Source organism: Bacteroidota bacterium, from assembly GCA_030706745.1.
Lineage (GTDB): Bacteria > Bacteroidota > Ignavibacteria > Palsa-1295 > Palsa-1295 > PALSA-1295.
Genome location: JAUZNX010000004.1, coordinates 1 through 57,671 on the forward strand (window position 1 = coordinate 1; position 57,671 = coordinate 57,671).

General features: G+C 53.8%; 55 protein-coding genes and 1 tRNA gene (1 of these 56 running past the window's edge). 20 read left to right on the forward strand and 36 right to left on the reverse strand.

What is annotated here, in order from left to right; translation table 11 throughout:
• Positions 1–264: 264 nt before the first annotated feature.
• Positions 265–1,347, reverse strand: a complete 1,083-nt coding sequence (locus Q8902_06300; protein MDP4199162.1) for a PorV/PorQ family protein — start codon at positions 1,345–1,347, stop codon at positions 265–267.
• Between the two features lie 6 nt (positions 1,348–1,353).
• On the opposite strand from Q8902_06300, the gene Q8902_06305 reads away from it, so the two are divergent.
• Both Q8902_06305 and polA read left to right on the forward strand, forming a co-directional pair.
• Positions 1,354–2,013: a hypothetical protein gene (locus Q8902_06305; GenBank protein MDP4199163.1), complete on the forward strand. Its 660-nt coding sequence runs from the start codon at positions 1,354–1,356 to the stop codon at positions 2,011–2,013.
• A complete protein-coding gene (gene polA, locus Q8902_06310; GenBank protein ID MDP4199164.1) occupies positions 2,013–4,937 on the forward strand; it encodes a DNA polymerase I in 2,925 nt (974 codons plus the stop codon). The genes Q8902_06305 and polA overlap by 1 nt, the downstream gene beginning before the upstream one ends.
• A gap of 92 nt (positions 4,938–5,029) precedes the next feature.
• Here the strand turns inward: polA and Q8902_06315 are convergent, their stop codons facing one another.
• From Q8902_06315 to Q8902_06395, 17 genes are all read right to left on the reverse strand, one after another.
• Positions 5,030–7,972: an insulinase family protein gene (locus Q8902_06315; protein MDP4199165.1), complete on the reverse strand. Its 2,943-nt coding sequence runs from the start codon at positions 7,970–7,972 to the stop codon at positions 5,030–5,032.
• A 225-nt stretch (positions 7,973–8,197) separates the two neighbouring features.
• Positions 8,198–8,455 carry a hypothetical protein gene (locus Q8902_06320; GenBank protein MDP4199166.1) on the reverse strand — a complete coding sequence of 86 codons (258 nt, stop codon included), beginning with the start codon at positions 8,453–8,455 and terminating at the stop codon, positions 8,198–8,200.
• Positions 8,456–8,776: 321 nt separating this feature from the next.
• Positions 8,777–10,210 (reverse strand): cysteine--tRNA ligase, encoded by a 1,434-nt coding sequence (gene cysS / locus Q8902_06325; GenBank protein ID MDP4199167.1) that lies wholly within the window; start codon positions 10,208–10,210, stop codon positions 8,777–8,779.
• A gap of 5 nt (positions 10,211–10,215) precedes the next feature.
• Positions 10,216–11,502, reverse strand: coding sequence for a trigger factor (gene tig / locus Q8902_06330; protein ID MDP4199168.1), 1,287 nt, complete (start codon positions 11,500–11,502; stop codon positions 10,216–10,218).
• 104 nt (positions 11,503–11,606) lie between these two features.
• Positions 11,607–11,969 (reverse strand): four helix bundle protein, encoded by a 363-nt coding sequence (locus Q8902_06335; GenBank protein ID MDP4199169.1) that lies wholly within the window; start codon positions 11,967–11,969, stop codon positions 11,607–11,609.
• 79 nt (positions 11,970–12,048) lie between these two features.
• A tRNA-Leu gene (locus tag Q8902_06340) sits at positions 12,049–12,133 on the reverse strand.
• Between the two features lie 437 nt (positions 12,134–12,570).
• A complete protein-coding gene (locus Q8902_06345) occupies positions 12,571–13,146 on the reverse strand; it encodes an SIS domain-containing protein (GenBank protein ID MDP4199170.1) in 576 nt (191 codons plus the stop codon).
• A 370-nt stretch (positions 13,147–13,516) separates the two neighbouring features.
• Positions 13,517–14,155: a histidine phosphatase family protein gene (locus Q8902_06350; protein MDP4199171.1), complete on the reverse strand. Its 639-nt coding sequence runs from the start codon at positions 14,153–14,155 to the stop codon at positions 13,517–13,519.
• Positions 14,156–15,145, reverse strand: a complete 990-nt coding sequence (locus Q8902_06355; GenBank protein MDP4199172.1) for a GHMP kinase — start codon at positions 15,143–15,145, stop codon at positions 14,156–14,158.
• Positions 15,146–15,577 carry an HIT family protein gene (locus tag Q8902_06360; protein ID MDP4199173.1) on the reverse strand — a complete coding sequence of 144 codons (432 nt, stop codon included), beginning with the start codon at positions 15,575–15,577 and terminating at the stop codon, positions 15,146–15,148.
• Positions 15,578–15,614: 37 nt separating this feature from the next.
• Complete coding sequence (locus Q8902_06365; GenBank protein ID MDP4199174.1) at positions 15,615–16,634, reverse strand: FAD:protein FMN transferase; 1,020 nt, start codon at positions 16,632–16,634, stop codon at positions 15,615–15,617.
• A complete protein-coding gene (locus tag Q8902_06370) occupies positions 16,631–17,218 on the reverse strand; it encodes a hypothetical protein (protein ID MDP4199175.1) in 588 nt (195 codons plus the stop codon). The genes Q8902_06365 and Q8902_06370 overlap by 4 nt, the downstream gene beginning before the upstream one ends.
• Positions 17,215–17,757 carry an FMN-binding protein gene (locus tag Q8902_06375; GenBank protein ID MDP4199176.1) on the reverse strand — a complete coding sequence of 181 codons (543 nt, stop codon included), beginning with the start codon at positions 17,755–17,757 and terminating at the stop codon, positions 17,215–17,217. Before Q8902_06375 ends, Q8902_06370 begins: the two co-directional genes overlap by 4 nt.
• On the reverse strand, positions 17,754–18,950 hold the full coding sequence (locus Q8902_06380) for a hypothetical protein (protein MDP4199177.1): 1,197 nt from the start codon (positions 18,948–18,950) through the stop codon (positions 17,754–17,756). The genes Q8902_06375 and Q8902_06380 overlap by 4 nt, the downstream gene beginning before the upstream one ends.
• Before the next feature lie 87 nt (positions 18,951–19,037).
• A complete protein-coding gene (locus tag Q8902_06385; protein ID MDP4199178.1) occupies positions 19,038–20,141 on the reverse strand; it encodes a DPP IV N-terminal domain-containing protein in 1,104 nt (367 codons plus the stop codon).
• Positions 20,142–20,308: 167 nt separating this feature from the next.
• Positions 20,309–21,109 (reverse strand): FTR1 family protein, encoded by an 801-nt coding sequence (locus Q8902_06390; GenBank protein ID MDP4199179.1) that lies wholly within the window; start codon positions 21,107–21,109, stop codon positions 20,309–20,311.
• A 17-nt stretch (positions 21,110–21,126) separates the two neighbouring features.
• Positions 21,127–21,720 (reverse strand): transcriptional repressor, encoded by a 594-nt coding sequence (locus Q8902_06395; protein MDP4199180.1) that lies wholly within the window; start codon positions 21,718–21,720, stop codon positions 21,127–21,129.
• A gap of 146 nt (positions 21,721–21,866) precedes the next feature.
• Here Q8902_06395 and Q8902_06400 point away from each other — a divergent pair, with 146 nt between their 5' ends.
• From Q8902_06400 to Q8902_06410, 3 genes are read left to right on the forward strand one after another with little or no spacing between them, the layout of a single operon-like run.
• Positions 21,867–22,424, forward strand: coding sequence for a Rieske (2Fe-2S) protein (locus Q8902_06400; protein ID MDP4199181.1), 558 nt, complete (start codon positions 21,867–21,869; stop codon positions 22,422–22,424).
• Positions 22,425–22,443: 19 nt separating this feature from the next.
• Positions 22,444–24,345: a DNA primase gene (gene dnaG, locus Q8902_06405; protein MDP4199182.1), complete on the forward strand. Its 1,902-nt coding sequence runs from the start codon at positions 22,444–22,446 to the stop codon at positions 24,343–24,345.
• Positions 24,342–25,046 (forward strand): methyltransferase domain-containing protein, encoded by a 705-nt coding sequence (locus tag Q8902_06410; protein ID MDP4199183.1) that lies wholly within the window; start codon positions 24,342–24,344, stop codon positions 25,044–25,046. Before dnaG ends, Q8902_06410 begins: the two co-directional genes overlap by 4 nt.
• A gap of 36 nt (positions 25,047–25,082) precedes the next feature.
• Here the strand turns inward: Q8902_06410 and bamA are convergent, their stop codons facing one another.
• A complete protein-coding gene (gene bamA, locus Q8902_06415) occupies positions 25,083–27,515 on the reverse strand; it encodes an outer membrane protein assembly factor BamA (GenBank protein ID MDP4199184.1) in 2,433 nt (810 codons plus the stop codon).
• Between the two features lie 340 nt (positions 27,516–27,855).
• Here bamA and Q8902_06420 point away from each other — a divergent pair, with 340 nt between their 5' ends.
• From Q8902_06420 to Q8902_06440, 5 genes are all read left to right on the forward strand, one after another.
• Entirely contained in the window at positions 27,856–29,250 is a 1,395-nt protein-coding gene (locus Q8902_06420) for a pitrilysin family protein (protein ID MDP4199185.1), read from the forward strand.
• Entirely contained in the window at positions 29,247–30,548 is a 1,302-nt protein-coding gene (locus tag Q8902_06425; protein ID MDP4199186.1) for an insulinase family protein, read from the forward strand. The genes Q8902_06420 and Q8902_06425 overlap by 4 nt, the downstream gene beginning before the upstream one ends.
• 34 nt (positions 30,549–30,582) lie before the next feature.
• Positions 30,583–30,825, forward strand: a complete 243-nt coding sequence (locus Q8902_06430) for a hypothetical protein (protein ID MDP4199187.1) — start codon at positions 30,583–30,585, stop codon at positions 30,823–30,825.
• A gap of 26 nt (positions 30,826–30,851) precedes the next feature.
• Positions 30,852–31,349, forward strand: a complete 498-nt coding sequence (locus tag Q8902_06435) for a DUF6252 family protein (GenBank protein MDP4199188.1) — start codon at positions 30,852–30,854, stop codon at positions 31,347–31,349.
• Positions 31,350–31,428: 79 nt separating this feature from the next.
• Positions 31,429–32,151, forward strand: a complete 723-nt coding sequence (locus tag Q8902_06440; protein MDP4199189.1) for a hypothetical protein — start codon at positions 31,429–31,431, stop codon at positions 32,149–32,151.
• Here the strand turns inward: Q8902_06440 and msrB are convergent, their stop codons facing one another.
• The 4 genes from msrB to Q8902_06460 all read right to left on the reverse strand — a co-directional run bounded on the left by msrB (position 32,152) and on the right by Q8902_06460 (position 35,456).
• Positions 32,152–32,544 carry a peptide-methionine (R)-S-oxide reductase MsrB gene (gene msrB / locus Q8902_06445; protein ID MDP4199190.1) on the reverse strand — a complete coding sequence of 131 codons (393 nt, stop codon included), beginning with the start codon at positions 32,542–32,544 and terminating at the stop codon, positions 32,152–32,154.
• A gap of 111 nt (positions 32,545–32,655) precedes the next feature.
• Positions 32,656–33,621: a non-homologous end-joining DNA ligase gene (gene ligD, locus Q8902_06450; GenBank protein ID MDP4199191.1), complete on the reverse strand. Its 966-nt coding sequence runs from the start codon at positions 33,619–33,621 to the stop codon at positions 32,656–32,658.
• Between the two features lie 81 nt (positions 33,622–33,702).
• On the reverse strand, positions 33,703–34,734 hold the full coding sequence (ligD, locus tag Q8902_06455) for a non-homologous end-joining DNA ligase (GenBank protein ID MDP4199192.1): 1,032 nt from the start codon (positions 34,732–34,734) through the stop codon (positions 33,703–33,705).
• Entirely contained in the window at positions 34,731–35,456 is a 726-nt protein-coding gene (locus Q8902_06460; protein MDP4199193.1) for a DNA polymerase ligase N-terminal domain-containing protein, read from the reverse strand. The genes ligD (Q8902_06455) and Q8902_06460 overlap by 4 nt, the downstream gene beginning before the upstream one ends.
• A gap of 123 nt (positions 35,457–35,579) precedes the next feature.
• Between Q8902_06460 and Q8902_06465 the strand changes: the two genes are divergently transcribed.
• Positions 35,580–36,641 (forward strand): T9SS type A sorting domain-containing protein, encoded by a 1,062-nt coding sequence (locus Q8902_06465; protein ID MDP4199194.1) that lies wholly within the window; start codon positions 35,580–35,582, stop codon positions 36,639–36,641.
• Here Q8902_06465 and Q8902_06470 read toward each other — a convergent pair.
• Positions 36,631–38,001 carry a hemolysin family protein gene (locus Q8902_06470; GenBank protein ID MDP4199195.1) on the reverse strand — a complete coding sequence of 457 codons (1,371 nt, stop codon included), beginning with the start codon at positions 37,999–38,001 and terminating at the stop codon, positions 36,631–36,633. The genes Q8902_06465 and Q8902_06470 overlap by 11 nt on opposite strands.
• A 63-nt stretch (positions 38,002–38,064) precedes the next feature.
• Here Q8902_06470 and Q8902_06475 point away from each other — a divergent pair, with 63 nt between their 5' ends.
• Positions 38,065–38,616, forward strand: coding sequence for an adenylate kinase (locus Q8902_06475; protein ID MDP4199196.1), 552 nt, complete (start codon positions 38,065–38,067; stop codon positions 38,614–38,616).
• A 52-nt stretch (positions 38,617–38,668) separates the two neighbouring features.
• Here the strand turns inward: Q8902_06475 and Q8902_06480 are convergent, their stop codons facing one another.
• Positions 38,669–39,199, reverse strand: coding sequence for a T9SS type A sorting domain-containing protein (locus Q8902_06480; GenBank protein ID MDP4199197.1), 531 nt, complete (start codon positions 39,197–39,199; stop codon positions 38,669–38,671).
• Between the two features lie 119 nt (positions 39,200–39,318).
• On the opposite strand from Q8902_06480, the gene Q8902_06485 reads away from it, so the two are divergent.
• A complete protein-coding gene (locus tag Q8902_06485) occupies positions 39,319–39,753 on the forward strand; it encodes an NUDIX domain-containing protein (GenBank protein ID MDP4199198.1) in 435 nt (144 codons plus the stop codon).
• 70 nt (positions 39,754–39,823) lie between these two features.
• Positions 39,824–40,063 (forward strand): hypothetical protein, encoded by a 240-nt coding sequence (locus Q8902_06490; protein MDP4199199.1) that lies wholly within the window; start codon positions 39,824–39,826, stop codon positions 40,061–40,063.
• Between the two features lie 77 nt (positions 40,064–40,140).
• Here the strand turns inward: Q8902_06490 and Q8902_06495 are convergent, their stop codons facing one another.
• A complete protein-coding gene (locus Q8902_06495) occupies positions 40,141–40,338 on the reverse strand; it encodes a hypothetical protein (protein MDP4199200.1) in 198 nt (65 codons plus the stop codon).
• A gap of 58 nt (positions 40,339–40,396) precedes the next feature.
• On the opposite strand from Q8902_06495, the gene Q8902_06500 reads away from it, so the two are divergent.
• Positions 40,397–41,881, forward strand: coding sequence for a T9SS type A sorting domain-containing protein (locus Q8902_06500; protein MDP4199201.1), 1,485 nt, complete (start codon positions 40,397–40,399; stop codon positions 41,879–41,881).
• A gap of 3 nt (positions 41,882–41,884) precedes the next feature.
• Here Q8902_06500 and Q8902_06505 read toward each other — a convergent pair whose 3' ends face one another.
• The 7 genes from Q8902_06505 to Q8902_06535 form a co-directional block, all read right to left on the reverse strand.
• A complete protein-coding gene (locus Q8902_06505) occupies positions 41,885–42,550 on the reverse strand; it encodes a deoxynucleoside kinase (protein ID MDP4199202.1) in 666 nt (221 codons plus the stop codon).
• A gap of 3 nt (positions 42,551–42,553) precedes the next feature.
• On the reverse strand, positions 42,554–43,063 hold the full coding sequence (gene folK / locus Q8902_06510; GenBank protein MDP4199203.1) for a 2-amino-4-hydroxy-6-hydroxymethyldihydropteridine diphosphokinase: 510 nt from the start codon (positions 43,061–43,063) through the stop codon (positions 42,554–42,556).
• 3 nt (positions 43,064–43,066) lie between these two features.
• Positions 43,067–43,429: a dihydroneopterin aldolase gene (gene folB, locus Q8902_06515; GenBank protein ID MDP4199204.1), complete on the reverse strand. Its 363-nt coding sequence runs from the start codon at positions 43,427–43,429 to the stop codon at positions 43,067–43,069.
• Between the two features lie 2 nt (positions 43,430–43,431).
• The gene (locus Q8902_06520; protein MDP4199205.1) at positions 43,432–44,631 is read right to left on the reverse strand and encodes a thiolase family protein; all 1,200 of its coding nucleotides are present in this window, start codon (positions 44,629–44,631) and stop codon (positions 43,432–43,434) included.
• A gap of 272 nt (positions 44,632–44,903) precedes the next feature.
• On the reverse strand, positions 44,904–45,611 hold the full coding sequence (locus tag Q8902_06525) for a hypothetical protein (GenBank protein ID MDP4199206.1): 708 nt from the start codon (positions 45,609–45,611) through the stop codon (positions 44,904–44,906).
• A gap of 154 nt (positions 45,612–45,765) precedes the next feature.
• Positions 45,766–46,398, reverse strand: coding sequence for a hypothetical protein (locus Q8902_06530; protein MDP4199207.1), 633 nt, complete (start codon positions 46,396–46,398; stop codon positions 45,766–45,768).
• A gap of 181 nt (positions 46,399–46,579) precedes the next feature.
• Positions 46,580–47,296 carry a hypothetical protein gene (locus tag Q8902_06535; protein MDP4199208.1) on the reverse strand — a complete coding sequence of 239 codons (717 nt, stop codon included), beginning with the start codon at positions 47,294–47,296 and terminating at the stop codon, positions 46,580–46,582.
• Between the two features lie 169 nt (positions 47,297–47,465).
• On the opposite strand from Q8902_06535, the gene Q8902_06540 reads away from it, so the two are divergent.
• Entirely contained in the window at positions 47,466–49,655 is a 2,190-nt protein-coding gene (locus Q8902_06540; protein MDP4199209.1) for a hypothetical protein, read from the forward strand.
• A 90-nt stretch (positions 49,656–49,745) separates the two neighbouring features.
• Here the strand turns inward: Q8902_06540 and Q8902_06545 are convergent, their stop codons facing one another.
• A complete protein-coding gene (locus tag Q8902_06545) occupies positions 49,746–50,636 on the reverse strand; it encodes a hypothetical protein (GenBank protein ID MDP4199210.1) in 891 nt (296 codons plus the stop codon).
• 244 nt (positions 50,637–50,880) lie between these two features.
• On the opposite strand from Q8902_06545, the gene Q8902_06550 reads away from it, so the two are divergent.
• Both Q8902_06550 and Q8902_06555 read left to right on the forward strand, forming a co-directional pair.
• Entirely contained in the window at positions 50,881–52,035 is a 1,155-nt protein-coding gene (locus Q8902_06550) for a hypothetical protein (GenBank protein MDP4199211.1), read from the forward strand.
• 76 nt (positions 52,036–52,111) lie between these two features.
• Positions 52,112–52,438, forward strand: a complete 327-nt coding sequence (locus Q8902_06555; GenBank protein ID MDP4199212.1) for a hypothetical protein — start codon at positions 52,112–52,114, stop codon at positions 52,436–52,438.
• Positions 52,439–52,554: 116 nt separating this feature from the next.
• Here the strand turns inward: Q8902_06555 and Q8902_06560 are convergent, their stop codons facing one another.
• Together Q8902_06560 and Q8902_06565 are read right to left on the reverse strand one after the other, a co-directional pair.
• Complete coding sequence (locus Q8902_06560; GenBank protein MDP4199213.1) at positions 52,555–54,144, reverse strand: oligosaccharide flippase family protein; 1,590 nt, start codon at positions 54,142–54,144, stop codon at positions 52,555–52,557.
• Positions 54,145–54,251: 107 nt separating this feature from the next.
• Positions 54,252–55,148, reverse strand: a complete 897-nt coding sequence (locus Q8902_06565; GenBank protein MDP4199214.1) for a hypothetical protein — start codon at positions 55,146–55,148, stop codon at positions 54,252–54,254.
• 209 nt (positions 55,149–55,357) lie between these two features.
• Between Q8902_06565 and Q8902_06570 the strand changes: the two genes are divergently transcribed.
• Together Q8902_06570 and Q8902_06575 are read left to right on the forward strand one after the other, a co-directional pair.
• Positions 55,358–56,008 (forward strand): VTT domain-containing protein, encoded by a 651-nt coding sequence (locus Q8902_06570; protein ID MDP4199215.1) that lies wholly within the window; start codon positions 55,358–55,360, stop codon positions 56,006–56,008.
• Between the two features lie 53 nt (positions 56,009–56,061).
• Positions 56,062–57,671 carry the 5' portion of a PAS domain S-box protein gene (locus tag Q8902_06575; protein MDP4199216.1) on the forward strand. Its footprint extends 40 nt past the window's final position, so 1,610 of the gene's 1,650 nt are visible here — the first part of the coding sequence; it begins with the start codon at positions 56,062–56,064; its stop codon lies beyond the right edge, outside the window.

Genomic DNA, 57,671 nt, shown 5'->3' on the forward strand with positions numbered 1-57,671 from the left:
TCCGGAACAGGGTCGATAATGCATCTAACAGTATCGCCGCTAAGGAACGGTGAAGTTCACCACGCTTCTGCTACACTCCGTCTGTTGCGGTTTATATACCGTAACAAAGGCTGCTACAGAATGTGAGCAGTATACAAGGGATGAAGGAGGAAGGAGGAAGGATGAAGGATGAAGGATGAAGGGGCCTGGATTCCCGGCTCGCGCCAACGCTTCGCGGGAATGACAATTGGAGGCAGACATTTCGCGGGAATGACAAATTGGGAGCTACTCCCCTTTACGCTTCCACTTGGGTTGATCGAGGAGGAAGGAGAGGCTGACACGGTGGGTGGCGCCGAGTTGGTCCTGGCCGTTGAATCCGAGATAGGCGTAGTCGATGTGGAGCTTTGAAAAACTGATGCCGGCGCCGACGCTCCACATGTTCATGTCATTGTATCCGCCGCGCAGTGCAAAAAGATTTTTGAACTGGTACTCGAGGCCTTCATGGAGATCGGCGGAAATCGGTCCGGCATGGACCTGCGCGATGGAGCCACGCGACTCGAATCGCAAGTCGGCATCGAGTGTGGGCATCAGGCGGTGCGCGCCATCGGCAGTGATTTGCCAGGTATACGCCGCGCCAAGTTTGAGGGTCGGCGAGACGAGTTCTTTGCGGCCCGTCGAGTAGGAAAGCAGGGTGGTCGTGATGTCCTGCGCGACGGCCCCGAGCGTGAGAGCGTCCCACGGCTTGTATCGGGCCGCGAGATCGAAACCGAGGCCCGATGCGGTGGTCTGCGGATCGAGTCGGCGGTAGACGATCTTGGCGTTGACGCCCCACGACAGCGTGGGATCGACGGCCCGAGCAAAAGAGAGCAACGCGACCCAGTCGTAGTTGCTGAATTGCGAGACCTTGTTGTAATCAAGGTACTCGGTGGGATCGAGCTGACCGTTCAGGTTGGCATCGACCAGGGCATTGCGGGTATCGAGGATGCCGCTAATGCCGATGTGAAGGATTGAGAGGCCCGCGGTTGTCCGGGCATCGAGCGGTACGGCGAGCGCGCCATAGTTGTACTGCACGGTGCCATCGAAGCGGGACTCATGCATGGCAGTGACCATGGGGAAGGTCAGCGCGCCGAGTCCGGCGGCGTTCCAGTATCCGGCCGTGGCGTCCTCGCTAATGGCGGCACCAGCACCGCCGAGCGCAAGCGATCGGGCTCCGACGCCAAGCTGGAGGAACTCGCCGGAGTAGTTGGCGACGGTCTGGGCGCGGGTGCTAATGACGAATGACAAATGACAAATGACAAGCGTCAGCAGCACTCTGGCGCTACGGAACGTGTTCGACGATGTGACCGACTTCCAATTGTCATTTGTCATTCGTCATTGAACATTTCGTCTCGCTGGCTGGCTCCGCGCCGACAGGTCAAAAAGAAATCCCCTGCCGGCGGCAGATCGGAGATTGAGCTATTGCAGGCCTATCGCAAGAAGCTCGAACGGCTGAACATCGAGCCGGAGAAGATCGAGCATCTCGATCTCGGCAACGATTTCTACTGGCTGTTTCGGCTGAGCGGGATTCTGGCCGGGGCATACCACCAATTCGATCGGCTGAACGAGAAGCATTTCGCCGGTCGGTACCCGAGACCGGTGATTCGGTTCTGCAATCGCTCGACCGGAGGCTACTACAACAAGACGCGGCACGAGATCGGTATTTCGTTCGCGATGACTGTCGAGCACGGTGAGGGGGAGTTCAACGAGACGCTATTGCATGAGATCGCCCATATCGTGTATCAGGCACATTCGGCGGCATTCTATGAATTGCTCGTCAGAATCGGTGGCAGCGGAAGAAAAGCGCCGATGACGCTGTTGCTTGCCGCGAAGCGAGTGCGGTACGTCGAGCGGAATTATCCGGTCATCGTACACTGTCCGAACTGCAAGCGGGAGCATCGCTATAAAACGCGCCGCGCATTGCGCTATGCCTGCCGCCCCTGTTGCGTGAAGTTCGCGGGCGGGAAGTATGACAGCAGGTTTAAGTTTATCGTCTGATGAAGCTACCCAACCACACCACTGATGGCCGTCCGCTCGTCGTATTATTCGATGCGATGGCGCTTGCCTATCGGGCGTATTTTGCGTTTATCACGCGGCCGCTGACGAATGCGCGAGGCGAGAACACGAGTGCGGTCTATGGCTTCATGACGGCGTTGTTCCAATTTCTCGATCATCATGCGCCGGCTTATGCTGCGGTTTGCTTCGATACGCCACATCCTACGTTTCGGCACAAGCGGTTCGAGGCTTACAAGGCAACACGGCAGGCGATGCCTGACGATCTTCCTCCGCAGTTGGAGAAGATCAAAGAGATCATCCGCGCCTTCCGGATCCCGATGATTGAAGTGCCGGGCTTCGAGGCGGATGACATCATCGGCACGCTGGCCCGCATGGCGGAGCAAGCGGGAATGGAATCGTTGCTCGTCACGCCGGATAAAGATTTCTGCCAGTTGGTTGGGGATCACGTCAAGATTCTGCGTCCATCTCGTGATGGTGGCGCAATGGAAATTTACGATACCGAGATGGTCCGGCAAAAGTACGGCCTCGAGCCAAAGCAGATCATCGACTATCTCGCGCTCGTTGGCGATGCCAGCGATAATATTCCTGGTGTGCGCGGCATTGGCGAAAAGACTGCTGCGCCACTATTGCAAAAGTTTGGCTCGCTTGCGAATCTATACGAACACATTGCTGAAGTCGACAAGAAGGGCATCAAGGACAAGCTCACAAACGAGCGCGACAATGCATTCCTTTCTTATGAACTTGCGACGATCGACACGAGCGTTACGCTACCGCTCACGCTCGAAGGTATTCGGTATGGTGTCCTGCCCGATTTCGATGCGCTCGACCTGCTGGTGCACGATCTTGGGTTTAAGTCGCTGGCAAACCGGCTGCACCAACTGAAGGAGGACTTGCTCAAATCGGAATCTTCCCAAACGCTGGAAATGGCGCTTGCGCCGGAGGACACAACTAAAGAGCGTACCGAAGAGGAGCAACTCGAAGCGTTCGATTTCGCAGTTGGACCATCGACGGAGGAACAGGATATTCACTCGTGGCCGCATGCCTATGTGATGATCCGCACGATTGAAGGCGTGCATGAGCTTGCGAAGCTCCTAGCCGAACAGCACGAATTCTGCGTCGATCTGGAATCGACCGGACAAGATGCGAACACGGCGGAGATCATCGGTATCTCGTTCGCAGTCAAGCCGGGGGAGGCATTCTATATTCCGATTCACTTGCCGGATATCGGCTCGGACATCGATGCCACATCGCTATTCGAACATACTCCGCCATCGAGCGCCGAAAATGCGCTCACAATGGGCCTGCCGCTTGCCGACGTATTGAATGTGCTGCGGCCTGTGCTGGAAAACGAGCATATCGGGAAGGTTGGACAGAATATCAAGTACGATGCGCTCTTGCTGCGGCATAATGGCGTCCATATGCGGCCGCTGACCTTCGACACGATGATCGCGGCCTATCTCTATCGGTTCGATGGTTCGCATTCGATGGACGCATTATCGATCGAGCATCTGAAATATCGGCCCGTGCCGCTGGCGGATGTGGTCGGGCAACTAAAGGATGGCACGGCCCGTCGCAGCATGGCCATCGCGCCGACTGTGAAGCTGGCCAAATATGGCGCTGAGGATGCGGACGTCACGCTCCGGTTGCGGCATGTCCTGGCTCCGAAGCTCGAAGAAGTGAATGTTGCAAAGCTTTGTAAGGACGTAGAATTCCCGCTGGTAGAGGTACTGACGCAAATGGAATATCACGGCGTCAAGATCGATTCGGAACTACTCGGACTTGCAAGCAAGGAGATGGAGCGCGAAGCCGAGAACCTTTGCCGGCAGATCTACGAGTATGCAGGTGGGCCATTCAATATCGATTCGCCGAAACAGCTTCAGGAGATACTCTTCACAAAGCTCGGACTGCAATCGGGACGCAAGACAAAGACGGGTCTTTCGACGGCCGCCAACGTACTCGAAGACTTACGGCACGAGCATCCAATTGCCGAGTGTCTTCTTTCCTACCGGCAGTATCAGAAGTTGCGTGGGACGTATGTCGATGCACTTCCTCGCATGGTGAACCCAAAGACGGGTATGGTGCACACGAGCTACAATCAGGCGGTCGTCGCCACGGGTCGTATTTCATCGACCGATCCTAACCTTCAGAATATTCCGATCAAGACGGAGATGGGCCGCGACATTCGTAAGGCGTTCGTATCGCGGTTCAAGCATGGCCAGATTCTTTCGGCGGATTACTCACAGATCGAGCTTCGAATCATGGCGCATGTCACGCGCGATGCCGGTCTGATCGAAGCATTCTCGCAAGGTCAGGATATCCACACTCGCACGGCCGCAGGAATTTTTGGTGTGCCGCTCGAAGAGGTTACGCGCGAAATGCGGGGCAAGGCAAAGGGTGTGAACTACGGTATCATGTACGGGATCGGTGCATTCGGTCTTGCGAGGAACGTCCGCATTACCCAGAAGGAAGCATCCGAGATCATCCAGAAATACTTCGCGGCGTTTCCGCTGATTCGGAAGTACATGGACGACACGATCAAGTTCGCACGCACGAACGGTTACGTGGAAACACTACTTGGACGCCGTCGGTACATGCGAAATATCTCGGCAGCAAATCAGGCCGTCCGTTCGGCCGATGAGCGCGCTGCGATCAATGCGCCCATTCAGGGTACGGCTGCCGACATGATGAAGCTCGCGATGATTGACATCCATCGTGAAATGGCCCGCCGCAACATGCGGAGCATCATGATCATGCAGGTCCACGATGAGCTAGTATTCGATGTTGTGCCAGAAGAAGCCGACGAGATGATGCCCCTGGTCAAGGGACTCATGTCGAACGCGATGCCGATGGTCGTGCCGATCGATGTCGAAGCGGGCATCGGGCCGACATGGTTCGAGGCACACTAAACCTGGATTACGCTGATTTTAGCTGATCAATCTGATAGGCTGTTCACTACCCGGCCATCGGCTCAATCAGCTAGAATCAGCGTACTGGTGGTCTAATACCCAAATATCTCGTCCAAGCTTAACTCCTGCACATCGCCATACTTCGCAAGATCTTTCATATCAACCTTGCTCTTGGATCCGAGCACGGCGATCGTATAATGGTGACCCTGAATATTTTGTTTTTGGAATGCCTCGATGTCATCGAACGTAAGCTTCGGGGCTTGTTCGAAGACATCCTTTCGGAGGTCATGGTCCAACCCCATCTTACGAGCGCGTTCGTAGGCGAAGAGGATACCTTCACGTGTCGTCCGCTCGGTTGAGAGGGTGTTCACGAGTGCTTCCTTCGATTGCTCGAAAAGCTTGTCTGCCCGTGGCATATCATTCAGGAGTTCGAACATGCTCTTCATTGTCTCCGGGGATTTATCGGCCTGCGAGCCAACATAGGCGAAAATCGAGTATGGCTCATCCTTCTTGTTGCCAACTTGATAGCTGCTCCATACCGCGTAGGCCAGCGCTTTGGATTCGCGGATCGTTTGGAACGTGATCGAAGCCATCGAGCCACCGTAATACTCGTTGAACAAACCAATCACAGGCTGCTTGTTCGGTTCAAAATGCGGCATCCCTTTCGAAACCATGATGACTTCCGCTTGCGCCATGTCATAATCGACGAAGTAGACTTTGTTAGTCTTCGTATCTTGATGGACATAATCCACCGGAGTTGGCGCAATGCGGCCAGCATTCGGGAAGTGGTGTCGATGATCTAATACTGTGACGAGCGCATTCACTTGTGCCGGACCATAATACAGCACGCGGTGCTTGTATGACGTCAGCGTGTGAATGCGGTCGACAAGTTCGCTTGCAGATAAATGTTGCAGCTCGTTGTTGGTTAAATCATACGTCTGTGGATTCGTCTTGCCATAGACGGCATAATTGCGGAGCGCCGACCAAAGGATGGTCCCCTTATTCTTTTTGCCATCCATGCGGGACTTGATCGTCCGGCCAACGTAATCCTTCAAGGCGGTTTCGTTGGGTTGAGCGTTTGCAAGAAGTGATTCGAACAACTCGACGCTTGGCGCGAAGTTCTTCTGCAAGCCTGTCAGTGAAACGGAGACCTCGTCGTTATCGGCATTGACATTGAAGCTCGATCCGAGTGCAAAGAATTTCTTTTTGATGTCTTCTGGCGCCAGCTTATCGGTGCCAAGATAGTTCAGATAATCCAGCGCATACTTCAGCTTCTTATCATTCCGGCGACCCATTTCCACGACGTAATACAACGTAAACCGATCGTTCTCGTTGTTGTGCAAGTAATAAACCGGGATGCCACTGGCCAGCTTGGTCTCGGTGATGTCATGCTTGAAATCGAGAAAGTGTGGCGTAACCGGAAGGGCCGGCATGTCCAGAATCGATTTCAGAAAGGAGGACTGCGACGTACGATTTGTTTCGACGGGCGTGATCGCGGGCTTCGTCACTTTTTCGATCCCGCGATGCTCGCCGGAGCGCTTATATACGATCGCATAGTCATCGCCGTAATACTTGTTCGCAAAAGCGACGATCTCCTGCTTCGTGATCTTCGCGAGTGCATTGATATGCTCCACCTCGTCCGTCCAGTCCGTATGCCGAATGAATGCGTCCATCATTGTGAAGGCCCGCCCACCGTTGTCTTCATTCGTTCGCAACCGGCTGATCGTGAAATCATTGATGATCGCGGGCAGTAAGCTTTCGTCGAATTGTCCCTTCTTGACCAATTCGAGCTGCGACAGCAACAGATCGCGGACCTGATCGAGCGATTGGCCTTCCTTGGGTTTGCCACCCAGAATATGAACGCTGTAATCGTTCATGGCCTGCTGATACGAATACGCATTCAAGACCTTTTGCTGTTGGTTTAAATTCAGATCGATCAGTCCGGCGGTGGAGTTGGACAGGATCATGTCCATCATCTGCATAAGATCGGCTTCGTGCGTGTTGACGCGTGGCAGGCGCCAGGCCATCTGCACGAATTCGGCGTCCGGGCCATAGACCTCGCGGACTGCGGGTTGTTTGAGATCGACTTCCGTAGGCGAAACCCAATCGGGCAAGGACTTCGATTGCCACTCGCTCATGTGCGCATCGATCATGCGTATGACCTGGTCCGGATCGAAATCGCCAGACATGACGAGCGCCATGTTGTTCGGCACATACCACTTGGAATAGAACTCTTTGATCTTCTTGATCGAAGGATTCTTCAAGTGTTCGATCGTGCCAATCGTTGTCTGCTGACCATACGGATGCTTCTGGAATATTGCGGCCATGAGCGCCTCGTTCGCGAGTTCGTTATCGTTATCGAGGCCGCGGTTCTTCTCCTCATAGACGGCTTCGAGTTCCGTGTGGAACAGTCGCAGCACCGGATGGCGAAATCGCTCCGCTTCGATGGTCAGCCATTTATCGATCTGGTTCGATGGAATGTCATTGATATAGACGGTCTGCTCATCCGAGGTGAAGGCATTCGTGCCGGTGGCGCCAAGCGCGGATAGCATTTTGTCATACTCATTCGCGATCGCCCACTTCGCAGCAACTCCACTGACGGAATCGATCGCATGATAGATCGCCTTGCGCTGCATGGTATCGCGTGTTCCGCGATATGTCTCGTAGAGACTCTCGATCTCGTCGAGATATGGCCCTTCTTTTGCGTAATCCAGCGAGCCGTATTTATCCGTCCCCTTGAATAGCAGGTGCTCGAGATAGTGCGCGAGTCCTGTCGCATCCGGTGGGTCCATTTTCGAACCGGCGCGGACCGCGATCATGGTTTGAATGCGCGGCTCGGTCTTGTTCACGCTGAGATAGACCGTCAGGCCGTTCTTCAGTGTGTAAATCCGGGCGCCCAGAGGATCGCCAGTAACGGAAACATATTTGTATCCGCCCGACGTGTGCGATTCAGCCTTGAATTGGGCCGAGGCCGTGCCCGCAAAAACAAATGCGGACGCAAGAATGAGTAGGACGCAACTGCGTAGGAATTTCATGGGAAAGTTGGGTTTGGAATGGGGGAGGGTTAACCCTTATTGTAGCGGCGAGGTTTCCCCGTCTAACTCAGACATGATACGATGTCCTGCCTGTAGTGGCGCGGTTTCCGCGCCTGCCTCGGAATAGACTCGGCCTAGATCTGGCAGAAGAGAATCTCTAACTCTTCGTCGAGATTCGGCCTCTCGAAGACGAGCAAGATTGATCGGGTTTTCAATCTCGTCGAACTAAGCCCCTGGATTATTTTCAATATATGCTCGAATCAGTCGCAATTCGCCTTCATTTCGAATGACATGCTCGAACATGTTAGATCGCCACACCGGTGCAATCTCTCCTCGCTGGGCGTTGATGGCCTTTGCTGATTGATACTTCCAGTATCCGACGACCTGACCAAGAGCAGCTCGACCGGCAAACGGTTTAGGATCAGCGCTTATCGTCCGTTCGTCTTCCTCAATGATTATGATTGCATGGACATGGTTCGGCATTATCTGCATCCAATCGATAGAGACGTTTAGAAAATGCTGGGGGGGTATGCCAGATGCGATTGACGATATTACCGAACTCATTCAAGACCATTTTACCATTAGGAACCTCCCCAAGGATGCATTCTCTGTTTTGAGTGCAGAACGTACCATAATAATAACCGGGCGAGCGGTAGTCGCAATCTTTCAATCTGAAATTCTTCCGGCGCTTGTCTTCCATAGGAAGCTTCCGCTACTCCGAAGCAGGCGCGGAAACCGCGCCACTACAATTGAAACGCGATTGCCGCAAACTGTTGGGGTGGCGTTTCTTCGCACTCTCGATAATCATTTCAACCGCCAAGTCGTCCCCTCTTTGTTATCTTCGAGAATGATGCCGGCAGCGTCCAACTCGTTTCGAATCGCATCGCTCGCTGCAAAGTCGCGCCGGGCGCGGGCGTCTTTGCGCTGGCGAATCAGGAGTTGGATAACGCTGTCGAACTTATCGGACAAATCAGAATGACCGGAGGTGTTGGTTGGAAGAATGCCGAGGACATCACCAGCAAGTGCTTTCCAAATCTGATGCAGTTTGGAGAGCGCATCCTTCGCGCCGGACGTCAGCGCGTTATTCGTTTCCGTCGCAAGCTCATAAATAACGGCAATTGCCTTGGCCGTGTTGAAGTCATCATCCATCGCCTCGATAAATTGCCGAACGATCGGATGATTTCGATCCAGCGATGCAATTTCAGTTGGCTCCGTCGCTTCAGCAAGCCTTCCATAGCTTCCGAGAAGTTTTTGGTAGCCTGCATCTGCCGAAGCTATCGCCGCGGGCACGAACTCCGTCGTCCCGCGATAGTGTGACTGCAGAATTGTGAACCGCAATGAGAGCGGATCGTATTGCTTGTAGAGATCGCGCAAGTACGCCGAATTTCCCAGCGACTTGCCCATCTTTACGCCGCCGGTCGTCACCATGTTATTGTGCATCCAATAGCGGACGAACGGCTTACCATTCGCGCATTCGGATTGGGCGATCTCGCACTCGTTGTGCGGAAAAGAATTTTCGAGTCCGGCGCCATGAATATCGAATGTCTCACCGAGGTACTTCATGGACATTGCGGAGCACTCGATATGCCAGCCCGGAAATCCTTCGCCCCAAGGCGATGGCCAGTGAAGGATATGACCCTTCTCGGCGCGCTTCCACAGTGCGAAGTCATTGGGCGAGCGCTTGTCGGTCCGGGCCTCGACTCTCCCGCTCGATTCCTGGTCTTCGGTCTTGCGGCCGGAGAGCTTGCCGTATTCTTTGTCCTTCGCGACATCGAAATAGACGTTGCCCTCCACCTCGTATGCAAAACCTTTTGCGATCAACTCCTTGACCATCTCGATCTGCTCGATGATGTGGCCGGTGGCGCGCGGCGCGATGTCGGGACGCTGCACGTTCAGTGCATCCATGTCCTCGTAGTATCGCCGCGTGTAATACTCGGCGATCTCCATCGGATGCTTTTTCTCCTTGCGGCTTTGGACTTCGAGTTTGTCTTCGCCGGAGACATCATCGTTATCGGTCATGTGGCCGACATCGGTGATGTTCTGCACGTAGGTTACATCATATCCCAGGAATTCGAGATAACGATGAACGATGTCGGCCGTGATATACGCCTTCGCATGTCCGACATGAGCATCCCCATAGACCGTCGGCCCGCAAAAGTACATGCCGACGTGCCCCTCGCGCAATGGCACGAAGCGTTCTTTCTTGCGAGAGAGCGTATTGTATATTTCGAGGGGCATTCCGTTTATGCGGCTACTTCTACCGGCTTCTCCACAAGCTTCACCATCTCACGCAGTCGATTGCCGAGTTTATCGCTGACGATGCGGTTTTTGATCGAGTCCTGTTTATGATAATACTTAAGCAGATTCTCTTTTGGCAGGCCGTACTTGGCGGCTTCTTCCTCCGCAAGCTTTTCAAAGTCTTCGTCAGTTGCTTCGATCGCTTCGGACTCGACCAGTTTATCGCGCAGTAACACCCATTTGCCGCGCGCCTCGGCAATGGGACGATTTCGCTCGCGGAATTCCTCCTCGTCAATGCCATAATTCGGCGGGAAATTGCGCTGAACGTTCATCTGCTGCCGCTCTTCGAGCATCTGATCGAGAATGGCACGCACGATGGTCAGGGGCACTTCGAACTGATGCAGCTCGAGCATCTTCGCAACAATGCGTTCCTCCACGTCTTCTTTTGCGGCGCGGTCGCGGGCTTCCGTGAGTTCTTTGCGGACATCCTGACGAAGTTCCAACTCAGTGGCAGCCTTGCCACCCGATAGGTCCTTAATCAAGTCTTCGGTTAGCTCGGGCAACTCCACGCGCTCCGCGCCAAGGATCGTAATTTCCGCAGGCTCCGGAGTGTGATCGTGCGGGCCGCTATGATCGCGGTGCTGGGTCGGCAAATCGATCGTCAGCGTCTCGCCAACTTCTTTGCCAATGAGCGCCTGCTTTAGCTCTGGCAAAATATCGTGCTCGGCGAGATAGATTTCATCTTCCGAGGCCGAGCGCGGTTGGCCTTCTGCAGCATTGACCATCATGAAGCTCAGCTTCGCGATTGTCTGCTCTGTCTCGATCTTGGCGACGGGAATCCGCTCGGCACGCCGGAAACGGAGTCGATCGATAGCGCGCGTCACATCCTCATCGCCCACGGGATACTCGCGGGTTTCGATTTCGATGCCACTCATATCCTGCAATTCGATCGTTGGTGCGATCTCGTACATGATATGAAAATGCGCGCCTTCACCGGCATGCCGATGCAAATCGGTCATGACGGGCGCGCCGATGGGTTCGATCTTGAGTTCTTCGACCGCCTCGCGAAATTTCTCCTGTGCCAGACGCTCGAGCGCATCACCTTCGATGGCATCGCCGTGCAATTTCTTCACCATGCTGATCGGCGCTTTGCCAGGACGAAATCCCGGCAGTGCCACGCGCGATCGCATAGTCTTGTAGGCTTCGTCGAAGGCTGTTTGAAGTTCAGCCTCATCGACGGTGATCTCAAGCTCGCGCTGAATCGCCGAGCGCTCGTGTATAGTAGTTGTCAATATCGTAGTTGATCGAAAAAAGTGGATAGAGGATAGTTGATAGTGGATAGTTAATGGTGGATAGTGGTAGCACGGTGTGCGAAGGCTTTATCCATTCTCCACTATCAACTATCTTTGGGTCCGGCTTTCGCGGTTTTGATGGAGGCAGTAAGCATTTTGAGCAATTCTTCGCAGTCCGTTAGCAGAGAAGTGGCTTCCACAGCGGTTAGCACATCTCCTTCCTTAAAAAGTCGAATCCAATAATGTGTTTCAAACGCCTCTTTGTGGGCGATGCTGAGCTTGTGGATGAAATCGGCTCGCGATTCCGCCTGTGAAGCCTCTTCGACGTTCGCGCCAATAGAAGTCCCGGAGCGGTAGAGTTGCTTCGAAAGCGTGTATTCCTTCCTCACTTCTACAAAGTGCTTGTGAAGCTTCAGAATTCTCACTGCGAACTTAAACGATTTGTCTCTTAGTACGCTCGCCGACATGGCCGCCCTCAAAATACTTCCAATGATTACTATCCACTATCATCTATCCACTATCATCTATCCACTATCCACTAGGTGGTGGTGCCGGAGACAGGACTTGAACCTGCACATCTTGCGATACGAGATCCTAAGTCTCGCGCGTCTGCCAATTTCGCCACTCCGGCTTCTGCCAATCCACTACGGTCGCCTCACGGCTTAGCGGGTTATCGACTCGATTTCATGACGAATCGCCTGCAACACAGCGAAAGGGGAGAGGGTTTTGCCGCTGTAGTATGGCCTTCAGGCCAGCGCTCGGGATTCTGCGGAAGTGAGGGTCGGTGAGTACAACTCGCCGGTACACCATCCAGCTGATAAAAAGTTGCAGAATTCATCTAAAATATGCGATGCCGGATGGGTCGAACCTCGTTATATTAGGTGGAGGGGGTTCTCTTCATCAATGACGAATTACGAATGACGAATTACGAAAATTGAAGCGGGAGCTGCATATTTGCAATGCGAAAAGTTGTAACTGTCCAAGCGACACCGTAAACTGCTTCATGAATAATTTCCCAAAACGTAATATAAAATAATTGGACGTGTCTGGAAGACAGCACGATTCAGGTCACGCTGGCTGCTCGGCGCGGAGGCGCTTCTGGAGTTCAAGGGCGACGTAATGGAAGATCACCGAGTGGACGCTTTCGGACGTACACATGTCATTAAGCGGGACGTGGACGGAAGACTGGGCGATCTGCTTGAGCTTGCCACCACCAAAGCCTGTTATACCGACCGTATGCATCCCATTGGCATTGGCCCATTCGATCGCATGGATGATATTGGGGCTATTGCCGGAGCCCGAAATGGCTATGAGGATGTCATTGGGGCGGGCCAGGGTGCGCAGTTGCTGCTCGAAGATTGTATGGTAGCCATCATCGTTGCCATACGCTGTCATGAGGGCGACGTTGTCCGTGAGCGAGAGTGCTCGGAGCCGCTTGGGCTGGTCCTTGGAGTAGAGGGTGCCTTTGGCAAGGTCATTCGCAAAGTGCGAGGCATTGGCAGCGCTGCCACCGTTGCCGATGACGAACACCGTGCGATCATGATCGTAGGCGTCCATAAGCAACTCGATGAATCGGGCGACTTCTGTGGAGTCGAGGGAACTGAGCGACTGATTGAAATAGCTGAGGTATTCTGGAAAGGTCATGGGTGTAGGATTGGCAACAGGCTGGATGAGCTAAATCATCCCAATGCAAACTTCAGTGGAAAAAGGCCATACAGTACAGCTAAAGTTTCGCTGAATGTTTATATTTTAACGGATTCTCGGTGCGGTTTGGCCCTGGAGTTGAGGAATTACGGCTTAGTTAATAGACCAATCATTCAATATGGAACCGTCGAATACGAATTCTAACTGGGAGGCCTCTGACCGGGTGGAGCGAATTCTGCGAATTCAAAATGTTGCGACGCAACTCGCTTTATTGGTCATCCAGACCCGTCAGCGAAACGAAGAATCCGATGATCGCCGCGAAACGAACAACGATCGCGAGGCGGATTGAAAGAGGCTATGCGCCAAAGATTTATGTGCCGGGAAGATTTTTGAGCTGCTCGCTTAGATGTGAGCGGTCACCGATTTGCTCGATGAGCGGACCATGCGCTCCAAACTGAACAATACTCACCGAACCAACCGGGCATGCGAGACGATAACGAAATCGTCCGACATCAATGCCGATGAGTGCGCAGAGCGCGATTCGAATGGTGGCTTTATGTGAGACGATGAGGACCTTCCCATCCTGAAATGCATCTCGAATTTCCTGAATAACAGAGAGTGCGCGCCGAGAGACAGCAATGGCCGACTCGCCGTCAGTCGGTGGATACCACGCGGGATCGGCGATCCAACTCACGTGCTCATCATGATATGTTCGGTCAACTTCCTCGACCGATTTTCCTTCCCACGCTCCGTAACCAATTTCGGTCAGATTGTCGCGTTGCTGCAACTGGATGCCGGAATTTGTAGTGATGATCTCGGCTGTCACCCGAGTTCGTTCGAGTGGCGAATGGTAGATTGCTTTCCATGCAGTATCCTTGTAGAATTCCGCGAACTCGCGAGCCATTACCTGGCCCGGCTCGGTCAGCGGGATATCTGTTCCGGAGCCACAGAAGAGGTTCTCGCGGCTGGACGCTGTTTGACCGTGTCGCAAAAAATAAATCTGGAGCATCTACCACTGATAGCGTCGTTGATTGAAAATAATTGTCGCGCCAAAATTATCGAGCATAAACGGCATCTGCCGGTATGTGGAAAGGGCGTCGCGGACTTTGGCTTGATTCTCCGGCTTGACATAGAGCAGCAAGAAGCCACCACCGCCAGCGCCGGCAAGCTTTCCTCCAAGCGCCCCGGCTTTCCGAGCGCGATCGTACATCTGATCGATTTCGGAAGTTGTTATTCCGCTTGCGAGTTGTTTTTTCAGCCTCCAATTTTCGTCGAGTACCTCGCCGATCTCATCGAATCGCTTAGCTCGAACAGCAATTTCGACCTTTTTGCCGAGTGCGTGGATCGCCTGCAGACTTTGGCGATTGTCACCGGTTTTTTCCCGCTGCTCCGTCAAGATTGTCGATGCCTGCCTGGTGATGTTAGTGAAGAACAGCATGAAGTGCTGCCCGAGATAGTGGCGCTCGCGCTCGGTGAGGTCCAGGCGCTCGGTCGTGACGCGTTCGGATCCATGAAACGTGATTCCACACAGTCCGCCGTGCGCCGCAATGTATTGGTCCTGTTTGCCGATTGGCTTCTTCAGAATTTCGATTTCGATCGCGCAGGCTTCTTCGGCCAGCTGATCGTGCGTGACTTGCCGGCCACGGAAAGTATACATCGCGTTCAGCAACCCAACGGTCAAACTGCTCGAGGAGCCGAGTCCAGAACCCTCAGATGGAATATCCGCGAAGGTTGCAAGTTCGAAGCCATTCCGCAGGCCCGCAAAAAGTCCAGCTTCGCGAACGAGTTCATGCTGAATTTCGGAAATGTCATCGACGATTTCCTTGCGCGCGGCATAATTCAGATAGATCTTGTCGTCAAAGCGCTCCTTGATCAGCACATAGACATACTTATCGAGCGCGGTGGAAACCACGAACCCATCGGAGTCTTTGTAATAGGCTCGAAGGTCCGTACCGCCTCCGGCGAGGCTAATACGAAGCGGTGTTTGACTAATCAACATTTAGGCAGGAGTCCTTTCTATTTCAGCACGAATCCTTCGGGCAATATCGGCCATCTCATGGTCCGGAATCTCCCGCAAGATTTTTGGATCGGGAAGTTCACCGTGGCCATCATCCTCGAACCTCGGGACAAGATGCACGTGCGCATGGGGAACACCAATACCACCCGTATCTGCGATGACCCACTCCGTGTTGAATACCGTTTGGAGGGCCCTTGCAACTCGCCGGACCTTCATAAACAAGAACCCGATATCCGCCCGGTCCATATCCCACACCCAGCGAACATGGTGCTTCGGAATGAACTGTGTATGTCCGGGATTTAGAGGATATCGATCGAGAAAGCCGAGATATTCAGCGTCCTCATAAATGATCTCATGCGGATTCCGACCTGCGATAATATCGCAAAAGACGCAATCGGGGTCGGGGCTTGGCATAGCGGAGTGTGACAAATTGGTGTGCAAAAATACGCCATTACGCTCGAACCGCACCAGAACGGTTCACGAGAATGACTTTCGAATCCGAATATGTTTCGCCAGTCACGAATGAAGCCGTCGAAAGTGCATCGGCATCCAGTCCGCATTTGGCGATGACTGTTGCGGATAATACGCGGTCCGCCGAGTGGCCAACGCGGGGATCCATGATATGCCCATACTTCTGCGCCTGAAAGACCACGTACGACATGTAATTACCACTGGTCGCAAGTGCCTCGTTGGAGATTCGGGTTCTGTATATGAGCTTCCTCGTGTCGCGCGGATCGGGTACGGCAACATCCCAACCATCGTGTCCGTGCGGCGCACCAAGTGCGAACATGTCGCCCGAGATGTCGATGAAGGCACGTTCAATTCCGGCATGCTTGATGATGGCGATCATGGCATCGAGTGCATAACCAACTGCAATGCCACCCAAATCGATCTTGGCCCCTTCGTTACGCAGGCGTGCGGCAGGAGTGGTCTGTGTTGCGCGTAACTCGATTTGATTCGAACCGATCAGTCTAACTGCAGAGGCAATCGCGTCGGCGGAGGGGAGTTGCGTCAGGATATTCGAATTATTTCGAAATCCCCATAACCGCATCAGAGGCTCAACGGTAACGTCAAATGCCTTATCGGTTATTTTTGAAACCTCAACGGATTTAGATAGAATAGATGAGACCTCTGATGAAATGCTGAGATACCGACCGCCAGCTTCTGCGTTGAGTTTCGAAATCTCGCTGGAGGCATCGAAAATGGTGAACAGTGCTTCGAGTCGCTTGAGCTCGTTAAATGCCTCGGTAATAACATGGTTCGCTTCCTCTTCACTCGCTGCGTAGACGCCCATGCGTGCTGTTGTGCCCATCGCAAGGATTGTATGCTCGTAATATGCTGCACAGGCGTGATTCCGCGCGTCACTCATACTTAGCTTGCCGATACTCCTTGCCGCCGGAAGCATGACGAGAACTCCGCATGCTTGCGAAGCTCGTTTCAAGAATATTCGTCGCGTCAGTACTTCTTTCATCGAGTGCGCAATTCCCTGATGAGCGCAAGACATTGTCCGGCAAATGCAAGCGCCATGACGGTCCCGGAAAGCGAGACGAGCCAACTAAATGCCGGGTGCACATACCTCATCAACCAAAGCCCAGCAAATGTAATGAGGATTCCGATAAATGGCTCGAGGACAATTAACTTCCGCAATTGACTATTGAGCGAATCGGTCATTAGTGTAATAAATCCGGACAGTGCGAAGATGAACGTCATCGTTAGGATGTGCGTGTGGATGATGTTCAGCATCTCGGCGAGCGATTTCTGATACTCGATTTCGCCGGTACCAGTTTTACTAGCTGATTGGATGGTCTGGGTCGTATCCTCGGCTTCTTCAGACGAAAGTTCAGATGATGGGGATGTATTGGAGGCAGAGGCTGCTTGCGATTCTGTCCCACGATAGCGTTCTTCGATACCTGCGGGGATCATGCGCGTCGTTTGATAGACGTATGCCAGCGCATGGGCGTACCCGACACCAAGCACGAGCATAATCAGCGCAGCAAACAGTTGTGCTTCGCGCGGAAGATTCCGTAGCAATGGTAGCGAGCGGACTTCCCTCATAGCTTACCGGCCTTTCGAAGCTCATCGAAGAGCACGGCAATCTTTTTCGCCCCGTGAGTAATGGCTTTGCTGGAGATAGTCGCACCGGCAATATTCTCGATGTCCGCACCGACCCGCAACGGTGATGACGCCTGCTTGCCACGAAATTGCCTGCGAAAGGACTCATATTGTATCTCGCCGCCATATGGCTCACGATAGATCAGCACTTCGATCTCGGCGATCTTGCCATCGGGGCGAAACAGTGTCACATAGGTGATCGGCTGCGCTTTACCACGAACATCATCTACAATGCCATAGCCGATAACCTTACCATCGAGCACAGCTTCGTGAATGATCGCTTTGTCGTGCACGGCTTCGCCGGAACGAGCAGCGACATGCGCGGCCACCACGTTATCGATCATGATTGTCTCCTTCTTCATCTCGCACTTCTCGCCAAAAACACGGCGTATGGATGCATCGGCCTTTTGCGCGATGGATTGCGCATTCGCGGTTGGTGTAGCAACGACAAAGAAAATCCCAAGCGCCCGGAGAAATCTCAAAACGCAAATCCTCCACCCAGACTAAATTGTTTGTAATCGGCCTTACCATCGATGCTCGTGATGCGATAATCAATTTTGAAAATGATAGCATCGAGTGGTTTGAATGCAATCCCAGCCACGAATGATGAAGTGACAATATCACCGGCACCCGCCACCAGATTATCACCTTCGAGGATAAGAGTCGAACCGGTAGCACGACGATAGGCTGTCATGTGCTCGTATCGCACGAATGGCAGCAACTCCGCTTCGTGATTCGGCCATAAGCTCAGCACATTGTATGCTGCCTCGAAATAACCACCGGAAAAATACTTTGGACCCGGATTGACAACAGAATCAACGAGATGCACGAACCCAACTTCTCCTCGAACGTGAAGTGGTCCGTGTTCATAGCGTGCGTCGAGGATTGCCATTCCGAGCGTTCGACTTACGGCCATGGGGGTGTCGATTGGCTGCATTTCCGCAAATGCATTGGGCTGAACATACCCTGCGAGACCCACGCGAAGTCCTGCCAGGGGCAAGTAGTCGAGCTTCATGGAAAGTGCCGGATGCGAAGCATCACTCCCGGCAACGAGGTCGCTTGTCGCATCTCCGGCAGAGCCTTCCTGCTTGCCGCCATCAAGCCCCCCCATAGTGATATCAGCCGCCTGCAATCCCTCGGTCAGATAGAGTTGGTACTTCACGCCTTCCGTGATGTCGCCATAGATTCCCGTTCCAATTTCACGCCATGTTGTGGGAATAACCTGCTGATCGAAGAGCGGACGTTCGACACTATAGAACGTATTCGGTTCATGCGTTTGATTGATGATCCCCATCGGAATCAGGATCAAGCCGCCGCGCCAGCCAATATGCTGATTCGCGTGGTAATCGAGGAACGCCTGCTCGAATCCAAGCTCGCCGCCGGCGGCGCGTTCGAGCTTCACGTTTTCGACCTCGAACTCCGACTTAAAGACCCATCGATCGCTGAAGTCGTGATCGATGTAAAGCACGATGCGGGGAAGATTGAGCCGAGGCACATCACCCACACTCGGCCGTTTGTAAGTCATCTCGCCGTATCCACCCAGATGGGTCTGATCGAGAAACGTTTGAAGATTCGACGGGGCCGGACGCGAAGAATCTTCGCTCGATTGCCCAAATGCCGAAGAAGCGATGAGCGCAAACGGGAGCACGAATAGAATCAACTTATTAAGACTCATTCGTCGCAATCGGGCAGAGCCATGAGGATTCATTGGGTCAGGTTTTTTGAAGTGACAGGCTAAAGAAACTCGGTGTGCGGAGTTGACCTACTCGGTCCAGTCCGCGACAAAAATGTTCGTGTTGTGTGGATGCGACCCATTGCGATTCGAGCAAAAGACGAGTTTTTTGCCGTCGCGGGTAAACATTGGGAAGCTGTTGAACCCGCCGCCGGTGGTGACACGCTTCAGATGCGTGCCATCTTTATCGATCATAAACAGCTCGAAATCGCGATGATGCTTTTTGTCGAGATAATTCGAAGAGAAAATGATGCGCTTGCCATCGGGATGCCAGTATGGCGCGAAGCTCGCTGCGTTCAAGTGCGTGACCTGCCGCTTATTACTCCCATCGGCATTCATCACCCAAATCTCGAGTTCCGTCGGCTTGACCAGTCCTTTCTTCAGGAGCGCCCGATATTCGGTGAGGGCTTCTCCTTGCGGACGCGATGCGCGGTATACGATTTCTTTGCCGTCCGGCGAAAAGTATGCGCCACCATCATATCCCTCTTCGTGCGTGAGTTGTCGGAGGCCCGTACCATCGAGCTTCATCGACCAGAGTTCGATATCGCCGGAGCGCGTGCTGGTAAAGACAATTCGGTCGCCCTTTGGGGAGACCGTTGCCTCAGCGTCGTAAATACCCTCGTTGTGAGTAAGCTGACCAATTTGCTTTCCGGTTGTATCGGCGAGATAAATATCGTAGCCGCCATCGAGCGGCCAGACATAGCCCTGCGACATATCGGGTTGTGGCGGGCAGGCACCATCATAATGCTCGTGTGTCGATGCGTAGAGAATCGTGTCGCCACCCGGATAAAAATACGAACAGGTTGTCCGTCCTTTACCAGTCGAGATCCGCTTGACGTTCTTCCCGTCAATTGTCATCATGTAAATCTGATCGCAGGTGTTTGGCTTGACACCATGAGCCTGGAAGGTCAGATACTTATCGTCTGGACTCAGATAGGCTTCGGCATTTTCACCCTCGAAGGTCAACTGCATAATGTTTTGGAGGTACTGCTCGCCGATATAGTGACAAGAATCAGGTAACGGCTTTGCGCCGGCGAACTGCCGCGAAGCATCAATGCCACCATTGTCATCGGCGCTCAACACATAGATAGGCGACATCTTCAGTGTGCGAAGCGTGTAAGAGCTGCTGCTCATGATGCTTCGTCTGGAGGTGTCCGCCGGAGGAGCCGAGGGTTTTGGCGCCGAGAATTGTGCCTGAGCAATAAAGGGAAAAAGCAGGAGGAGTAAGGTTGCTACTAGGAATGCCTTCATCTTGATCGAATGGGTTCTATGAAATCAATGGGTTCAAGATAATCGTCTGGTCATGCTCCCGCATTCGCAAGTCGATGCTTTCGTCGGCCGGTTTGCAGCGCGTGCCCAAAATGATAAATAACCAGCGCGAAGAACAGCACAAGTCCGGCATAGGAGAAAACCGGTACCTGATCGTGCAAAAAATCGATCGCATTGTTCAGAGCCTGACTGGAGAATGGCGGAATGAATCCGCCTTCGCCAGCTTCGTGCAACACATCGAAGACAAGTTGCACGACGAAGAACAACAAAACGAATGCTGTTGATTGCAGAAACTTGCCAATATTAACCTTGACGAGGCCGCGCGAGAGCCCGTATGCGAGCAACACTGCACAGCCAATGCCTGCGAGCATTGCGAGTACATAAAAATGTCCGCCAACGCCAGCGCCAAAGGCAAGCAGCATGAGCACCATCTCGAATCCTTCACGGGAAATCATAAAGAATACAAACGCGAACATTCCGAGCATTGCCATTTTGCTTGGCGCTGCACCGTAGCGATCGAGCCTTGACTCGATATTGCCTTTCAGCTTCTTTCCGGCTCGCATCATCCAAAAGACCATCGTCGCGACGGTCACGGCTGCGGCGGAATACAGCGCAAGTTCGACACCATGATTGTTTACAAGTGCGACCGATCCCAACGCGATGCCGCCGATGGTACACGCCGCGATTGCGGACCAAATTCCAGCTTTCGCCACCCGCCGCAATTCCATTTCGCCACGTTTACGGAGCGCGACGAGTACAGTCATGATAATGAGCGAAGCCTCGATACCTTCCCGGAAGGCGATGACGAATTGATTGAAGAGTTGGTCGAGCATAGCGTTCGTGCTAAGTGTTATCGATTATTACGGACCTCATCGAGCGAAAGGATACCGCCGGATCCGGGAATACCGGTCACCGCGGCAGCTTGAATGGCGTGGGGTCGCGTTGTCGCAGTTGCTGCTACAGCAGAGGAGCCCGTCCTGCAATCCGCACAGATACCAAAGATCTGAAACGAGTGGTACGTTGGGGTAAAGCCGTATTGCGCGCAGGAATCGTCCTGCATGCGCTCGACGCGAGAATTTTCGAATTCGATGATCTTTCCACACCGAGTACAGACCATGTGGTCGTGATGCGGGCGGTCCGTGGTCTTCTCGTATTGCGCGTGACCTTGCGAAAACCGGTAGCGCGAGACGAGCCCGCACTCATGTAATAGGTTCAGGGTTTTATAAACTGTGGCCCGGGATACTTTCGACCCGCTGTTCTTGAGATATATAAACAGGTTGTCGGCGTCGAAATGGTCGTTCCATGCGAGGACGGCATCCAATACCTCGAACCGCTCGGGGGTAATGCGATACTGACCATCCTGTAAGAATTTGCGGAAATGTTCGTGGGGTTTGGTCCCGGCCATGACCGGTTTCTTTCGAGTTGTTTTGGGGAGTGTCTTCATGCTGTTTATTAAGACTCAGTCTCAATACAATCTTCGGTCCCGGGAAGTTCCAAAAGAACAAAGGGCGGAGCCACAACCGATACGTCACATGAATTCCCTCGCGCCGCCTCAGAAACGGCTTCGATATAGTTTGGGGTTATCGCAACATGAAGCGTAGGAAATTTCTGGAGGTAGTCTGCTCGGCTAGCGCGGGACTCGTCATTGCCGGCTCTGCGATCGACCTGGCTAGTATCGGAACGCTCCGAGCGCGCTCGCGTCTTGCCGCGAATGATGTGCGCGAAGTGCCGATTAGTCTTGAGGATACCCCTGATCTGAAGCCAGTAGGAGGCACCTATCATCTCTCGGTCGAGGACCTTGAGCGCGAAATCCTAGTCGTGCATGTCAGCAAAGACCAGTACATTGCGGTCGATATCAAGTGTAAGCACAAAGGCTGCGACATTAATTATGAAGCCGCGCAGAAAAAATTCATTTGCCCGTGCCATGGCTCGGAATACGATCTTGCTGGAGCCAACCTGAAAGGCCCATCCGTAAAGCCCTTGAACTACTACCATGCGGAGTTGCGTGGTAACGAGGTCGTCGTGACCGTCTATGGGCCGGACGATAAGCCGCCGGAAAACGCGACCCCACCGAAAGACACCACGCACAGAGAAGCTGTCTCCGATTCGAGCGTGGACATACCAGCAAACTCGCCCTTCTCGAAGTGATCGCTTTCCTTCATAGCGGATGAAGATTTCCGACCAGCAGATCGAGCAGATTCGCGAGGCGACGAACATCGTCGATCTCGTGGGCGAGCACGTGCATTTGCGCAAAAGCGGACGCAACTTGAAAGGACTGTGCCCATTCCATACCGAGAAGACACCTTCCTTCAACGTCCTCGAAGACCGCGGAATCTTCAAGTGTTTTGGTTGCGGCAAAGGTGGCGATGTGTTCTCGTTCGTCATGCAGATGGAAGGCTTAACCTTCCCCGAGGCCGCCGAGCGACTTGCCAAGCGTGCGAACATCGAACTCCAGAATGTGTCATCAGACGAAGATGATCGCATCAAAAGCGAGCGCGAAGCGATCTTCGAAGCACTCCGTGCCGCCGCGGGATTCTACTACCGACTCCTCCGCGCACCAGAAGGGAAGCGAGCGATGGACTACCTCAAAGGGCGTGGCCTCGAAGATGAAATTCTCCGCAAATTCGGTCTTGGTTATTCGCCCGAAACAAGTGGTGTGCTTACCGCAGCTTTGACGAAGCAAGGTTTCTCGACCGAAGTCCTCGAAGCCGCCGGAATTCTTGCGCATCGCGATTCCGGAGATGCACATGACCGGTCATCTACGTATGAGCGATTCCGCGGCCGGGTCATCTTTCCTGTCTTTGGCGCGACCGGTCGCATCGTCGGCTTTGGCGGTCGCATCATGCCAGGTACCTCGAAGGAGGTTGCCAAGTACATCAACTCCCCCGATACATCGGTCTATCATAAGTCGCAAATCCTCTATGGCCTGTTTCAGGCGAAGGATGCGGTCCGTCGCAGGGGCTTTGCAGTGCTCGTAGAAGGCTACGCCGATGTCCTCGCGGTATTCCAGTCGGGTGTCGAGAATGTCGTCGCGGCCTCCGGCACGTCACTCACAATCGATCAGCTTGGGCTGCTCAAACGGTACACGACTGACGTTGTCTTGCTCTTCGATGCCGACGCCGCTGGCAAGAATGCGACGAATCGTGGCATCGAACTCGCCATCGAAGCTGGGTTCGATGTCAATACGGTCGTACTGCCGGCTGGAGAAGATCCAGATAGCTTCATCCGTGCAAATGGTGCTGCGGCATTTGAAGCGGCAATCGAACGACGCCAGTCCTTCATCGAGACCAAAGCGCAGTACTTCGAAGAGCAGGGGGCCTTCCGCGATCCAGGTCGGATGGCCATCGCGCTCCGCTCGATCGTCGAGACCATCGCCAAGGTCCCAGATGCAATCAAGCGCGCACTTTATATCCAGAAGCTTGGGGAGCGGTTCCATCTAAGCGAGCAAATGCTTACAATCGAACTGCAAAAAATACTCTCGACAGAGCGGCGAACACCACCAACCCGAGTGGCCCAAGTTGAAACCATACCCGATGATCTTCCGGCGAACGAGGCTCCGCCACAGCCTCAAGAGGTACCGCGATCGGAAGCCAGCTTGCTCGAAGCGATGATAGAGGATCCGCATGTTGTCGCGCATGTCATTGACGAAGTTGGGTTCAATCTCGATTTAGTCCGGCATCCATCCGTTCGAGAAGTGATCAGTTTCCTCATGCAGGAGATCGAGTCCGGCGAAACACCAACGATAGCGCAGCTTCTCGACGAGTACCGCGATAAGCCAGAGCGAGACCTGCTCATCCGCTTCGGCATGACGCAGAATACCTTTAGCGATCGATGGGAAGCCCCGATCGAAGATGGGCCATCCGTGCCCGAAATCAAAGCTCGGCAAGCCATGGCGAAGATCGAACTGGCAACGACGGAACGACATCTGCAAGACCTCAGAAAACAGTTGATTGGCGCCATCGATCAACATGAGGTTGCCGAGCTTCAACGAGAAACACTTGCACTCGCCCAACGCATCCAGGTTCTCAAGCAGTGGACTACCGCGCCTCCAGTACAAACGACCCCATGAAGACTGTCGAGTTCTTTTCCGAAGCAGCTTACAACTGGGAAACGCATTATGCAAGCGATCCCCGCTTTCGCCGCCGATTCCTTCGCATCACACATTTGCTCGATCGCATACTTCCCAGAACGCCGGGGCGGGCGTTGGATATGGGGTGTGGGACGGGCGTCTTCAGTCGAGAGCTCGCATCGCGCGGCTGGCGGGTGACGGCGGTCGATTCGTCGGAGAACATGATCGAGCAAGCGCGTTCGATACCGCATGTTGGAGAGATTGAATTCTCAACCAGCACCATCGAAGCATATCAAGCGGCACCATCGAGCTATGAAGTAATTGTTGCGTTCAGCATGCTCGAATATGTTGAGGATGATGAAGCGGCCATCGCGAAATTGGTCGCGATGCTAGCACCACACGGAATACTCATTGTCAGTGTCCCAAACCGCGTTGGACTGCTTCGCAGATTGGAGGGACTTGTCTTCGGCATCCGTGAAATCAGTCGTGATCGGGTCTTCAGCAATCGCGGAGAATATCTGAAACATCAGAAGCGTCAGTACTCACCGTTCGAGCTCGATCTGATGATGCGTCAGACCGGACTTCGAAAGAAACGCGCGATTTTTCTCAATGGAGGAATCACCAGTCCGGCGTGGCTGCTGCCGCTGGCCGAACGTCGCTTGGTTGCCGCGATGTATTGTGCCTGTTATGAGAAAGTCTAAGGCCTATAGCTTGAGACCAAAATCCTTCGTACTTGTTTAGAATCCTCTTCCAAACTGGAAGTGAGTATGCCATCCCGCAGGAGCGCCGAATGCAGTTCTGGGATCGAAGCCGTAGCCGAAGTCCAGACCGATCATACCAACGGCTGGTACCTGTACGCGTCCACCAACTCCAATGGCCCGCTTGAGATCGAAGAGATCGGCGTGCGAGAAATCGGCCCAGACGTTGCCCGCCTCTGCAAACGAGAGAAAATAAATCGGGATCGGCTCGAGACTAATAATAAACCGAAGTTCGGCGACATAACGCGAATAGGCTTCGCCGCCCGGCGCATAGATCGATGTGGTGGCCACACCCTTTTGGACGCCAATCGAGGCATCGTCATAGCCCCGAAGCGGAATACTGTAGATGCCGGTGGCCAGTCCGCTACCGCCCATGACGAACAACTCCGTTGGCGGCACAAACGGGGTCGACCCGACGCCGCCTAATTGACCGATGTCCGCGCTCGTCATGAGGACTAACTTGTTCTGTCCGCCGATCGCGAGCATCGGGGTGTAAAACTTCATCGTGAAGTTGTTGCGGAAATAATTCGCCGGCTGATTCGGCGCGATGGAAGTGAGGGGAAGATAGGCGATGCGCGTCAGGAAGGAGAACTCGGAGCCGGAGGTCGGGAAGACCGGGTTGTCGCTCGAGATGCGGGAAATCACTTGCTGGATGCTCGTTTCATCGTGAATACCCGGAATGTAAATGCCGCCGCCATTCGAGATGTTGGAATGCGAGGCCGAGAGTGTCCAGTCGGCGCGGAAGTAATCATCCGGCCATCGGAATCGGCGTCCGAGCGAAAGGGAAGCGCCAGAGCGGTCGGCCACGTATATATATTCTGAGTGCGTCGTATAGACCTGGAAGCCGAGCGATGTTGGCCGTTGGTTCAGCCATGGCTCCGTGAAGTTCAAGGAGAGTGTTCGATATGAAGATGCGCCGATCTCTGCGGAAATCGAGAGCACCTCTCCGCCGCCACCGTGCAGCGGATCGGTGATGTCGAAGTTGTTGAACGATACACCGACCGAACCCGTCAGCCCAAGGGTGCCACCGTAGCCAATGGACGCATTGAACGTGTCACTCGAGCGCTCCTCCACGTTATATGTGACATCGACTTCCGGTGCCTCTGGCTGGAAGTTGACATCCGGAGTGAGTTTCTCCTGATTGAAGTAGTTCAGTTGTGAGAGTTGCCGAAGCGACCGGATAATTGCCGCACGGCTAAACGCATCGCCCGGTCGCGTAAACAGCTCACGCCGGACGACGTAATCCTTTGTCTTCGTATTTCCCTTGATGTCAACATACCGGAAGAAATGCTGCTTGCCTTCGACAACGCGCAGGACTAGATCGATCGAGTCGCCCGGCAAAACCGTTTCCTCTTTCGCAATATTTGCAATGTAGCCACGATCGTAGTATAGCGAGCCGACGTCCGAATAGTCCGGGGTCGGACCGTGCAGATTCATTTCCAGTCGAACGAGATCATAGATGTCACCTTTGTGGAATCCCAAATGCTCCCGGATTTCATCGGGAGTGAAGACATCCGCCCCGATAACGGCGATGTTCCGAACGTGGTATTCATGTCCCTCGCTGACTGTGATCAGGATACTCAGATCGTTATCGCTCGTCGTCGCGCCACTTGCCCAAACCGAGTCGCTGACGATTGCTGCGTCGCGATAGCCTTTGGAGTGGTAGTAATCGATGAGTTTGCGCTTATCATCTTCGTATTTCTTCTCGTCAAATGTGCTGCTCGAGAAAATTCTCCACCACTTCTTCTCTTTGGTGTCTTCCATGGCACTCCGCAGGTCGCTCGAGGAAACATGCTCGTTGCCGACGAAGTCGATGTGCCGGACGACCATTTCCTTGCCTTCGTTGATGACGATGGAAAGATCGACCGTGCCGGAATCCTTTGCCGGAACCTGGGTCATGGTTACCGTGGCAAAATGATAGCCTTGCTTTTCATAAAGGGCCTTCACTCGGTTGCGGGCGCTTTCAACTTCCCAGGGCCGGAGGAAATCACCATCTTTCAATCCCATTGCCTTTTCAAGCTCCGGCGTTTTGATTTCCTTGTTGCCGATAATCGTGTAGGTGCCGAGGTGTGGTAACTCGCGCACGTGAATCGAAAGAAAGAGCCCGATCGTCGAATCGCTCTGGGGCAACTCACGGTCGATCACGATCTCGACATCCGAGAATATCCCCATGGACCACAACTGCTGCGTGGCAGAATGGATAACATCACCAGTAAGGGTGACACGTTCACCTTTATACAATCCGCTTTGGCCGATGATCGTCTGGGCGTCGCCGGTGCGATTGCCCACGATCGAGAGACCGAGAATCGTGTATTGCTGCTCAGGTGCCCCGGGTGCCTGAGCCAATGAAATGCCGGTCGAGAGTAACAGGAAAAGAAGCGCGAAAGCCAGGCGCATGAGTTTTATGAGCATGTGTTGCACCTAAATACGCAGGGCGGGGCTCAGGTTCCACGCAAGAGAAGGCCGATGGGTGTCTGAATCATAATTTTTACGAAATTCCGCATCTACTAGAGACCGCTTTTTGAGCCAATCAAGCTCCACCACGAGCAGATCCCAGGATGTCGAATCTGGTTGCATCCTCCGATTGGATGAACCCACGCGGCTTAAAATATCCAATTACTAAGGTCGGATTATGTGGAAAAGCCTTGATGCCACACGGCACCCGAGGGGAGGCTGACCTGTTTCCCTGCGCGACTTTTCCGAGCGCGACTATGGGGATACCCTGGTTGTGCGAACCAACCTAACGTAAACTATGCGAGAACATACATTCCGCAGATGGGGGGCTGGCGCGTTGCTGACTGCTACGCTACTCCTTCCGCTTGCCGCTCACGCCCAGGATCTTCCGTATTCTAAAAAGACACTTTCGAATGGGCTCGATGTGATCGTCGTCCAAAACCATATGGTACCGCTGGCGACAATCGAATTGGTCGCCCGCAATGGCGGCTTCACGGAACCACCCGAATACAGCGGACTTTCGCACTTGTATGAGCATATGTTCTTCAAGGCGAACAAGACTCATCCTTCGCAGGCGGCCTTCCTGGAAGGCCTCGAAAGTCTCGGCGGCTCCCTGGGAGTCAGCAACGCGCAGACCCATCAGGAGCACGTCAACTACTTCATCGTAATCCCAAAGAAGAATCTGTCCGGTGGTCTCGACTTTATGTCCGCTGCAATTCGGACACCGCTCTTCGATACCGCGGAGATTCGCAAAGAGCGTTATGTGGTGCTTGGCGAATTCGATCGGAATGAGGCCGAGCCCACCTTCAAGCTTCGATATGCAATGGATAGCGCCGTGTGGTCGCCCGCGCTTTTTTCTCGAAAGGAACAACTTGGACTTCGACCGACGATCCTCTCGGCAACGCCCGAAATGATGCGGACGATCGAACACCGCTTTTATATTCCCAACAACATGGCGCTGGTTGTTGCCGGCGATGTGAACCCGGAAGAAGTATTCAAGCAGGCGGAGAAGTATTTCGGACCAAAGCTGTGGCCAGCAGGTCCGCCACCGTTTCCGACCTATAATCCGCCACCATTTCCTCCGATCACCAAGCAACTGGTGGTTCGTGAGGCGCCGAACCTACCCTATACTTATATCAATTTCGTGTGGCACGGCCCGAGCCTCGGTAAGGACAATGAAGATACCTACGCGGCGGACGTCTTTCACACGATCATCAATCAAGCCAACAGCCGCTTCCAGAAGGATCTGGTCGATAAGCGATTGGCGTATCAAGTTCAAAGCGGTTATTTCTCTCAGAAGAACGTCGGGCCGATCGAGATCAACGCGTACGTGCCTATTCCTGCTACCAAAAAGGCGATCAGTGCTATCGAGGATGAGATCGCTGCCTGGAACGGTCAGACTTATTTTACTGACGATGAGTTGACAACCGCCAAGCGGATTCTCGAAGGTGACAGACTCTACGAGACGGAATCAGCCAGCGAGTTTGCCACCAGTTCGCTCCCGCTCTGGTGGGCATCGGCTGGTCTCGACTATTACGTCCACTACATCGAGAATGTAAAGCGCGTGACACGCGCGGACATCCAGCGGTATCTCGATCGATGGATCAAAGGCAAGAACTATGTGCTTGGAGTCGCTACAAATCAAACATCGCTCGATAAATTGAATCTTAAGGCCGAGGAGGTATTACGATGAAACGGACACTCATAGTTTTTAGCGCGATTTTGCTTGCCGCAACTCTGCATGCCCAGACGCCAAATGACGTGCAGGATTTTCACAGCCACGGCATTCACGTGATCCTTCGCTCGTCCAAAGCGAATCAGGTTGTCAGCGCTGTGCTTGGCATTCAAGGGGGACTGGCCTACGGCGAAACCGATAATCCAGCCATTTCTGGCTTGACGGCGGCTGTGCTTACTGAAAGTGGCAGCGATAAATATCCCAAGGAAGCCTACCGAGATTCGCTTGCGCGGCTTTCGACTACAATCGCAGGCTCCGGCGATTTGTATCATATGGGCTTCACGTTGCAGACCATCCGGCCAAATTTCAAATCGGCCTGGAGCATTTTCAACGATCTCTTGCTCCATCCGCACTTTGACACCCTCGAATCCTCCAAGATCACCGAGCAGACGATCAAGTCGATCCAATCTCGGGAGACGGAACCTGAGGCCTATTCCATGTTCCTCGCGGATAGTCTCTGGTGGGGAGCCTCCAAGCTCAACCATGCTGCCAGTGTATCGGATGTCGAGAAGGTCTCCATTCCTGATTATCGGGCCTATCGCGACCATCAGTTCGAGCGTTCGCGCATGCTGCTCGTCGTGGTCGGTAACGTTACCCGTGCAGAACTTGAATCACAATTGGCGGCGCTCGAGACATTGCCGCAGGGTAGCTTCGGCTGGCCAAAAGTCGAACACATCACACCGGTCACCGGCACATTCCGGTTCATCCCAAAGCCACCCGAATTCCCAACGACGTACCTCGAGATGCGTGCGCCTTCAGCAAACGTGCTGGATAAGGATTGGTGGGCTGAGCGCATTTTGTACGAAATTCTCGATAAGCGGCTCTTCGATGAAGTCCGCACGAAGCGAAATCTGGCCTATTCGCCAGAAATATACGCGAATGGCAATTTCTCCAATTTCAGTACGCGTATCGCGCTTCAATCCGTGTTGCCGGATAGCGCTGCGCACGTCGTATTCGATGAAATTCGGAAGACCCAAACCACGCTTGTCCCGCATGATGAGCTCGAACACTCGAAGGAAGGCCGCATAACAACTTATTTCTTTGCGACGCAGAAGAATCTTCGTCAGGCCCAGGCGCTCTATAGCGATCAGGTAGAATTCGGCGACTGGCGCCTGTTCTTCCAAATTGTGCCGAATACGGAAAAGGTAACTGCCGCCGAAGTCAAGAGTGCCGCGCAGAAATATTTGCATGGTCTCTCCTTTACGCTGATGGGGCCAGAAGGCAAATCTTCCCAGGGAGTGTATAAGTTCGAATAGGAATTGGCATTTGCCTTGCTCTTTGCGATGCGTCATGAAAGACCCTATCGTTGAAGAGATCCTGCGCAAAGAAATCCAGCGCGAACAGTTGTTGCATGATATCGCGCACGCCAACAAATATGACTTTCCGGCCAAGCGGGCGCCGATCGTGCACCGCCATCCCACGCCGGCGAGAGTCCCGGCCACGCGCTACCATCCATCGGTAGCGCGTGCTGAACTGGAATCTGCCCGCCAGCCCTGGAATCGCAGTGGTGGCGGCGCGGTTCGCAATGCTTGATATCCAAATTACATATAAATATCACAATGAAGATCGCCGCTATTCTTGCTATCGTTTTTATCGTTGGTTGCAAAGCTTCGACCAGTCCGAATGGGACGACCTCAACCGAAGGAAGCATGACCGCAACCGTTAATGGGTCGGCATGGTCAACGATTGGTTTGCCCGGGGCGCAAACCGCCCGCGCGACACGCGACACCAGCAGCGGCACCGTGACCGTGACAGGTCTCAACGCGAATCTCGAGAACCTGACGAACCCATCGAGCATCACGCTCATTCTGCTTCGTCCAAGTGTCGGTACCGTCACGCTCGGCACGACCGGAAACGAAGGCATCTTCGCCTACGGGACCGTGCCCAAGGATGGCTATATTTCGACATCGGGCTCGGTTTCGATCACGAAATTCGACACCGTAAATAGACTCATCAGCGGCAATTTCAATTTTACCGGGACTCAGATCTTGGACACGATCAGCAAATCCGTGACGGTGACGAATGGCTCGTTCCTCGATGTAGAGTGGTCGAAATAGGGCCAGCGGCGCTGCAATGGTCGCCTGAAACTATTAGTCCTGTTCCCCGTTGGCTTTATCCAAGCTATTCTTGATCTTTATGAAGCAATCCGTTCTAAAGTCATTCGTTTCCGCCGTACTCTTTTCAATCGCTGTTGCGGGATGCTCCTCGAGCACGACGTCGCAGCCGCCAACGCAGGTAACGCCCGGCAAGGCTAGCACTTTTACAACAACGGAAACCGATACCGCTTCGGGTGGCGGGACCTCGCAGAGGTCCACGCGTGACTCTGTGCTTGCAACCGGCCTGACCGTTGGTGCGAAGACCAACGTGATGAAGTCCGTCACCATGGATGCTACGGGGCATTCGGGGCCTCTGGATACATCCTACACCGTCTATGAGGCGAATGGTGATGTGAGCACGATGGGCCCTCAGACGCTTTCGCTGAGCGCGGAGTTTCCGGGTTTTACCTGGCTGACGCTCACGGTAGCCTCGCAAAAGACTGACACGCTGGTGACGAAGGATTCCACTATCACGATCGCTGGCTTCCCGGTCACAGCGCACTTTGCCTTGATCTCGATGGGCGCGGGGACTGGATCGGCCACTATCAAGGGAAAGACGTTCTCGACGGAGAGCGCAACAGTGCTGCTTACTGCCTCTGCGCCCGGTCTCGGACCTTACGCCTTGCGGAAATCAACCATCACGTTTGCACCGGGGCTTGGATGGGCTGTGAGTCAGGATAGTCCTGCACTCGCTCCTGTCTTTGGTCTTGCTCTTCAGCCTACCGGTTTCCACGTGCAACTGACGGACTACACGGAGTTCTGATCACTTCTTCTCGAAGTCGAGCGACGCCGAGTTGATGCAATAGCGCAATCCCGTCGGGTTCGGACCGTCATCGAAGACGTGGCCTAAGTGCGCGCCGCAATTCGAGCACGTCACCTCGGTGCGCTGCATGCCAAGCGATCGATCAGTATGCTCTTCGATATTTTCCGCTACTTCGGGTGCGGAGAAGCTTGGCCAGCCGCAGCCCGCATCGAATTTCGTCTCGCTCGAAAAGAGTGGAGCGCCGCACGCGCCACATTTGTAAACGCCTTCTTCCCAGAACGTCTCATATTTCCCTGTAAACGGTCGCTCCGTTCCCTTCTCCCGCATAACACGATATTGTTCCGGAGTCAACTCGCGACGCCATTCCTCTTCGGTCTTCTTGATTTTCGGCATGACTATTATTGAAGTCGTGATCGATCAAGACAAAGGCTCTTATTTCACGAAAGATGCCACACCCTGTTTCATTGATTGTGTGATATGATATTGCAGACTAATAGCCTGCAATTATTTTGCCTTCTTCATTGCCGCTGTCAAGCTTTGCCGCTTAGTGAGTACTTCGGAATATAGATCGCCCTTTTTCTTCAGCCGGGCGGGCATGTTCTGCATTGTGAATTGCTCGATGGAGAGCTTCTTCGTGATCTCACTCCAGGTAATCGGCGCAGAAACGGGCGCCCCAGGCTTTTCGCGAACGGCATAGGCGGCAGCGAGAGATTTACCTTCGATGTTCTGCAGGTAATCGACATAAACTTCGGTCGATTTCCGGTCGGCCGTCATACGGCGGACCGTCGCATCTTTTGGATTCCGTTCGGCCACGATTGTCGCGAGCTTCTTCGCAAACGGGACAATCTGTTTATAGGTGTATTGCGGCTTGATCGGAACATAGATGTGAATGCCGGACGAACCCGATGTCTTTGGATAACCTGTCAGTCCAAATTCTTCGAGCACGGCCTTCACCTCCCGCGCCACAACTTTGACTTGTTCGAACGTTGCGTTGTCACCTGGATCGAGATCGAACGCAAAATAATCGGGCATTGAGATCGATTGAACGCGCGAAAACCAGGGATTTTGCGTGATTGTACCAAGATTCACAATGTAGAGTAGTGCCGCGAGATTATTCGCAACCGGATTATGCACGAGCTTCCCCGTGCTTTCGCGCGTTTCGAAGATTTCGACGAATTCCGGCGCATTTTCCAGGTTGTGCTGGTAAAACATCTGTCCCGTAATCCCATTCGGATAGCGCTTCAGGATGAGCGGACGATCCTTCAGATACGGCAGAATCGTTTTCGAGATCAGATAATAATACTTGAGCAAGTCAAATTTCGTATAGCCTTCATTCGGCCAGTAAACCTTGTTGAGATTGGTAAGTGGGACATCAACGCCATCGACAGAAATCGTCACATCACCGCGTTGACTCTTCTCTGCGAAGAACTCCGTGTCCGAAACAGAGTCAGTCTTATTCGTTTTTGACATCGACTTCATATTGTAGTGGCGCGGTTTCCGCGCCTGTTGTATTGACGTTGACTCGATCCCGAAGGCGGGGAAACCCCGCCACTACACATGCTGCGCCTGTTCGAACGTGCATTCGCTTGCTTTCTTGTCAAACCGGAGTCCCTCGAAGACGGGATGCCGAAAGCTACCTTCACCAGTGCGTTCTGAGAACTTCACTTCACACACCAATTTGGGTTTCAGCCACTGAATGTCCTCGATGCGGCCGCGCCATCGCGAACTCTTCCTGAATTCTCGATCGAATGGTGCTTTGTCAATCCTGAATGGCTGCATCGCGTCATAGATCTCTTTCAGTCGTGCACGATCGAAACCCGTGCCGACTTTGCCGACGGAGACCAATTGCTTGCCATCATAGAGTCCCAGGTGTAACGCGCCGAAATACTCTCGGCTGCCCTGCGGCTTTGTATAGCCGACGATGATCGCCTCCTGTCGCATCGTCGTCTTGATCTTCAGCCATTCTCGGCTTCGGCGTTGTTCGTAATGACTTGCGCCGTTCTTGGCCATGATACCTTCGAGATGCTTACGCTCGGCGGCATGAAAGCGCTTCAGGCCGTCTCCCAAAGTGTGTGGCGCAACCTGGAAGATCGTTCGTTCCTGGACGATCTTCGTCAGCAAAGTCTTGCGATCCAATAGTGTCGCACCCATGATGTCATATCCATCCAGATATAGGAGATCGAACACATAGAGTACGATCTTTTGCGTCTTGCTCAGCCGTTCGATCTCATCTATGTTCTTCAGTCCGAACCGCGCCTGCAATTCCTGGAAGCTTGCATGGCCGTGTTTGTTGAGCACGATGATTTCGCCATCGAGAATTGCCTCCTTAGCCGCAATCCACTTCGGCATCTCTGAAAGCTCGGGATAGCGAATCGTCATCTCTTTCTGATTGCGCGAAAACAACCTCACTTTGCCATTCAGAATAAAGCAGAGCGTTCGGATGCCGTCGTACTTGTCTTCGAACATCCAGCCGGCCCGATCGAATGGCGCATCCACCAGGACAGCCTTCATCGGCTCGATCCATTGTGGCCTGGCGGCCTTGCGCGCCCCCGCAGTCTTGGCGATCGCTGTACCCTTGATCATCTTGCATGCGGCTTCGTAACAGTGGCCTTTAGGCCACGGGGCTGCTTCCGGTCACGTGTGCTCTTCACGGAGGGCCTTGATGTACTACGCGCACGAGGCTTAGAGGCCGCGGCTGCACTCTTCGTCTTAGACTTTTCGACCAACCGTTCGAGCGCATGTTCACCAATATCGGCGTTCTTCTTTTTGCCAGGTGCCTGAGTACGCGAGCCATAGTGCAGGATAGGGTCCAATTCCCAATTCGGATCTGCATACTCGTCCTTATGCTTGAAGAGCAGCCAGTTATTCTCGCCGCGGCCCTTCATTTCAACCATATGGAATTCACCCTTGAGCTTTTTGCCCATCAGAATAAACGTGAGTTTGCCCTCCTTGATCTGTTCTTCGACTGGAGTATCACCGACCGGTTCATAGGTCCCCTTATCCCATATGCGAACTTCGCCAGCGCCGTACTCGCCTTCCGGTATGGTGCCTTCGAACGAGCCATACTCGATCGGATGGTCCTCGACCATCACAGCAAGGTGCTTGTCATTCGGATTCATGGAAGGACCCTTCGGCACAGCCCATGATTTCAGGACGCCCTCCATCTCCATCCGGAAATCGAAGTGTAGCTGTGTCGCGTGATGCTCGTGGATGAGAAATCGGCGTTTATTCGAAGCTTGTTTTTTGCCCTTTGGCTCCGAAGTCTTCGCGAAATTTCGCTTTTTATGGTAGAGATTCAGTGGCATGGTAAAGAATGATGAAACGAGAGTCCATTCTACGTGCCAAGTGCCTCCAAACTTCAATCCCGGAAATTGAGTAACTTTGCAGCGACGGTACGTCATTTCTCACAGTCAATTTCTCTTACGATCATGAAAAGAATCATCACAATTCTCATCCTTGCATCGCTTTCATCGGCGGTGAGGGCACAAATCACCATTTCCGAAGCCGACTTTCTCTCGCTCGGGACACGGGGAGGGACCGACTTCAGCTCTACGGATACGACCGGCGTACGCGCGCTCGAAAATCTGAGCGGAGTGGCCGCGACCTGGGATTTCGGCGGACGAGCATACACGCAAAGCGAAACCGCCGGGACCGACTTGCTACCATACCCCAGCGGTGCTGCCCTGGCCAACGATCCTGACTTCACTTCCGCGACGAATGTCATCAAGCTCGTTGCTTCCGATGGGACGATCACCTGGGACTTTCTCAAGCTCGATGCGACGGGTCTTTGGATCCTTGGCGCAAGTCAGGATAGTCTCGGAAATCAATCCAAGGTTCTGGCATATCAGCCTCCGCTGCAACAGTTTGCCTTTCCACTGACCTACGGCACGACGTGGCAATCTTCTTCATCGGTCGTGAGTCCTATGCTTCCACCCGGTGCAACGATAACGCAATCCAGCCACGCTCGCGTCGATGGATACGGTACCCTTATTGCCGGAGGAGTCAGCAGTCAAACCCTCCGTCTGCGGGAGAAGGACATCATGTCCACATCCGCGAGTTTCGGTGGGTTCACGTTTACCCAAACGGACACGACCTACAATTTCAGTTGGATCACGAAGGGCGCATATAGTGCCAGCATCTCCGCCGATTCAGCGTTGCGACCACAGGGCGTGAGCTATTCCGTGGCCAGCGCCAATTCTGCGGTGAACCAAGGCGCGGTATTGGATGATCCGCTGACGCTCCGCCTATCCATCAATCCTGCGTCGAACACGGAAACGCAGTTGTCCTATTCAATGAAGGACGCTGGCCCGGTCGAGGTAGCGCTCATGGATTATCTCGGGCGGAACGTGCGAATGGTGGTGGATGGCTGGGCGCAGGCTGGCCAGAACATCATACCGATCGATCCGAAGACGCTTGAGCCCGGCACGTACTTTATTCACCTCATGGCCAATGGAATGAACGCCACGCAAAAGCTGGTGATTACGAGATAGTAGGAGAAGCGTCGATCGAAGGCACAGGAAGCTGCTCGATCTTGATTTGTTCGAGCTTGTGCCGCACTTTGCGGGTCACGGTGAAACGCAATCCGTTCACCGTGATCGCATCACCGATCGCGGGGATGCGACCGGCATGCTTCTGTACGTAACCGGAAATGGTCTGGTAATCGCCACTCTCTTCGAGCGTCGGGAGCCGGGAATCGAATTGCTGGTTGAATTCCGCGACGGTCATTGTGGGATCGATATAGATCGCACCATCTTTCTCGATTACATCGGGTGCTTCACTGGTGTCGGACTCGTCCCGAATTTCGCCGACGAGTTCTTCCAGAATATCTTCGAGTGTGACAATTCCCTCGACGCCACCGTGTTCGCTGGCGACAACACCCATGTGGACGCGACGCTTTTGAAACTCGAGCAGAAGTTGTGAAATCGGTTGCGTTTCACTTACGAATAGAGCCGGTCGGATGGACCGTTCCAGAAGCGCGCGAAAGTCCTTATCGGCTTCGTGGCTTGGCACGCTCAGCCGTTCAAGCTGTCCGATGACCGGGAACAGGTCCTTGACGTGCAACACGCCAACGATGTGGTCGAAGGAATCGCGAAAGACTGGCAAACGCGAATAGCCTTCATCCTCGATCACTCGCAAAATCTGGCGCGGCTCCATGTCGAGATCGATGGCGACAACTTCCGAACGATGGACCATGATCTCTCGCACGGTTTTCTCGCCAAACTCGAAGAGCGATTCCATGATCGTTGATTCTTCGCGTTCCACAACTCCACGCCGGGCCGATTCGAGGAAAACATTCCGCAACTCTTCGCGCGTGTGTCCGCCTTCTTCGGAAGCTTTTGGCAAACCAAATAAGTTGAGAACGGCATCGACCATTTTGTTGAGTCCCCAAATCAGAGGGAAGAAGATCCGATAGTATATTACCAGTGGCCGCGCTGCCACGAGCGCCACTTCCACCTCATAATTGATTGCCAGCACCTTCGCGATCTGCTCGCCGAAGACGATGTGGATCGAGGTCAGTATAAGGAAACCAAGGCCAAAGCTGACGGAGTGGAGCACCCCAGGAGAAATATTAAAGAGCGCGAAGAATGGTTCAATCAGTAGTGACATAAGCGGCTCGCCAATCCAGCCGAGGGCGAGGCTCGCGAGTGTAATACCGACTTGTGTCGCCGAAAGAAAGCTGTCGATATGATCGCGCACATGTTTCGCAGCGTGGGCGCGTCTATCGCCCAGCGCAAGCAGATCCTCGAGCTGAGATGTGCGCAGCTTCACCGCGGAATACTCCGCCATTACGAAGAAGCCATTCAGAAAAACCAGAATGAGAACAAGGAATATTTCAGCAAGCGTGGTCATAGAAGTACCGGCAATTTACGAAATATTTCAGCTCTGGGAATTATGAATGCTCAATGATGAATTATGCTCGCTCGAATGGACGATTATGATACGCTCCAAAAAGTCTGTGTGATTGGCTCGTCAGCCAGCGGAAAGACGACCTTTGCGCGGGCGCTTGCCGCCCGAATAGGCTGCGAGCACATCGAGCTCGACGCATTGTACCACGATCCGAACTGGACGGCCGTGCCGTGGGACGTGTTTCGCGAGCGGGCCCAGGCACGACTCGCTAGCGAGCGATGGGTCTGCGATGGGTACTACGACAATCAGGCCGGACACTTCGATCGTGCCGATCTGATCGTCTGGCTTGACTATCCATTCCGCATTGTGCTTTCGCGCGTGTTGCGCCGGACCGTGCGGCGGGTGTTCATCCACGAGGAATTGTGGAACGGCAATCGCGAAACGCTCCGGAAGACGTTTTCCCGAGAGAGTATCGTCGTGTGGGTCTTCCAGACGTATTGGAAACGGCGGCGCCAGATTCCAATGCGATTGAGCCTCTGCGGTACGCCGGTCGTTCGGTTTCGGCATCCCCGCGAGGCAAGCGCCTGGATGCGACAAATAAAAAGCCCCTCGAATTGAGGGGCTTGTAAAGGATGAATTCATCCTTCTCTCTTCGAAATAACCTCGGTAATCATTTCAGGAGCACCATGCGCTTGGAGGCGGTAAAGGTACCGGCATCCATGCGGTAAATGTATGTCCCTGAGGGTAGATTGTCCGCGTCGCTGAATTCGATCGAGTATGTACCCGGATCCTTGACTTCATCCACTAACGCCGAGTGCACTTCTTCGCCCAGGAGGTTCATGACACGAATTGTTACCTTCGTGCGCTCCGGAACGGAGAATTTAATCGTCGTTGACGGGTTGAATGGATTCGGATAGTTCTGCTCGAGCGCGAAACCCTCGGCGTTTGCGTCATAGTTGATCTTCACGCCACCAGTGGGCCGGAATGTATACCAGAACCCCTGATAGTTTGTGAAGACGCCTGACTGCGCAATCCCGATAACCGCCTGGCCGATCGTACCATCTACTGCGTACGTGCCATTCGACATCGGGGTCGCACCCGCCGCGATTACGCTTCTCACGATTTGATAATTCTGAGCACGAACGGTAAAGCTCGTCCCCAAAAATACCAATCCTGCGATGACTAATGCGCGAATGTTCATGTTAGATTGATCCCTTCGATTGTTTTCGTCGAGAGAGAGTTCACATAATGATACAAGAAATCCTATGGAAAGCTTCCCGAATTCTGGATTAATTATTAATGCTGAATCATTCAAATTAAGTGCCCCATAGAAAGAATATGCTTCCGCGCGTGATTTCGGCAGGTGGCGTCGTAATAAACCGGAATGGCGAGATTCTTTTTTGCCATCCGACCAGCGCCCGGTGGACTCAATGGTCCATGCCGAAGGGGTTGGTCGAGCCGGACGAACCGATCGAGAAGGCCGCGTTGCGGGAAGTCCTCGAGGAATCCGGATGGAAGTGCCGGATCATCAAACGGCTGGAAACCGAGACTGAGTACCGCACTGCTCGCGATGGCCGAAGCGTGATGAAGACGCTCGTCCTCTTCCTCATGAAGCCGATCGCCAAGACTTCAGAGCCCGACGACGAACACGATTCATTCCGTTGGGTCCCGTTTGAGAAGGTGGAAAAATACGCCTCGGCACGGGAGCTTCCGCTCATTCTTGAAGCCATCGAGATTTTTCGTATTCAAAGGTGATTGAAACCTTTCGCAAGCAGAGTGGCGTCTTATGACGTAACTTTGCAGGTCGTAATTTTTTGGAATGTCAATGAATAAGACACTACTCGCTATTTTCTGCCTCCTGCTGCTGCCGCTTGCTTCATGCGCCGACAAGATGACCGATCGCCATAGTGAAATGGTCGGTGGCGGTCAAGGCGTAACCAATATCCACGAAGTGACTCCTGCGAATTCCGACGGCATGGGAAAACCAATTGCCGGCGGCAAGATCAATACGACTCCAGACTCAATGTGGAATCAGGCCTCGCCGCTCGAAGCGAAGCCGTTCTAAGTGTGACGCGTAGTTGGCAGCGCGTATCGCATGGGAACGCCAGCAGGCTGCGCGTTACGCATCGCGCGCGTTACGATTTACAGGTCCTTAAACTCGGCATCCTTCATGCCGGAGCGATCTATCTTTGGAGTTTCCTTTTTTTGGCGGTGGAACCACCGTTCTTGCGATCGCTCCCGTTCGCGTTCGTCATAGCCGCGACGAAACGGCGCGGCAATCCGCTTGACCACCATGTAGAAGAGGTATGCGAAGAAGAGAAATTCAATAAGCCGCGCCACGAAGCACCGAACACCAGAACGCGCCAATGAAATTCAGTTGGACCGCGTTCCAATTCAAATGAAGCGACTCCTTGCGCTCGTATTAATTCTCGCGGCAACTCAGGCCTCCGCCCAATTCGTGAAGCAAAAGCTGATAGTCCCACCTCGTTTCCTTCCACTCTACGATTCGAGCAGGACTATCATGCTTCCCGCTGAATATCAAATTCAGGTATTCTACGCAGGCAGCCCATTCGTTCGCCCACGCTTCATGGCGATGGGTCCAAATAATACAATCTACATTGCCGATCTCACGCCCGGTCGCATTTACGCCATCGAGGATACCAACCGTGATGGCGTGGCCGACACAGCGCGGTTGGCCTCGATGGTCGTGGACTCCGCGCATAGCCTGGCTTTCCACGACAACGCGTTGTACGTCGCTATCCCCGACGGGGTGAGAAAATTTCGTGATACGGACCACGATGGTTTTTACGAAACCGAGGATCCATTTATCTCCGGTATCGGAGCTACGGGCGTGTACAATCACTTTACTCGCACAGTTCTATTCGATACTCTCTCGCGTTGCGTGTATCTTGGCGTCGGCGCTTCATGCAACGCTTGCCGAGAATCTGACACCGAGCGAGCAGCGATTCTCCGATTCAATCTGGATGGTTCTGGCAAGAGCATTTACGCCTCAGGTTTGCGGAATCCACTCGGCTTGGCGATCAATCCCGTCAATAGTAAACTTTGGTGCGCGAATGCCGATCGCGATGGGCTCTCGGACAGCACACCACCGGAAATTATCACCTCTGTCACACCCAGTGGATTCTATGGCTGGCCGTTTGCGTATGGGACAGGACAGTGGGATAATTTTCAGGCGCGTCCTGAGTATACCGCGATGCTTCCGATCACAGCCTCCGATAGCGCAAGGGTTGCCTCGATGACAGTCGGCGACCTCCAACTGGTCGCACATTGCACTCCAATGGCGATCATGTTTTACCGCGATCCCCGCATCTACATCAAACCTCCACCACAAACTGCGCTCGTCGCGATTCACGGCTCCTCACCCGGCGGCAGGTCTATTGCGGTAGGATACAAAGTTATTCAGCTTACATTCGATGATGCAGGACGCCTCGATAGTACATCCGATTTCCTGACCGGCTTCCTCACCGATTCGATCAACTACAAATTCTGGGGCCGGCCGTGTGGCTTAGTGCAGGATTCTGCAGGCGACATCTATCTTTCCAGCGATCTCGGTATTCCGGCTATTTACAGAATTTGCCTTCGTAACTCCAGCTCGGTCGGCTCGCCAAAGCCATTGCCCGCATCGATCTCGGTTTATCCTAATCCCGCGAGTGACTTGATCTCCGTATCGCTGCCATCAAACTTGGTCGACGCGCATTCTCGACTTCAGTTGCTCGATGCGCTCGGCCGAACGATCAGACAGATCCAATTTGATCGGTCGCCGATCTCGATCGATGTCCATGACATCGCGAACGGACAATGTTTTCTTCGGGTCGTTGGTGGTGAGTCCAGTATTACGTGCCCGATCGTGATTGCGAAGTAATCCTCACAACGAAAAGAACTTCTCGTCAACGACCGAAATATATTCCACCGGTGGATGTGGATCGCGGTAGATCGCATCAATCACAAGATCGACGTGCTCGGGATTGTGGGCAAAATCCATGCGGTTCGAATCGACGACGATAAGTCGCGTTGCCCGATAGTGATAGAAGAAGTGGTTGTAGGCCTCCACGACACTGTGCAGATACTCGCGTGAGATTTGTTTTTCGAAATCCCGGCCACGCTTCTGAATATTCTCAAGTAGCGACGGAACGCCGGCCTGCAAATAGATGACAACATCCGGCAATGGGATTTCGCGATTCAGCGTCTGCTCGATCTCCTCATAAAGCTTTAGCTCATCATCCGAAAGATTGATCGAAGCAAAGATCCGGTCCTTTGCAAAAATGTAGTCGCTCGTCCACCGCTCGACGAATAAGTCGGGCTGAAGTAGTTCGCGCTGCTGCCGGTAGCGCGAGAGCAAGAAGAAGATTTGCGTTTGAAACGCGAGCCGTTTCGGGTCTTCGTAGAAGTTTGATAAAAACGGGTTCTCCTCGAATCGCTCGAGCACCGGCTGTGCATCGATGCGCGCGGCAATCGCCTTGGCAAGCGTGGTCTTGCCGGCTCCAATGGCCCCTTCGACCGCGATATACCGCGGTGCGTTTTCCTCAGTCATTCCTTAGGCGAGTGCGATGTCTGTCTTGTGAATACCGGAGCAGTCAACGTCCTTCAGTAATTCCCAAATCGTTCTATGCAACACAGGATGCACAAAATTAACATCCAAATCGGCGAGCGGCGCAAGAACGAACGCGCGATGCGAAATCTCCGGATGTGGAATCATGAGATCCGCACTGTTCAAAATCAGATCTTCATAGAACAAAATATCGAAGTCGATCTCGCGTTCGTGCCATCGCGGGCGATCTTTGCGACCGATCTTGTGCTCGAAACTCTTCAGCTTCGCAAGCAACTCGAGCGGACCTTCCTGCGTCAACAATTCCACAACGGCATTCAGGTACATCGGCTGCAAATGTTCACCGATAGGCTCCGTCTCATATACCGGACTGATCTTCGCAACCTCGCCCGCACTTCTTAGCAGTGCGACCGCCGACTCAATATGCTCTGATCTCGGCTCGATGTTCGAACCAAGACCAATGAAGACCCGTGCGAGTTCGATTCCTTCATCCCTCATCCCTCAGCCTTCATCCTTCTTCAGGCGGTGGCATTCTACCTCAACACTATCGAGCACACCGCCAATCGCCGCACCAGGTTTGCGAACTCGAACGATTACCTCCTCGGCGGGAAAATCCGAAAGCAATCGCCTTGCGATCACATCCGCAAGCGATTCAATCAAGCGATGTTTCGTCGAACTGAGCTCCTCGACCGTTCGCTGTAGCTTCACATAATCGACCGTATCGGCCAGATCATCACTTTTCGCCGCTTGCTCCAGATCGGCTCGCAACTCCACATCGATCTCGAAACGCCCGCCATGCTCGCGCTCGTGCGCGTGCGCGCCGTGATAACCGTAGACCTGAATGTTCTTGAGGCGAATCCACATAACTAATCTCGCTCGAAAACGGCCGCGATGCCTTGTCCCACACCGATGCACATCGTCGCCACGCCACGACGGAGCTTCTTGCGGCGCATCTCATACAGCAACGTGCCGACCAACCGGCCACCGCTTGCACCAAGTGGATGCCCGATCGCGATCGCGCCGCCGTTCGGGTTCACCTTTGCCGCGTCAAGACCCAAATCGCGAATCACCGGCAAGCTCTGCGCGGCGAATGCCTCGTTCAGCTCGAAGAGATCGATGTCTTTCACATCCAACTTCGCTCTCGTGAGTGCCTTCCGTGTCGCGTAAATCGGACCCAGCCCCATGCAGCGCGGCGAAAGACCCTCGACGCCACTCGACACATAACGCCCGAGCGGCTCGATGCCGAGTCGCTTAATGACCGCTTCACTGACGACGACGACGGCGCTCGCGCCATCATTCAGGCTGCTCGAATTCCCAGCCGTGACCGATCCGCCTTTGCGGAAGGCGGGCTTGAGTGTCGCGAGCTTTTCGATTGTGGTATCGGCACGCGGCTGCTCGTCTTGTGTAACGAGGGTCGAGCTTTTTCGCGTCACAACTTCGACGGGCACCAACTCCTCGGCATAGTCGCCGCGCTCCTGCGCCGCTACTGCCCGTTGATGCGATTCAAAGGCAAATGCATCCTGATCTTCACGCGAGACTTTCCACTGCTCTGCAACATTCTCGGCGGTCTCGCCCATGGATTCGAGCGGGAACATCGCCTCCATCTTCTGATTCGGATAGCGCCAGCCAAGCGCCGTATCGTATGCAGGGATGTTGCCAAAGACTGCACCGCCCGTGACATTTTTCGGCAGCGAGTACGGCGCGCGCGTCATGCTCTCGACGCCACCGGCCACGATGATATCCGCTTCGCCGGCGCGGATTGCCCGCGCGGCCTGAATCACCGCGTCCATCGAGGATCCACACAAACGGTTGAGCGTCACGGCCGGCACCCGCTCCGGAAAACCCGCGAGCAACGCGCCCATGCGGGCGACGTTCCGGTTATCCTCGCCGGCCTGATTCGCGCAGCCGAACATCACGTCATCGATCTCCGCGGCATCGATTCCGGCGCGCCGGACGGCCTCCTTCATCACCAAAGCGGCCATATCGTCCGGACGGACATCCTTCAGCGCACCCCCATATTTTCCAAACGGTGTCCGGCAAGCGGAGAGAATAAAAGCTTCTGACATCAAATTCTTTCTTATTGCTACTTATGACTTGAAGAATTGAGTTTGTTTTTCATAAAACTCATTCACCGGGAAAGAAAAACTCGGTCCATTTGAATATTTGAGTCTAATATTCATAATGGCACCATTTTCTTGAAAACTTCGAAACCCGTGTTCCCGAAAATTCAAAAATCTTTAGAATGCGGCACGAGAACATCCGGCGTACCCTGCCCGTGCCGAAGAGCAGCCATCGCTTCGGAATTGTGAAAAAGGTGTGACTTCGTTGCCAGCGCGGACTACTGTGTTGACTCGGCATTCGTCACAAGAGGTTGCGTCGACAACCCAAATTTCGCAACCGCCGCAGCATCCGACTTTTGCACAACAGTGCCGAGCAATGAGGCAGCTGAAGCAATGTCGTCGACGGTCAGACTTCGCTTCTCACCTATTCTGAATTGAGACGCCGGTACCGCTTCCAAATACCGCTCATCAACGATACAACGGTTATGAGCAACAATGTTACGGCAGGCTATTAACTCGACAATAGCGGCAAGGTCTTCTGGTTCAACTTCAATCGGAATGCCCCTCTCATTGCACCAATCGCGAACGCTCCCGAAGCCTTCGTACGACAAGGATGATACTTTTCGCTCAACGATAGCTTGAACCAATTCATCGATGCTACTAAATTGCAGCAAGTCATCGACTGTAAGCGTCTCCTTTCGCGTGCGTAAGATTGAAGGAGTACTACGTAGAATTTCCCGAATGAGATCGACGAGATATTTTTGGAAGTTGTCAATCTGTCGGCCAAGAAACATCTCTAACAAAGCTTGGCTGTTCTTCCTCAGAAACAGTGTTCTGTGACCGGGTTGAGATGTAGCAAGCTCGCTTGGCGTCATGTTCTTGTCATACTCCACACCATCCAGGGCGCGCCGGGCGGTGAAGGTAACAAAGTCACTTCGTAAAACGGTATCAATAAGAAAATGAAAGAATGAGTGATCGGCCAGCATGGCCGCGTGGTAGTCGAAGCACGCTAATGTGACTTCTATGACTGCTTCTGATGGAAGAGGATCGGATAGTTCGGCCATTTCTTTTTGGCAAAGATGCTTCGGGACGAACCTTTGAAGGTTCGCTCGTCTGCACTAGTTGATCGGATCGACATTCTTAGGAGAACATGCTCGTAAACTTGTCCTTGTCTTGAAAGTAGATGTTGAATCCATATTTGCTGTGAGCACCAGAAATAAGGTTGACGAGTTGGCTAGCCGCCTCATGCGCCATATTGCGACACGACATCTTCCCCCTTCTCTTCTTTTCGTTCTTGACGTATAGTTCGGCAAGCTTGCTCATGAAGACCATGTCAATGGCGCTCCCATCAAGCCAGTCGACACTTTCTCGATAGCCTGCGACCCAAACTAGATTCGTGCCAGAGTTATTTAGCAAGAACTTGGCGGTGGCTACGTTCCCGGTGAGGCATGTGCCAAGGAACAACCCGTTGAGTTGTGCTCCGGAGTTAGCATCTTTGATGAGATTGCGAAACTCTGCACGGCTGACCGAGTTGTTGGCCGTCGGGCCGATATTGTTCTCGTCGCCGTGACTTGCGAGATAAATAATTTCCGTAGTCTTGTCCTGTGCTCTCGTGTGCAGGACAGTGTTGAGCGAGGTTTTGTCTGCGAACATGTCGTAGAAAAATGCTGATGGGTTCCCATAGTGGATGGCCGCCACGGATTCAAACAGGTTGCGGACGCTGTGGTTACCTGTGCTCCACCAGCGCGATTCGACTATTGCAATTGGTCCCATGCGGTTATGGATAAAGTGTGGAAGCGTCTAACGAGCAGTCAGCTAGCATGCGCCGTAGTCACCTTCAGCCCGGGTCTGAAGGAGTGACTGATGTCCAAAGGGTTAGTTCGTCACGTCCAAATCAGTTCAGGGCATGGTTGGTTCACTTCTTTGAAGGCAATCGTCCTCCAAAGACCAACTGTCAACCTAAGTGTCCGAGTTGTCGCCCTTCGTTAACGAAGGCTTCGAGCTTCTGGTGAAGCTCCTGACAAAACTCTCCGACGGGCTTTTGCTTCCAAACAGACCGAAAGACATCCTCGAAGCTCTGCACGGGCGTTACTTCGATCGGGGTGTTGCCTCGAAAATCAATGTCAAAAACAAGTTTCAGTCGCTCTTTTTCTGTCGTGTAAGTCTCAATGGCATTCTGTAGCTCAGCAACATTCGAAGCCGTAAAGGTTTGCGAGCCAGAGCATTCAAAACCTAAGCATCTCGCCACGTACACTTCACCCACTCTCTCGATCTTGTGCTCCATTTCTCGGTCGCAGCAGCTGCAGTACACACTCTGCTCAATACTCCCGTCTCCTCGCGTAACGTACATTGCAGTGTCAGATCCTTTCACTACATACATGCCGGCTGATACCGTCATCCGGTGATTCCGTAAGGTCGTGAGTGGTTGCTCGTGGGTGTCCTCGTCTCGCAGGTCTCTAGCGTATTGAAGATGCCTGTCCTTCATCTGTTTTTGAAACCAAGTTTGTCCCTTTCCGCCCTTCGTTTCTGCTTCGGCATATTGTAGGATTGAGCGTGAAGAGAACAGAAATGCGCGCAACTCATAGTGGAAGGCATCTCTGTCTTCCCTTCGTTGCTCCATCTGCATGAGGTGATACTTTGCTTCGCTTAGCTTCTCTTGGTATTTGTCCATCGGTTACTCCGCAAGTTATGACCATATTGCTGATGAAGAAATTCCCGATGCAGCTCCCGTTTGGCCCAATAATTGTTACGCGGGCGAGTCCAAGTTGGGGCTTGCATTTGAGTACAAGTCTTCTTATATTTGTGCTTGCCAGTTTTGTCTTAATCTAATTTAGTTTGCCATGAACATATACAAACAGCTTGCATTCCTGTTATTGCGAGCCCTGGGAGGCGTCTTGCTTCCGGCGCTCATTGCTTCTACATCTACCGCGCAGCAAGTAATCTCCTATCAGGGGACAGTGACCAACAGTGGCGCGCCTTTGACAGGACCGCACACCATTGTGCTGTCCATTTACTCCACCGCAACTGGCGGTACTGCATTACACACCGAGACACAGAGCGTCACGTTCACCAACGGACTTTTCAACGTCCTGCTCGGCTCAGACCACGCGAACCCGCTACCAATGTTCGATGCGGGTGATGTGAGCGGGACCGTCCGTCCCGCCGCCGACTATTTTCTCGGCATTTCGATCGATGCCGGCGCCGAACTGACACCGCGTGCAAAGCTTGGCGCTGCCGCAACGGCATGGAGCAGCCGCGTTGCCGATTCCGCTCGGACAGCCGGCATGGCGCTCACGTTGGATCCGGGAGCCGGCGGAGTTGTGCGCTCCCTCAATAGCCTATCGGGTGTGGTAACACTTGCCGGAGCAGGAGGGACAACGATTACCAATACCGGCCAGACGATTACCATCAGTTCCTCCGGCAGTGGCGGAACAGGAATTCTCGGAGTTCAGAATATCGACGGGACGATCAACGTTATCGGACCCACGGGTCCGACTGCGACGATCAGCCTTGCGGATGGTGCTGTTTCATCTGCCAAGATTCAATCCGGTGCTGTAACTACGGCCAAGATCGCGGCGGGTGCAGTGACCAATGCTGTTGTCGGTTCGGGCTCGGCCACGAACGGTCAAGTGCTTACGGCGAACGGAACTGGCGGTGCGACGTGGGTCACGCCCGGCGCGTTGTCGTTGCCTTACTCGAACTCACTTTCATCGAACTCGACATTGTTTGCGCTCACTAATTCGGGGTCCGGTATGGCGATCAGCGGCGCGGCATCCGCGGCGGCAACGGCTGGAGTGAATGGCAGCACATCGAGCGCGACCGGCGTTGGTGTGATGGGCATTACTTCGGATGGGAGCGGTGTCGGCATTATGACAAACACCGGTGTCTTCGGGGCCTCTTCGACCGCGCGAGGGGTGGCGGGTTTGACCAACTCGGGTTATGGCGTTGAGGGAGCAGTTGCGAGTACTGGTGTGGGAATCTACGGCACGGCCGGTGCCGGTGCAGTAACGGCGCGTGCCGGACTGTTCGAGATCACCAACTCCGCCTCAACGGCAAACGCGGTTGAAGTCAATACTCCAGGGACAGGCAGTGCCATCAAAGCAGTTGCGAGTTCAACGAGTAGCACAAGTCCGGCGATTCTCGGGCAGACCGCCTCGACCGGAGCTGCATCTGGTATTCAGGGCGAACTGACTTCCTCTACTCCGTCCCTGGTTGCTGCTGGTGTCTATGGCGTCAACGATGGCAGTAACGGCAGTGGCATCGGTGTTTATGGACACTGCTTGGCCAACGGTATCGGCGTGTATGGCCGAACGGAGACGGGAGGCATTGCCATCGAAGGAGTCACGAATGGAAATGGTGACGCCATTTACGGCGAAGGAGACGGTACCGGCAATGGTGTGCATGGACTTGGCTGGCAGGGTGGCACAGGAGTCCTTGCCGAAGCCAACTCCACGGGCACTGCATGCAATGCATTCATTGCCAACATGATGGGTTCGACAACCTCGACAGTTGGAGCAAACAACTGTGCGATTTTCGAATCTGCCGGCACCCATGTCGCGCGTATCGACCGGACCGGCAAGGGCTTCTTCAACGGCGGTACGCAAACCGGCGGTGCTGACGTGGCGGAGGAATTCGATGTGCCGGGCGATCGCTCGAGCTACTCGCCGGGCGATGTTCTTGTGATATCGCAGACCGGCACGCGCGAAGTCGAAAAATCATCAAAGGCATACTCGCGCCTCGTCGCGGGCGTCTATGCTACAAAGCCCGGCGTGATTCTCACGAATGTGATGATGGATGGCGACCACTCTGCCAAAGTGCCGTTGGGCGTGATCGGTGTCATACCGACGAAAGTGACATTGGAGAACGGCCCGATTTCAGCGGGGGACCTGCTGGTAACATCGTCAACGCCAGGTCATGCGATGAAAGCTGACCTGAGCAAATTGCAGATCGGTCAGGCGCTTGGTAAGGCGCTCGGGAATTTCTCAGGGCCTGGTACCGGAGTGATCGAAGTATTAGTAGGAAAGTACTAACAACACCGCGAGAGAGAGTTTAAAAGGGGCCGAACGTGGATGATCGCTCATCCGCGTTCGGCCCCATCGCTTATCAGTTTTGCCTGGTCCTTAGCCAATGTGATCATCTCGAAGCCAGATTCCTTTGCGCACATCGATCGTAATGGTATCGACGGTGCCATTGGCGCTGGTCCGCGTGATCGTCAGCGTGGCGGTGCCGTCCCCATGGAAGACGATTGCGGTCTGACGTTCAAAGCTCCTGCCATTGAAGTTCGTGACTTTGAAATCGCTCGATGCATTACCGAGCAAATATGCGACGGTGTCGTCGTTGTCACGGTCAAGTCCCTTGACAAGAACATCATTGGTGAAGTCGACAGTGAACAGATGCGACATGGTTGAGCCGTTCTTGAGCCGGGTGCGATCGCCAAACCGTGTTAGCGAGCCATTGAGTGTCGCGGAGTCTGGGTGCGCCACGAGTCCCGAAATTGTCCAACTACCGCGCGAGGAGTCGTCTGTCGAAATTCGCGGGTTTGTCAAGCTGTGCTGTCCGTATGAGGTAATGACGATCTTGTCGGTCTGTCCCTTGATGAATCGCGGCATCGTATCGCCGTTCACATCGAGGTATGCCCAGGTGTGCGTCCATGTGCCCGAGTAGCTGACCTTTCCGTTCGAGCGAGTGCGCGTGACGGTCACGGTGTGAAGAGTGCTATCGCTTAGCGGCACTTGACCCTTGATGATGGCTCCGTCGATTCTTCCGCCCTCAGCGAGTGTGAGGGCATCGAGAAAGACCATTCCGGCCCCTCCGGACTCGGTGCCGACGGCTGCTGCGGTCATATCGGCAGCAGTCTCGGAGTTCGCGGCCTGCACCGATGCCGGCTGCGCAGCTTCTGCATTGTTGGTCGTAGGCGCGCTTGGTTGTGCGCAACTGGCCAGCCCGATCGCGAGCGCCCCCGCCATCGTAAACAGGAGCTTCTTCCAGGTGTGATCGAAGGTATTATTCATGGCAATCTAAGAATATGGATGTAAAATTGTGATGCTGCAGGCCTTGCGTTTGGATACCGCTGGTTGCCCGTCGCTATGGTTCGAGCACATCCAGACAGGAAAGTTTAAGGGAGGGCGGATTACTTCTTATTCAGCTTGCCGGGCATGAAACTATTTTCAGCAATTGCGGTTCGTCATTGAACTTCAGACACCGTCACCAGTCTGGTTAGTTTGCCAAACAGTCCACTTTTTCCATTCGATTGATATGAAACACATTGCCATCGTTTTACTCTGTGTCTCGCCGATTATTCTGGCGAGTTGTAATCAGTCTCCGGCGCCCACGAGCGCCAATCAAACACCGATACCGAACGTGATTGCGCCGGCGGCGAGTTATCACGCCGACTGGTCCAATCAGCCGGCATTCATTCAGGCGGCCCTCGCGGTGCAGGATCAGCACACGCCCGACCTGATGGCTATTCCCGGCGTGATTGGGACCGGCACCGGTCTCGATCTGACCAATCCAGGCCAGGCGGCGATTCTTGTATTCACCGAACATCCCGGTGTCGCGGGTATTCCGGCATTTGTAGGTGGCGTGAAGACGCGCGTCGAAATGATCGGGACCGTCTCAGCATTTTCTGGGTATACTGGTACGTATCGCACGCCATGCCCGGCCGGCGTGAGTGTTGGCGATAACGATGAGTGCGCATCAGGCTCGATCGGCGCGCTCGTTACGACGAGTCGGCTGACAAGCTCTGGTAGCTATTCCGGTACCTACGAGGCGAGCGGTTCGAGCAAAGACGTGCTGAACGTTTACGGCTACAGCTATGCACCGAGTAGTTTTAGCGATGGCACGCCCAAGTTCATGCTAAGCTGCAATCACGTCTTTGCCAACGAGAATTCGGCAACCAGCGCTGACCAGATGGATCAGCCCGGACGCTATGATGTGAGTTGCGGTACTTCCGGCGCGATCGGAAAGCTCTATGCATGGAATTACATCGACAGCCGTCACAACAATTACTACGATGCCGCGCTCGCCGAGTGCAATCCGGGCCTTTCCGGCGGATGGAATCCGCAAATGTCACCGGATAACTGGTACACGCCGACGACGACCGTCGTCTCGCCGAGTGCGGGACTTTCGGTCAAGAAAGTAGGCCGTACGACTGGCTATACCACGGGTTCCATCGCCGGCATCAACGTGACGATCACCGTTTCGTATACGCATTTCAAGGCCAAGTTTGTCGATCAGATTTACGTAAGTGGCCAGTTCATTCAGGCCGGAGACTCGGGCTCGATGATGGTCGATGCTAACGGTAATCCCGTCGGACTGAACTTTGCCGGATCGAGCACCAGTTCGTTCGCAAACCGGATGGACCACATCGCGCAGGACTTCGGTCTTGGCTTCGTGACTTCCGGATTCTAATCCAGAGGAATAACTTGCTCTGCCCCCCTTGAAAAGGAGGGGGGAATAAATCAGTAGGGTTTAGGGTATAGTCATTATGCTACACCCTAAACCCTTCTTCTTTTTTATCGCGATGCTTGTGGCATGCACTCCTCGTCCCACAGAGCAGAATAGTGCAGCATTAGACGATTCTCTTAATATGCATCGGCGATCGATCACGGATGTACTTGCAGCACATACGGATGCCTGGATGAGAATCGAAGGTGTGACCGGTACCGGCGAAACGCAAAAAGCGGGCAAGCCCGCTGTGATGATTTTGGTCGATTCCCTTACCGATAGTCTGCGCAATAAATTGCCGGCAACGGTCGAGGGCTATCCGGTGGTGATTGAAACCACCGGATCCATTAAGGCATATAAGCGATAGAATACGTCATTGTGAGGAGGCCAAAGGCCGACGTAGCAATCCCGCGTACGAAGTCCTCGACTTCCTGGATGAGATTGCTTCGTCGTGCTTCGCACTCCTCGCAATGACTAATTGGCCTAACCGCCTTCGCGACGTCGTGCGGCGGCTTCGAGGGGCTCAGGCGGAACATTCACGGGCACGGTAGGACCCGAGAAACGGAGCATCTGTCGCAGCGCCTGAATTTCTCCCTTCGAGAAAAATCCGAAGAGAAACAGCGCACCAACGACGAGCAGAAAGATAGCGAGTTGATCGAGAATCATCGGTCCGATCGGTCCGATCAGCCTGATTGCTTTCGTTAAGCCGAACCCAGCCAGCGTTAGCGCCCCTACCAGCCCCACGCGTCGCCAATCATACTTCACGTAATACACTTTTTGTACCTGCCAGTAAATCGCGGCGGCCATCGCCACGTAGGCGAAGAGCGTCGCCAAAGCGGCGCCCATAATACCGATGCTTGGAATGAGCAAGATGTTTGCGATGATATTCACCGCCGCGCCGAGCCCCGTGATGAACGGCAGGACTTTATTGTGCTCCTTGATATAAATGCCGGCGATGAAATTCGTATACATTCCCTGGAAGATATACGCCGCGAGCACGACCGGAATAATATCGAGTCCTAACAGATAATCTTTGTTCTGGAAAATCGCGTGATGGAAGAGAGGTATCCGTACCGTGAGCACTTCCGGCAAGAACAACGAGAGCGCAAGAAACGCAAGACAAGCGATCAGCATGAAGTAGGTGAATACGCGCGAGAAGAGCAGTCGCGCGCGCTCATCATTCGTTCGCGACTCGCGCAGGAAGAATGGCCGCCAAGCGTATTCGAATAAGCTCACGAAGACCATCATCACAATCCCCATCCGGTAGTTCGCCTGATACACACCGAGCATAGCCAGTCCCAAATACGCCTGCACGATTGGTCGATCGATCACCTGCACCATCATCGCGCTGAGATAGGCCGGAACATTCGTGAGCCCGAAGGGCATCAGCTTCTTCATCACGGGGCGCGAGATCGAGAACTCGAAGCGCCTCGCAATTGTCGGCGCTAGCATCACGAGCATGGCGGCGGAAGCGATAAGATTCGCGAAGAAAATCGCGACGACGCCCTTGTGCAGAACGACAATCAGAACGATGTTGAGCACTAGCGTGATCACAATTCCGGTGAGACGGATCGCGCCGAACCATTTGGCGCGGCGGTCGATGCGCAACGCGGCAAACGGGATTACGTTCAGGCTATCGAGCAGAACGATCAGTGCGCTCCAACGCAGGATTTGGGTGAACGCCGGAATCCACTGCGTGATATTGACTTTCGGATCGTGGAAGACCGGCTGGACGATCCACGGTGCGATGAAGATAATCAAGGCACTTAGCATACCGCCAAAAATCAGGACGAAGAGAAACGGGCCGCTGAAGAGGCGCTTCTCTTCTTCCGCGCTTCGCTGTTCGCCATCGCCACGCGAAGCATAGCGGAAGTAAGCGGCTTCAAGCCCCATCGTGTAAAAGATACCAGCAAAGCTGATGTACGTATACATCGAGGCAGAAACACCATACATCTTCGGATCGAGCACGCTGACATAGAACGGGACGAGCAGGAAATTCAAGAACCGGCCAACGACCGTCGTCGCGCCGTAGATCAGCGTCTCCCGTGACAGGGCCTTGATTTGCTCGCGCATCTTGGCTTAACGAGGGTATGGGACAGAGGGTTTAGATTAGTCCTATCCAACAGTTGATCCCGTCAACAGCGACCGAGGCCTAAAGGCTGCAACAACCTGGTCACACACTACAAATTCAGCGTCAACCCAAAGACCAGTGTTTGGCTGAGCTGCCGGCGGAGTGAGATATTGGGGTCATAAACCAGATGACCAGAATAGTCGAGGCTCACGATCTTGTATTGCAGTCCTGCGAGCAAGAGTGAAGTCACGCGGGCGTTCTCGAAGTTAGTGAAGAATTCTTCCTTCTTCATCGCGACTGTTTTCCAGCCCGAGTGAAATCCGAAGCCATCACCCAGTGCGGTCTGGTAATTCATATCAATAATCCCAGCGATGCCCGACTCGAACGTTACCTGGTCCTGCACACTCGAAAGCGGACTCTTATCGGTCACGACAAAATTCCGATGCGATTGCAGGACGAACGAGTTCGCGACTGTTTGTTCCAGCGCGTATCCCACACCGGCCGTGAGATCGAACGTGGTGTTCCCATCCGCTGATAGCGAGGAGAGCCGTTTGCCAAGAAATAACGATTGATAGAGGAATAGCGGATCGAGGAAATCGGTCTTCGCGGTATCAATGATACCGGGCCGGAACTGGGTCTCGCCGGTTACTTCAAGGAACAGCCGTATCCCCAGCGCAGGCAAAACTGTATAGGATGGTGTGATGCTCGCGATGAGATCGTCTTGCGTCTTTTGAGGCTCTTCATGGGCCGTCGCAACTTGTCCGTACTTCGCATAGACGCTTGCACCGATCTGGAACGGCTCGCCATCCATGAAGATCTTGGCCTCCAAGCCGGTCAAAATATCGGCGGAGAAGGCCTCGTCGCCTGCCTTACTATCGCTTTGGACGGTTACCCCCAGTGAGAGAGAGACCGAGTGCGTCGTTGGATGGGCCGGTGCCAGGGTTGCAGTATCCGCGGCATGCGTTGTATCCTGCGCGCGGGCCGATGCCGCCGTCAATAAGGCCAAACAAGCAATCAAACAGATTACACGAAGACGCATAGCGGTTGAGACAATCTATTACTGCAGATGCGAAAATTGCGACTAGACTCTTTTTTGCAACAAACACCCCCGGCTTTTAGGTTTACTCCGTCCATGCACCCGTAGCGGATCACTAAGAGTGGATAGTATCCCCCACGAACCACTATTCACTCTCGATATTCATTCTATTCACTCGTATGAGTTTTTTCCACGATCTCTTCAATCCTGAAGGACTGAAGCACCTCGTCGTCGAGGGTGGCTACATCGCCTTGGCAGCGATCATTTTTGCGGAGAATGGCCTCCTCGTTGGATTTTTCCTTCCGGGTGATTCTCTGCTGATTACGGCCGGGATCCTGATAGGCTCGGGCGCGGTCGAGCTCCATTTTGGCTGGCTCGCAGCTCTGCTGGTTGCCTCAGCCATTGCTGGCGAGGGTGTCGGCTATTTCATCGGCAAGAAGACGGGCGAGCGGCTCTATAGCCGTCCGGACTCTCGATTGTTCAAGCGGGAGCACTTGATGCGCACGCATGCATTTTACGAGAAGCACGGTGGCAAAACGATTGTTTTTGCGCGATTTATTCCAATCGTCCGGACCTTTGTGCCGGTTGTTGCCGGCGCCGCACAAATGAGCTTTCGGCGATTCATGCTGTTCAATATCATTGGCGGAGTCGTCTGGATCCTGGCGGGTCTCTTGCTCGGCCTGTGGTTGGGCCGGACAGTGAGTAACATCGGCGACTATCTTTATCTCGTAATCGGCGTTGTGATCGTCCTTTCCGCGCTGCCGCCAGTGATCGAGTGGCTCCGCGCGCGCGGCAGGGCGCGTGAACGCCTCGCAAAGATGAAGGAATGAAGCACGATGAATCCGTGGTTTAGCTGGGGCCATTGCCTTGCAATCTTGCCCGGATGCACATACTTCAAGACTTAAAAGGATTTTTCTCACGCCTCGGCGCACACGAACACGGGGAGCACGAGCGTGCGCAAACTGCCCGTGACGCCGAACGCGAGGCGCGCGAATCCACGGCCGAACGCCGGCTCGAAGCCCTGCTCGATCAGTTGCCCTACGTCATTCTTTACGAGACGGGTGGCGGCCGCGAATACATCTCCCGAAATATCGAACAGCTCCTCGGCTACGAGGCAGATGAGCTGACGGCAGGCGATGGGCGGTTTACCGCGCTGATTCATCCGAACGACAACGCGAATTTGCAGCAGCGTCTGGCGGAGTGGGCGGAACATGGCCGGCCCGGGGCGTTTCACGCGCAGTTTCGAGTCCGCAAACGTTCTGGCGAATACATCTGGCTCGAAGACCAGATTGTTGCCGTGGACTATTCTGGCGGCACCGCTGAGGCGAGACAGGGGATGATCGGCGTGATGGTCGATATTACGCCGCGGCATTCCGCGCAATCGCGCTATCAAGCCATCGTCGAAGCGGCGGATGTCTCTGGCATTGGCTTGGTGATTATCGTAAGCCGAAACAATCTTCCGGTTGTCCTCTTCATCAATTCCGCGGCGCTTGCCATTACCGCGCATGCACCCAGCGAAGTCATCGGCCAACCGATTATGCAGTTCGTCGCCGAGCAAGAGCGGCCCAAGATTGAGCAGATCTGGCAGCAGTTTTTGCAGCACCAATTGGTCCATGATACTATGGAGATCGAGGTCATGCACCAGGATGGTCACCTCGTCCCCGTCTCCGCGGGATTCAGTGGAATCGAGCTCGACGAGGAGCCTGCCGTGATCGCGTTTATGACGGATAGTACCGAACGTCGAAAAGCCGAGCAAGAGCTCATCCAGGCGAAGATGGAAGCCGAGGAGATCAGTCATATCAAGTCGAATATTCTCTCGAATTTCAGCCATGAGTTGCGCACCCCACTGCACTCGATTTTGGGATTTAGCGCGTTGCTTGCCGAAGAAATCAAGGATTCGAGTCTTCGCGAATACGCGCTTTCGATCGAGCGAAGCGGTCAACGATTGCTCGCAACCGTAACCTCGATCATCGAGATTGCACAGCTCGAGTCAGGAGTCGGTGACCTGGTGCTATATCCCATGCCGATCTCGGAAGCACTCGAAACGGAAGTCGAGACATTCAAACCTCAGTTCGACGCGCGCGGACTCGACTTGCAGTTGCTCCTGCATCGACACGATCTCATCGTGCTTCTGGAAAAGAACCGGTTCCGAAAGGCGATCGAAAAGGTGATCGGGAATGCGCTCAAGTTCACACATTACGGTTCCGTCCGCATAGATCTTTCGGTCGAGGAGGAAGTTGGCAAAACGGCTCAGGCGGTCATTCGCGTGCGCGATACCGGGATAGGCATGTCCCCGGAGTTCGTCAAAACGGCGTTCGAGAAGTTCAAGCAGGAGTCGAGCGGCTTCAATCGGTCCTATGAAGGAACTGGTCTTGGCCTTCCGATTGCCCGGAGTTATATCCGGCAAATGAGCGGGACGATCGATATTGTCAGCGAGCCGGGAGAAGGTACCGAGGTAACTATTCGATTTCCGATTGTCGCGAAGATCCCCAG

Coding starts and splice junctions, on each gene's coding strand:
- Q8902_06300 (MDP4199162.1), bottom strand. CDS start 1,347: ATGACAAATGACAATTGGAAGTCGGTCACATCGTCGAACACGTTCCGT.
- polA (MDP4199164.1), top strand. CDS start 2,013: ATGAAGCTACCCAACCACACCACTGATGGCCGTCCGCTCGTCGTATTA.
- Q8902_06315 (MDP4199165.1), bottom strand. CDS start 7,972: ATGAAATTCCTACGCAGTTGCGTCCTACTCATTCTTGCGTCCGCATTT.
- Q8902_06320 (MDP4199166.1), bottom strand. CDS start 8,455: ATGCCGAACCATGTCCATGCAATCATAATCATTGAGGAAGACGAACGG.
- cysS (MDP4199167.1), bottom strand. CDS start 10,210: ATGCCCCTCGAAATATACAATACGCTCTCTCGCAAGAAAGAACGCTTC.
- Q8902_06335 (MDP4199169.1), bottom strand. CDS start 11,969: ATGTCGGCGAGCGTACTAAGAGACAAATCGTTTAAGTTCGCAGTGAGA.
- Q8902_06345 (MDP4199170.1), bottom strand. CDS start 13,146: ATGACCTTTCCAGAATACCTCAGCTATTTCAATCAGTCGCTCAGTTCC.
- Q8902_06350 (MDP4199171.1), bottom strand. CDS start 14,155: ATGCTCCAGATTTATTTTTTGCGACACGGTCAAACAGCGTCCAGCCGC.
- Q8902_06355 (MDP4199172.1), bottom strand. CDS start 15,145: ATGTTGATTAGTCAAACACCGCTTCGTATTAGCCTCGCCGGAGGCGGT.
- Q8902_06360 (MDP4199173.1), bottom strand. CDS start 15,577: ATGCCAAGCCCCGACCCCGATTGCGTCTTTTGCGATATTATCGCAGGT.
- Q8902_06365 (MDP4199174.1), bottom strand. CDS start 16,634: ATGAAAGAAGTACTGACGCGACGAATATTCTTGAAACGAGCTTCGCAA.
- Q8902_06370 (MDP4199175.1), bottom strand. CDS start 17,218: ATGAGGGAAGTCCGCTCGCTACCATTGCTACGGAATCTTCCGCGCGAA.
- Q8902_06380 (MDP4199177.1), bottom strand. CDS start 18,950: ATGAGTCTTAATAAGTTGATTCTATTCGTGCTCCCGTTTGCGCTCATC.
- Q8902_06385 (MDP4199178.1), bottom strand. CDS start 20,141: ATGAGCAGCAGCTCTTACACGCTTCGCACACTGAAGATGTCGCCTATC.
- Q8902_06390 (MDP4199179.1), bottom strand. CDS start 21,109: ATGCTCGACCAACTCTTCAATCAATTCGTCATCGCCTTCCGGGAAGGT.
- Q8902_06395 (MDP4199180.1), bottom strand. CDS start 21,720: ATGAAGACACTCCCCAAAACAACTCGAAAGAAACCGGTCATGGCCGGG.
- Q8902_06400 (MDP4199181.1), top strand. CDS start 21,867: ATGAAGCGTAGGAAATTTCTGGAGGTAGTCTGCTCGGCTAGCGCGGGA.
- dnaG (MDP4199182.1), top strand. CDS start 22,444: ATGAAGATTTCCGACCAGCAGATCGAGCAGATTCGCGAGGCGACGAAC.
- Q8902_06410 (MDP4199183.1), top strand. CDS start 24,342: ATGAAGACTGTCGAGTTCTTTTCCGAAGCAGCTTACAACTGGGAAACG.
- bamA (MDP4199184.1), bottom strand. CDS start 27,515: ATGCTCATAAAACTCATGCGCCTGGCTTTCGCGCTTCTTTTCCTGTTA.
- Q8902_06420 (MDP4199185.1), top strand. CDS start 27,856: ATGCGAGAACATACATTCCGCAGATGGGGGGCTGGCGCGTTGCTGACT.
- Q8902_06425 (MDP4199186.1), top strand. CDS start 29,247: ATGAAACGGACACTCATAGTTTTTAGCGCGATTTTGCTTGCCGCAACT.
- Q8902_06430 (MDP4199187.1), top strand. CDS start 30,583: ATGAAAGACCCTATCGTTGAAGAGATCCTGCGCAAAGAAATCCAGCGC.
- Q8902_06435 (MDP4199188.1), top strand. CDS start 30,852: ATGAAGATCGCCGCTATTCTTGCTATCGTTTTTATCGTTGGTTGCAAA.
- Q8902_06440 (MDP4199189.1), top strand. CDS start 31,429: ATGAAGCAATCCGTTCTAAAGTCATTCGTTTCCGCCGTACTCTTTTCA.
- msrB (MDP4199190.1), bottom strand. CDS start 32,544: ATGCCGAAAATCAAGAAGACCGAAGAGGAATGGCGTCGCGAGTTGACT.
- ligD (MDP4199191.1), bottom strand. CDS start 33,621: ATGTCAAAAACGAATAAGACTGACTCTGTTTCGGACACGGAGTTCTTC.
- ligD (MDP4199192.1), bottom strand. CDS start 34,734: ATGATCAAGGGTACAGCGATCGCCAAGACTGCGGGGGCGCGCAAGGCC.
- Q8902_06460 (MDP4199193.1), bottom strand. CDS start 35,456: ATGCCACTGAATCTCTACCATAAAAAGCGAAATTTCGCGAAGACTTCG.
- Q8902_06465 (MDP4199194.1), top strand. CDS start 35,580: ATGAAAAGAATCATCACAATTCTCATCCTTGCATCGCTTTCATCGGCG.
- Q8902_06470 (MDP4199195.1), bottom strand. CDS start 38,001: ATGACCACGCTTGCTGAAATATTCCTTGTTCTCATTCTGGTTTTTCTG.
- Q8902_06475 (MDP4199196.1), top strand. CDS start 38,065: ATGCTCGCTCGAATGGACGATTATGATACGCTCCAAAAAGTCTGTGTG.
- Q8902_06480 (MDP4199197.1), bottom strand. CDS start 39,199: ATGAACATTCGCGCATTAGTCATCGCAGGATTGGTATTTTTGGGGACG.
- Q8902_06490 (MDP4199199.1), top strand. CDS start 39,824: ATGAATAAGACACTACTCGCTATTTTCTGCCTCCTGCTGCTGCCGCTT.
- Q8902_06500 (MDP4199201.1), top strand. CDS start 40,397: ATGAAGCGACTCCTTGCGCTCGTATTAATTCTCGCGGCAACTCAGGCC.
- Q8902_06505 (MDP4199202.1), bottom strand. CDS start 42,550: ATGACTGAGGAAAACGCACCGCGGTATATCGCGGTCGAAGGGGCCATT.
- folK (MDP4199203.1), bottom strand. CDS start 43,063: ATGAGGGATGAAGGAATCGAACTCGCACGGGTCTTCATTGGTCTTGGT.
- folB (MDP4199204.1), bottom strand. CDS start 43,429: ATGTGGATTCGCCTCAAGAACATTCAGGTCTACGGTTATCACGGCGCG.
- Q8902_06520 (MDP4199205.1), bottom strand. CDS start 44,631: ATGTCAGAAGCTTTTATTCTCTCCGCTTGCCGGACACCGTTTGGAAAA.
- Q8902_06525 (MDP4199206.1), bottom strand. CDS start 45,611: ATGCTGGCCGATCACTCATTCTTTCATTTTCTTATTGATACCGTTTTA.
- Q8902_06530 (MDP4199207.1), bottom strand. CDS start 46,398: ATGGGACCAATTGCAATAGTCGAATCGCGCTGGTGGAGCACAGGTAAC.
- Q8902_06535 (MDP4199208.1), bottom strand. CDS start 47,296: ATGGACAAATACCAAGAGAAGCTAAGCGAAGCAAAGTATCACCTCATG.
- Q8902_06540 (MDP4199209.1), top strand. CDS start 47,466: ATGAACATATACAAACAGCTTGCATTCCTGTTATTGCGAGCCCTGGGA.
- Q8902_06545 (MDP4199210.1), bottom strand. CDS start 50,636: ATGAATAATACCTTCGATCACACCTGGAAGAAGCTCCTGTTTACGATG.
- Q8902_06550 (MDP4199211.1), top strand. CDS start 50,881: ATGAAACACATTGCCATCGTTTTACTCTGTGTCTCGCCGATTATTCTG.
- Q8902_06555 (MDP4199212.1), top strand. CDS start 52,112: ATGCTACACCCTAAACCCTTCTTCTTTTTTATCGCGATGCTTGTGGCA.
- Q8902_06560 (MDP4199213.1), bottom strand. CDS start 54,144: ATGCGCGAGCAAATCAAGGCCCTGTCACGGGAGACGCTGATCTACGGC.
- Q8902_06570 (MDP4199215.1), top strand. CDS start 55,358: ATGAGTTTTTTCCACGATCTCTTCAATCCTGAAGGACTGAAGCACCTC.